Raw genomic sequence first — 51,367 nt, forward strand, 5'->3', positions numbered from 1 at the left:
GTCACCCACTCGCCCTGGTCGAGCGTCGGATCGTCGTAGCGCCGCGCGTCCTGGATCGCGTCGAATTCGTTCGAGAACAGCAGGTCGTCGCCGCTGGGCGATGCATCGCTGATCGGCGTCAGCAGCTCGGGAAGATTGATCGGCATGGTTCGGTCAGTTCATCAATGCGTGTTGCGCGGCCGCGCTCATTCGACGGTGTATGCGAATTCGCCGGCCTCGTCCGCGCGCACCGCGATGCGCGCGATGGCCGCGCCGTCGGCGATCCGGCCGAGCACGTGGCCCGCGATCTCCGGCAGCAGCGTGCCGTTCAGGATATGGTCGACGTTGCGAGCGCCCGAGTCGACCTCGGTGCAGCGCGCGAGCACCGCATCGACGAGCGATTCGTCCCACTCGAACGCGGCCTTGTGGTTCGCGTCGATGCGGCGGCGGATCCGTTCGAGCTTCAGCTCGATGATCTCGGCCAGCACGTCGTCGGAAATCGGGTAGTACGGCACGACCTTCATCCGGCCGAGGAACGCGGGCTTGAACGTCTTGTACAGCTGCGGGCGCAGCGCCTCGGCGAGCGCGTCCGGATCGGGCAACTCCTCGGCCGGCTTGTTCAGGCACGCCTGCATCACCGCGGTCGACCCGACGTTCGACGTCAGGATGATCAGCGTGTTGCGGAAGTCGATCTCGCGCCCTTCGGCGTCGTCCATCGTGCCCTTGTCGAACACCTGGAAGAACATCTCGAGCACGTCCGGGTGTGCCTTCTCGACCTCGTCGAGCAGCACGACGGAATACGGGTTGCGGCGCACGGCCTCGGTCAGCACGCCGCCCTCGCCGTAGCCGACGTAGCCCGGCGGCGAACCCTTCAGGCCCGACACGCTGTGCGCTTCCTGGTATTCGCTCATGTTGATCGTGACCATCTTGCGCTCGCCGCCGTACAGGATGTCGGCCAGCGCGAGCGCCGTCTCGGTCTTGCCGACGCCCGACGGCCCGACGAACATGAACACGCCGCGCGGCTTGTTCGGATCCTCGAGGTTCGCGGTCGCCGTGCGCACGCGCTGCGCGATCGCATCCAGCGCATGGTCCTGGCCGATCACGCGCGCGCTCAGCAGCGGTTGCAGATTCAGCACGGTGTCGATCTCGTCCTTCACCATCCGGCCGAGCGGAATGCCGGTCCACGCGGCAACGATCTCGGCGACGACGTGGCCGTCCACCTGCAACGGCACCATCGGCTCGCCGCCCTGCAGCGCGTGCAGCGCCGCGACGCGCTCCGCCAGCTTTTCGCGGGTGGCCGGCACGTCGACCGGCTCGCCGTCCTCCGACGGGCCGCGCCCCTTGTCGAGCGTGTCGCGCAGTTCGGTGATCTCGGCGACGATCACGCGCTCGGCTTCATAGCGCGCCTCGCCCTCGGTCAATTGCGCGAGCGCCGTGTCGCGCGCGCCGCGTAGCTCGCCGAGCCGCTCGTCGTGCGACGCGCCGCCCGCGGATTCGCGCTCCAGCGACGCGATTTCCGCGTCGATGCGCTCGATGCGCTTCTTCGTGTCGTCGATCGCCGCCGGCGTCGCGCTGTGCGCGAGCGCGACCTTCGCGCACGCGGTGTCAAGCACGCTGATCGCCTTGTCCGGCAACTGGCGGCCGCTGATGTAGCGATGCGACAGGCGCACGGCCTCGGTGATCGCGTCGTCGAGGATCCGCACGTTGAAGTGCTTCTCCATCAGCCCGGACATCCCGCGCAGCATCGCCGCCGCGAGCGGCTCACTCGGCTCCTCGACCTTCACGACCTGGAAACGCCGCGCAAGCGCCGCATCCTTCTCGAAGTACTTCTTGTATTCGCTCCACGTCGTCGCGGCGATCGTGCGCAGCTCGCCGCGCGCGAGCGCCGGCTTCAGCAGGTTCGCCGCGTCGTTCTGGCCGGCCTGGCCGCCCGCGCCGATGATCGTGTGTGCCTCGTCGATGAACAGGATGATCGGGTGCGCGCTCTTCTTCACCTCGTCGATCACGCTCTTCAGACGGTTCTCGAACTCGCCCTTCACGCTCGCGCCGGCCTGCAGCAGGCCCATGTCGAGCACGTGCAGCGCGACGCCGCGCAGCGGCGGCGGCACGTCGTCGGCCGCGATCCGCAACGCGAGACCCTCGACAACCGCCGTTTTGCCGACGCCGGCCTCGCCGGTCATGATCGGGTTGTTCTGGCGGCGGCGCATCAGGATGTCGATCGCCTGGCGGATCTCCGCTTCGCGGCCGATCACCGGATCGATCTTGCCGTCGCGCGCACGCTGCGTGAGATTGGTCGTGTACGTGTCGAGCGCGGGCGTCTTCGACGGGCCGGCCGCGGGCGCGGCGCCGTTGGCAGCCGACGCGACGTCGCCCTCTTCCGTATCCGGCTGGCGCGGCTCGGCCTCGCTCGAGCCGCCCATGATCTCGTCGAACTTGTGCTTCAGGTCCGTCACATTCATTTCCGCGAACTGCGACGACATGCGCTGCGCGAACTGCGCGAGATCGGGCGCGGTCAGCAGCGCGAGCAGCAGGTGCCCCGAGCGGATGCGGCCGAGCTGCGAATCGAGCGACGCGATCAGCCACGCTTGCTCGAACAGCGCGATCAGATGCACGGAGAACACCGGCGTGCGCGTGTTGCCCGTCTTCAGCCGCGTGAGTTCGCGCTCGAGATCGGCACGCAGCGCATGCGGATCGACGCGGCTCGCGCGCAACGCGAGCGGCAGGTCGCCCGTCGCTTCGTCGAGCAGCGCGAGGAACAGGTGCTCCAGATCGACCTCGTAATGGCCGCGCGCCAGGCACGCGCTCGCCGCACGCTCGGTCGCGTGCCGGCACAGCGGATTCAGTTTCGTGATCAGGGTCTTCAGAGGCGTGCTCATGGCGTCGATCTCAGGTTCGATTGGTGTTTATTGTCGTTTGGAATCAGTGAATCACATGCAGTTCGTAGCGGGCGTCCGAGCGGTCGTCGAGCGCGTCGCGCGTGCAGAGGAACGCGTCCCAGCCGAGCCGCGAGCCCGCGCCGAGCACGCTCGCGCCAACCTCGGTGCGCTTCAGCACGAGCTTCACCTCGTATTCGAGCGTGACGCCGGCGAGCAGCGTCAGCATCCGTTCGAGCGCGACGGCGTGCGCGCCGCCGGGCAGGAACGCCTCGTAGTCGCGCTTGGACAGCGGGCCGACGACGATCCGCGCGCGCATGTCGCGCTGCCACACACGTTCGCCGACGAGCGCCGTCGCGCCGAGCACCGCGTTGACCTCGCCGAGCACGCTCAACTGGTCGGGCGGCACGTCGTACCATTTGCCGACGAACTGGTCGATCTTCACCGGCACGCGGAAGTAGTCGGACAGCGTGCGCTGCAGGTACGCGGCCGACATCGGCCGGTGCCGCGCGGCGAGCGCGTAGCCGGCGACGGCCTCGTCGAGCACGCCGCCCGCGCCGGCCGCGAGGCTGTCGCGGATCTCGTCGCTCGGCACGCCGGCGATCGCGAGCAGGAGCGGCAGGTAGCGCTCGTCGCGATCGAGTTCGTAATGGAACGGCAGCCGGTATTTCTTCCACGCCGCGTAGAACAACGCGGTCGCGCGGTTCGAGAACACGTCGAAGAACGCGCGCGCCGCGTGGTCGCGCTTCAGGTGCTCGCGCGCGACGATCTGCTCGGTGTAGTGCAGCGGCAGCGCGCCCTGAGCGCCGAGCAGCCCGAAGAACGCGGGCGTCAGCTCGACGTGACCGAGCTCGCCGGCCGCGAGCGCGGCGCCGCGTTCCTCATCCGAATCGAGCAGCTTGCCGCCGTCGTGGAACGAGCGGGCGCCTTCGATCTCGCTCGGCGGAAAGCCGAGCGACAGCGTGTTGCGGAATTCGATGTGCTGCGCGACGACGTCACCCTGCCGCCATGCGCCGGGCGCATCGGACGCCTGCCGCGCGAACAGCCCTTCGAGCACGCGCACCGCCTGGAAGAATTCGAAGCGGTGCGGCTCGTCGAGCAGCGCGTCGACTACGCCAGGATCGATTCGCCGGTTCGGGGCTTGCATCGGATGATCTCCTCGCCGGTGCGCTTCGACACCACGACTAGTTGAACGAAACTGTTGAGGTGGACATACAGCCCGAAGAAGCTGTCGAGCACGCGCACGAACGACGCAAGGCTCGCACCGACGAAGTGCTCCTCGTCGATCGTCAGCCGGATCTCGATGCCGCGCACGAAGGTCGCGAACGGCTTGCCGGGCAGCCACTGCACGGCGCCGCGCTGCTCGACGCCGGCGAGGCCGTCGATCTGGCGCATCGACACGGCGGTGCGCCGCAGGTCGTACAACGTCAGCATTTCCTTGAGCGGCGCGAGCCCGTGCGCGACCAGCGACACGTGGTTCAGCGCGAGGTGCGACACGAGCCGCCAGTGCGCGGCGCGGCCGCGCTCGAAACGCACGCTCTGGGTCGGGCGCCGCAGCAGCGAGATGCCGCTCGTCTGCGCGCCGCCTTCCTGGAACAGGTCGCCGCCTTCGAGGCCGAACGCGAGCATCGACGGCAGGTCGCGGTTCGTGCAGGTGAGGTCGAGGCTCAGCGTGTCGGTCTGCGGCGACGTCGGCTCGAAGTCGATGTCGACGATCGAGATCTCCGTTTCGTATCCGGGGCTTTTCTGCGCGACCCAGTCGTTGCGGCGCGCGAACCAGTAATGACCGATCCGCGCCGATTCGCCGTGATGCAGCGAATAGAATGGCCGGAACTCGATCACCGATTCCTCATGCGCCTGCTGCCGGACGAGCTTCACCGAATCGATCGAGTACACCTCGTACGCGAACGCTCGGCGCGCTTCGGCGATCACCGGATACGACACCGCGCGGTGCGTGATGCGGATCGGCTCGCCGTGCTGGCGGAACAGGTTGACGATCGGCGTGCAGAACAGCCGGAAATGGCTGGCCGTCAGCAGCTCGAGCAGCCGTGCAACGTGTGAATCGCTGCGCACGTCCTGCAGCACCAGATGCAAGGTCGCGCGCTGGCAGCGGCCCGACGCGCGCGCGATCGCCGCGAGGTCGAAATCGACGAAATCGAACTTGTCGGGGAACGCGAAGTATTCGGTGAGCAGGCGATAGGCGGGGTGCGACTTCGCCGGGTAGTCGATCAGCGCGTCGTCCTCGTCGAAGCCGGCGTGCGCGATCGGCAGCTTGCGCAGCGCGGTCCAGCGGCCGTTGCGCTCGGGCTCGACATACGCGCCGAGCACGTTGACGAACAGGCAGTCGGTCAGCGCGGCGACGAACGACTGTTCGCCGTGCAGGTGCGCGCGCAGCGTCGGCAGCTTCAGCGCGCCGAGATCGAGCTGCGCGGCGAGCGATTCGAACGTGATCGAGATCACGCCCGTCGCGTTGGACGGCAGCACCGTCGCGCTCGGCGCGAGCGCGACCGGCATGTAGCGCGCTTCCGAAATGCGGATCGGCGCGAGCGTCACGTCGTACGCGGTGCGGAACCGGCACTGCACGCCGCGGATCGGACGGCTCTTCAGCTCGGTGCCGCGGTCGATCACGACCGGTTCGGTCTGCTGGCCGGGTGAAGCCGGTGTGAATTGCGCGATCGAGCACGACGGGAACGGCCGCAGGTAGTGCGGATACAGCACTTCCAGCAGCGCTTCGGTGAATTCCGGGTAGTCGTCGTCGAGCTTCTTGTTGATGCGCGCACCCAGCAGCGCGAACGACTCGATCATCCGCTCGACGTGCGGATCCTCGCAGTGCTCGCCGGACAACGCGAGCCGCGCGGCGATCTTCGGATAGCGTTCGGCGAAATCTCGCGAATAGCGCCGCAAAAACGATAATTCGCGCTCGTAATACGGCAGCAATTCTTCCATCGACGACCCCGAACCTCAATATTTCCTGCCGGACCCTGTTCCTCCACCGGGCGGTCCGGCCCGCTCGGCGGCTTGACTCACAACATTCTTGCCGCGCGTGTGCGCGTGACCGAATACTGCAGCGTCGACGGCTGCAACATCGCGTCGAAACTCACCGGCTCTTCGGCCGGATGCACGACGAGCAGCGCCTGGATCGCGAAGTAAAGCGCGTTGGTCGACTGCTCGTTCAGCTCGAACGTCACCTGCACCTGCTGCAACCGCGGCTCGTGGCGCGCGATGGCCTGCTGGATCGACTTGCAGATGAACGCACGGTCGTAATGACTCGCGAGGCTCAGCCCCGCGAAATCGTTCAGCCCGTAGGTCAGCACCGACTTCTGGCATTCCGGCAGCGCGGCCAGCTCGATTTCGGTGTGCGCGATACGGGTGTTGAGGATCGCCTCGACGTCGCGGGCGACCGTGTTCTTGAGCTCGTCCAGCGACAATTGCCGCATCGCTGCCGAGGCCGGCAGGTGCGGTTCGTCGTCGAACAGCTTGTCGAGAAAACTGGGTTCGAATCGTTTCATCAGCCGGCTCGCACAGCGAAAACGGCAACGGGGCGCGTGCGCCCCGTTGCCGCAACCGACTTTAGACCGCGTAGGTCTTGTCGTTCTTCGTCAGACTCCAGGCGCCTTGCGTGTTGCCGCCCTGGTTGCCGCCGATCTTCTGCTGGGTTTGCTTCCACTGCACAGCTGCGTACTTCAGCGAGAACGTCTCGAGCGGCAGACCTTCTTCGCGAACGCTCGGGGCGATGCTCGAGATGATCACGTACTTGAGCTTGACTTCCAGATACTGCACGCGCTTGCCTTCACCGTCAGCGCGCGAGAAATGGACCGTCACCTCGTCGAACGTGGTGCCGCCCGAAGCGTGTTGGTACAGCAGCGGGCTCGACGAATCGATTTCCTTCGTGAAAATCATGTCGCCGTGCTCGCAACGCGTCATCGTGTGACCGCCAGCGGTCGATGCGGTTGCCGAACGCGGTTGAACGATCGAGTGATCCCACGATTTCAGCTCGATCCAGCCCTGGTGGTCCTTGTCCGCGGACTCGCCCTTCACCGCGGGACTACCAAACTGCAAGTGCATATGTAACATGGCCCTTCGACTCCCCAAAGAGGTGGTTTTAACGTCCTACCCAGGCGGCCCGCCCGGGCGATCTACTCGCTTATGAATTTGCCGGTTTGGGCAGATCAGCGACAAGTCGCAGAGAAATCGAGAGTTCGTCGAGCTGAAAGTGCGGGCGCAGGAACGCGACCGAACGATACGAGCCCGGCTTGCCCGGAATCTCTGACACTTGTATGGATGCCTCGCGCAGCGGGAATTGCGCCTTCTGTTCCTGCGATGCGTTGTCGTCGAGCAGGACGTACTGCGAAATCCACCGGTTGAGGAAAGTCTCCACGTTCTGCGCCGATGCGAAGCTGCCGATCTTGTCCCGCATCATCGCCTTCAGGTAGTGCGCGACGCGCGATACCGAGAAGATGTACTGAAGCTGGGCGGACAGGACGGCGTTCGCATTCGCGCTGTCGGTGCTGTATTTTTTCGGTTTCTGCACCGATTGCGCGGCGAAGAACGCAGCGTAATCCGAGTTCTTGCAATGGACGAGCGGGATGAAGCCGAGGTCGCTCAGCTCCTTCTCGCGGCGATCTGTGATCGCGATTTCGGTCGGGCACTTCAGCGCGACTTCACCGTCGTCGGTCTTGAACGTGTGGGTCGGCAGATCCTCGACGAGGCCACCGCCCTCGACGCCGCGGATCGCCGCGCACCAGCCGAAGTCGTCGAACGCGGCGGTCAGGCGTGCCGCGAACGCCCACGACGCGTTGCACCACAGGTACTTGTCGTGCTCGGTGCCGTCTACATCCTCGACGAAGTTGAAGTTCTCCGCGGTCTGGCCGTCCTTCGGATTGAACGGCAGGCGGCCGAGGAAGCGCGGCAGCGTGAGGCCGACGTAGCGCGAATCCTCGGAATCGCGGAACGACTTCCACTTCGCGTATTCGACCGTGTCGAACACCTTGCCGAGATCGCGCGGCTTGCCGAGGTCGGAGAACGACTCGAGGCCGAGCAGCTCCGGCGACGCCGACGCGATGAACGGCGCATGCGCAGCGGCCGCGACGTGCGACATCTGCTCGATGAAGTACATGTCTTCCGGCTGGCGCGAGATCTCGTAGTCACCGATCAGCGCACCGAACGGCGAGCCGCCGAACGTGCCGAACTCTTCTTCGTAGACCTTCTTGAACAGCGCGCTCTGGTCGAACTCGCTCGCGCCCTTGAAGTCGCGCACGAGGTCGCGCTTCGGTGCGTGCAGCGCCTTGATCTTGATCGTCTGGCCCGTGTTGCTTTCCTTGACCAGGTAGTCCATCCCGCGCCACGTGCTTTCGAGGCGCTGGAATTCCGGCGCGTGCATCACCGCGGAGAGCTGCGTGGAGATCAGGCGGTCGAGCTCCGCGACGCGCGCGTCGATCGTCGCCGACAGGTTGTCCGACACGATCACCGTGCCGTCGAGCACCTGGTGCACGAGTTCGCCGATCAGGTCCTTCGCACGCGCATGCTCGGAATCGGATTTCGCGACCTTGCTCTTCTCGACGATGTCGTCGAGCAACGAAGTCCCGGCGGCGTATTCCGCGCCGCTCGCTTGGGCCGCAGCCGTTTGCTGGTTCATCTCAATACTCCGTCGTCATTCGCCGTCTTTGTCGCCGCCCGTGCCCTTCGCGAGCTCCTGCAGCTGCTGCGTGTTCTTCAGCACTTCCGACAGCAGATCCTCGAGCTTGTCGTTGCCGGCGAGCTTGTTGCGCAGGTCGGCGAGCTTCGAACGCGCCTCGAGCAGGCGGCGCAGCGGCTCGACCTGTTCGACGACTTCGTCCGGGCTGAAATCCGACAGCGAACGGAACTTCAGGTCGACCGCGAACTTGCCGCCTTCCGGGCTCAGGCGGTTTTCCACCTGAAACGCGGCGCGCGGCTCGATCGCCTTCATCACGTCGTCGAAGTTGTCGCGGTCGATATTGACGAACTTGCGGTCGCGCAGCTTCGGCTGCTCGATTTCCGACTGGCCCGCCAGATCGCCGACGACCCCGACGACGAACGGCAGTTCCTTCACCTCGATCGCGTCGCCCTTCTCGACCTCGTAGGTCAGTTGGACGCGCGGCGGCCGAATTTTCTGCAAGCTTTTCTGAATGCTTTCTTTCTTGGCCATCTCGACGGCTCCCAGGTTAGTTGTGGTTATCGCGTCAGTTGCGGTCAGTTGCGCAGCGCGCTGAATGGATCGGCTCCGCCTTTCTGCCCCGCGGCGGCCTGCGGCGCGGCAGGCGGTGTCGGCGCGGTCGTTGCCGCTTCAGCGGCCGGTGCCGCACCGGCCTTCGGACGATGAACGATACGGCGCGGCGTACGCGCCTTCGTGACCCGTTGCTCCGGCGGGAATAGCGCCGATTCGCCGAGCGTGTCGCGCAACTGCTTCGCAAGCGCCTGCGCGTCCGACTTCGCGTCGCCCGCGAGCGACGCGTCCTGGCGCAACTCGCCGAGCGACTGCGTCGCGATCCGAAGGCCCGCGACGGCCAGCACGCTCTTGGCCTGGCGGTCGGTCGCGTCACGCTGCAGTGCTTCCTGCGCGGCGACGATCGCCTGGCCATAGTGGTTCTGGGCAAACTGGATCTGCGCGATGCGCGACCACGGTTCCTCGCGCGTCGGATCCGACTTCGCGAGTTGCTGGTACAGGCCGAGAGCCTTGTCCTGGTCACCCGACTTCGCAACGGCGTCTGCATCGGCCAGCGACTTGTTGAACACCTCGGCAGTCGGCGGCGCCGGCGGCTGGCTCGCGCAACCGGCGATCACGCCGCAAGCCAGCACTACCCCAGAAAGTTTTGCGAAGAGACGGTCTTTCATCTTATATCCACCGGCGCGTGAGTATTAAAATCGTTGAGAATCTGGTTCTTTTGCTTTGCAAGAAGCGCGCGGGTATAGTACCGATCAATTTTTCATAATTCAATCGCTGCGTGCAGAGTAATTCCTTTTAAAACCGAGCGCTACCCCGCGAAACGCCTCTGGCAAAGGCCCGGCGGCGGCTTTCCCATCGACCGGAATGCGCAAGTTTTACTTGCCCGGCAACGCGCTGCCAGGGCGACGGAAAAATTTTCCGGGGACGCGATGCGCCGCACGTTTGCTTAATAGTTGAACACCAGATAAGCCGGACATACGCGGAGAACGCGCAAGGCCCGGTAGTTCTGACAGGGGAGTTAAAGGCGGCACGCCGGAAATACGATGAGATCGTCCATGATTCGCTATGCGCTGCCGCTGATCGCCTGCGCGCTCCTGGCCGGATGCGCGGCCGCCCCGCTGCTCGGCTCCGCCGCGAGCGCCGTACTGCAGGCTGCCGGCGTCGGCAAGCCCGACCTGCCCGACGCCCAGAAGCCGCCGCGCAACATCGGGCTCACGCTCGCCGCCGCGTCCAACCTGAATGCCGCGAACGATCGCAAGCCGCTCGCATTAGTGGTGAGACTCTACGCGCTGAAGGATCCGACTTCGTTCCAGCAGGCGCCGTTCGATGCGTTCACCGATCCGACCAAGGAAAAGGCCGCGCTGGGCGCCGATCTGCTGAACGTGCGTGAAATCACGCTGATTCCGGGCCAACGCTATACCGCGACCGAAAAGGTATCGCGCGAAGCGCAGGCATTCGGCATCGTCGCGCTGTTCCGCGATCCCGCAATCCAGCGATGGAAATTGACGTTCGACCCGGCGAAGTCGGAGAAATCCGGCATAATCATCGGCCTGCATAATTGCGCGATGACGGTCACTGATGGTTCCGTGATCGCACCGCAACAAGGCGCGCCTTCGCAACCGCTGAATATGCTTTCGTCGGTCAGCTGCGGTTAAACACATGACGCGCGAATGTCAATTAACAAGAGTTAACAATTGGCGAGTTAATTCGGGCATGACCAAATCGATTACATCGCAACGCCACATTAACCGGATTTGACATGAGTTATTCGGCCAAGGTGCTGTGGGGGGAAGGGCTGTTCCTCCGGCCTCAACACTTTCAGCGGCAGGACGCCTACCACGAGGCGCGCCTGTTCGAATCCATCCAGGCGATCCAGCCGTACAACTGGGGCGTGCGCTCGGTGCGCATCGACCGCGATGCGCTCGGCAGCAACGTGCTGCGCGTGGCCGAGCTCGCGCTCGTGTTCCCGGACGGCGCGCTGTATGCCGCGCCGCAGGCCGACGACCTGCCGCCGCCGATCGCGCTCGACACGCTGCCCGACGGCATCAACGAATTCGTGTTCTACCTCGCGCTGCACCCGTTGCGCGAGAACGGCACCAACTACAGCGACGATCCGGCCGCCGGTTTCATGACGCGTTTCGTCAGCGAGCAGACGAGCGTCGCCGACAACTTCACCGACGCCGCCGAAGCTGACATCACGTTCCTGAAGACGCAGGTCAAGCTGATCGCACATAGCGAGCCGCGCGACCAGCTGCTGTCGGTGCCGCTCGTGCGCGTGCGCCGCACCGCGACGTCCGGCTTCGAGATCGACGACAGCTTCGTGCCGCCGTGCCTCGCGATCGAGGCTTCGCCGATCCTGCACCAGCGGTTGCGCCAACTGGTCGACGCGCTGCAGGCGAAGGTCAACGCGCTGTACGGCTTTCATCGCGAGCCGTCGAAGAACATCATCGAGTTCCGCTCCGGCGACATCGCGTCGTTCTGGCTGCTGCACACCGCGAACGCCGCGTTCGCTACGCTCGCGCACTTGCACCAGCATGCGGCGCTGCATCCGGAGCGACTGTTCCAGGAACTGCTGCGCCTCGCGGGACAATTGATGACGTTCTCGAAGGGCTACACGCTCGCCGACCTGCCCGTGTATCGCCACGACGACCCGGGCCCGAGCTTCGCGCGTCTCGACCTGATGCTGCGCGAGCTGCTCGACACCGTGATCTCGACGCGCTACTTCGCGATCACGCTCGACGAGGTGCGTCCGTCGTTCCACCTCGGGCGCCTCGATTCCGGCAAGATCGACGACAAGACCGAGTTCTACCTGGCCGTGTCCGCGGACATGCCGAACGTCGAGCTCATCGATGCCGTGCCGGCCCGCTTCAAGGTCGGTGCGCCTGACGACGTCGACAAGCTCGTGTTGTCGGCGATGCCCGGCGTGCGCCTGTCGTACACGCCGCAGGTGCCGCCCGCGATCCCCGTGCGGCCGGGCGCGTGCTATTTCTCGCTCGATTCGCGCGGCGCGCTGTACGAGCGCATGCTGCAGGCCCAGTCCGCGATGATCTACGCGCCGACTGGCATCAATGACCTGAAATTCGAACTGATCGCGGTCACCTCATGAGCTACGCGCCCTCCCTGTTCGGCGACAACACGCCGGCACCGCTGCAGACCCCGGCGTCGACCGACGCCGCGTTCCAGGCCCGTTCGCTGGTCGACCTGCTGTACGACGGGTTCTTCATGCTGTTCCTGCTCAAGAACGGCCGCGAGCCGGACAGCGCGAGCGAGTTCAGCACCAAGATCCAGGAATTCCTGTCGGATTTCGAGCGCGGCGCGAAGAAGCTGAATATCGCCGCGGAAGACGTGTACGGCGCGAAGTTCGCGTATTGCGCGGCGGTCGATGAAATGGTGCTGTCGTCGCAGTTCAAGATTCGGGCCGACTGGGAGCGCCGGCCGCTGCAGCTCGTGCTGTTCGGCGAGCAGCTCGCGGGGGAGAAGTTCTTTCAGTATCTCGAGGAATGCCGCGCGCAGGGCGCGGCGCGGTTGCAGTCGCTCGAGGTGTTTCATATGTGCCTGCTGCTCGGGTTCCAGGGCAAGTATCTGCTCGAGGGGCCGGAGAAGCTGGCTTATCTCACCGCGCGGCTGGGCGACGAGATCGCGCATATGAAAGGCAAGCGCGCGCCGTTCGCGCCGCATTGGCCGCTGCCCGACCAGATCGCGCATCGGTTGAAGCGCGAGGTGCCGGTTTGGGCGATCGGGGCGGTGTTCGCGCTGGTCGCGCTGCTGGGGTTTCTCGGGCTCAATACGTATCTGAAGGACAAGACGCTGCAGGCGTTGGCGCCTTATTCGCAAGTCGTCAAGGTCGGACCGGAGTCCGCGAATTTGACGATTTCGTTGCCTTGAGGGGCAGGCTTCGTTCCGCGCTGATGCTTCATCAAAAAAGGACCGCTCAGCGGTCCTTTTTTACTGTGGCGCGTGGCGTGCGTCGTCAGAGCAGGATGAACTCGTCGTTGTCGACGTAGAACACGAATGCATCGAACAATTGCGCGACTGTTGGTTCGTCGACCTGGTCATGTGCGTTGATCACGATGTCCTCGATCGTCGCGCTGTTCAGCGTCACGCGCCAGCCGGGTTGTGGGACGGTGGCGGGCGGCATGTCGGCTTCAGTGTGGTCGGCGTCTTCGGTGAATGCGCCCTCTGTATCGAGCGTCCATGGCGTCGGCGGCAGACATAGCCATCCGGAGAAATCGCCGGGGTGTTCGAGGATGTGCTTCAGCGACGCGGTGGTCGCGGTGATGGTCGACATGGGTAGTGCGTTTGTAACGAGGATGAGTTTTTGCTGGGGCCGCAGTGTCACGTTGGCAGGCCGTCATTATGCCGATTCCGCGACTGTGAGATTGGTCTGGCTTGATCATCCTGCGTCGTGCGAGTGCTGAGGGAAGCGACTCGCCGACAACACCCTTGGAAGCCCGTCATCTTCTAGCACGTCAAAATCCGAGCAATGTCGTTAAGCTCATCAACAGAAAAATCACTCACCGCCTCAAGAGAAACTCCGTAATCCAGATCAAATTTCACATTGAACTGCTTTCTCATATACGTGCAACATAAAACATCAGCCTCCGGCAGACAGACGACTTTTTGGAGGGAAATTCCACCCTTTCCGCCGAGCAATACACCGCGAACGCTCTCGAAATCCAGAGCATCCAAATCCTTCGAATTAAATTCCCGCATCGTTAAGTACCTTATCGCAGTCAAGATCCCCGATCGTCATCTTTCAATACTGGACCTCGATCGCGGCAGCCCGATCGTGTCTTTGCTGATGAACTGTCCGCTACTTGAATCACGCGCCGGTTATAGATCATCTCCCGTTATGCCGCCGTCTCGAATGCTAGTCAGTCCGTCGACAAGGTCGCGCGCCAAAGGCTTAATTTCATCTTCTGTGAGCGCGCCAAGCGGCACAACAACGAAGCGTTCGCCTCCTCTGAGGTCGAGGGCAAAGCAGTAATCCCCGCCATCCGTACCAATACCCACGAACCCGTGCCCCATGCGCTTCGTGATTGAATACAAGGCATTAAGTTCGACGACCTGATCGACGGTCCACAGGGCCAGATAGAGGTCACCAATCTCTCCCTCGCCCCCGTCCGACCACAGGAGGAGATCCTTATAGTTCGGTGGGAGCGAAGCACCCAGACTCGTTTCCAGGCTCCCGATGGCCGCTGGGGTGGACGGGGCGTTTCTGTGAAAGCCAGCGCCCAGTAATGTGGTGAAGTCCGTCATTTGATGGCTCCGAGTCGATCGAAGTATTTATCCGCCTTCTTCAAGGCACGCTTGCGGCAAGCATCCGAGATTCCGGCGGGGGCGCGCGGTCCTGATTTCACCTCTCCCCAAGCGTCAAGCCTTTGAGATTCACCAACAGATCGGTAAGGCGTAGCACTCCACATACTGCGGCTCTTTATGTCACCATCCCACCCGAACATCGGCCGCTCGCCGTACGCCTCCTTCGCAATACGGCGACCGAACGTCGAATCCTTCGCGATAGACCGTCTCAAGTGCGGACGTTCTACCGATGTGGTTCGGTGCAACTTCGTCTCATAAGGATGTGTTCCTTCGCGGAGTTACTCGTATTGCTCGCGTTCCCGTCTGATCAATTTTTCGAGGTCCATCGGCGACATGAGTGTCCCGCGATCACTCGGTGCCGCAAAGACAGCACAAATTCGCTGATCATTCGCCATCCCTGGCAGCCACCGCTCTAGAAAATCCTCTAGCGCAATCGCCTTTGGACAAAATCCTTGCCATTCATCAGTCGCGCACAACTTTGCGAATGCCTCCTCAGGCCAGAAAGGCACCACCGTCGCCGCGCCGGCGCGGGCAGTGGCCCACCCCTGATCAAAGAGGCTCCAGACAACTTCAAAGTCGGCGACCTTGCGGAGGAAATATTCGCATCGGGATTGCGCATCGAGTCGTAGCACGTTCTCTATCTTCTTTGGATTTGCTGACATTAGTAACCTCCGATTTGATGCCGAGTCTTATGTAGGTCGGCATGTTGCAACTCAGAGTGTCTGTAGCAGTGACCATTCTTTGCTTCGCTCCCGCCCGCTATCAAGCTCCTTACCGGGCGTCCGGGAGATCGCGTCGATCTGACGTGCGCGCCCGGAAAGGACACGGGCCGCTGGCGCGGCCTTGTTAGCTTCGTCCTTGCAATGACCCTACGTCACCACATCACAAGAAAGAAAATATTCGAATCGCTCAAAGTCGAAACGCTCACGAACAACTGAGGTGAGCCGACTCGCTATCGTCGCGTCGATCGGATATTCGTCGTACATCGGGTCATCGGCACCAACCGAGAATATCGACTGAAGCTCATGTAGTAACGGCTGGCTTGAAAAATGGATATCCCTCACGTGCGCATCGCCCGCCCTTTCAAACACCGATATATAGCGCAACACTCTTTCGTTGCTCATGGTTCAATCGTCCCTGTAGCGTCTGCGCATTTGCCGGCCATGGCTTCGCCAGTGTTGGGATCGAACGCGCCCATGTGCTTCCCTCGCTTGTTGTACATCTCAACTTCGCCGTGCTGTGAGTCCCACTCGCAAATACACCCATTCGCATGCTTCCAACGCTTTCGTAAACCACCACCGCCCCGCACTGGCGTCTTCGGTTTCGCGCGCCAAGCATCGGGAAAACCTGGAAGACTTGCTGGCGTGGGGATGTCCTTCGGCACCTCAACCGACAACGTGCTTTCCGGTCGCACCGGGTTCGGACGAAATGCTGACGTCTCCGCAGACCGCACCGGGTCAATGGTGCTACTCGGATCGAACCGCTCGATTTATCAATTAAGGGCTCCCGACGATCCCGCAGGCAACACTCTCAATACGAATCCAATCGCACGAGAATTTCAATGCAACGTTGTTCTTGCAAGAGAACCGAACAGACACCCGATCATCAATATCCTTTAAATCAACCTCGTCAACGATATTTTCGCGCCCCCACTGACAAAACGAAAAATCGCTCACCCCAATAAACGAAATTTCGATATAAACCTCATCGAAATTCTGTGGCCACCGCGCGGGTTGCTTTATTGGCTTTCGTTTCGTTGCAACCCTAATCGATATCCTCGGCTCGTCTCGAGCGACACGAACCTCAGTTAGCTCCGCCTCGACGAGGGAAGGAAATTCCCCATAAATTGAAGTGATCGCCTGAGGATTCATTATTTTCATTGTCATATTCATTTCCTGTTTCGACAGTTGAAGTAATAGTGATCATCCATACCATCCACCTTACCTGTGCGAGTATTTTCCTCGGGTCGAACATTGTGGTGCGACGGTTGATCACCTATTCCCCCCTCATTGTAATAATGCCCAGCAGAGTGGTCCTGGACAATCACACTCTTGCCATTCACTTGATACGTCAACTCCCTAGTCATAACCGGCTGCTTATTTTCCCCCAGAATCCAGGCTCCGCTAGAGTCCGTTAATGGAACCATTTTCTGACTCAGTGGCTGTTGAGACATTGGAATACCAAGTTGCCGCCGAATCTCTCTCAAACTTGCGCGACGCGTCGGACTACATGCCAACCCTAGCGGATCAATCCAATGAGTGGGATTGGGAACGTATTGGTAGACGTTTACACCACCTTTCAGGCCGATCGGATCGCGACTTACGAATCTACCTGCGTCGGGATCATAGTACCGGTGCCGGTTATACGAGAGCCCCGTCTCATCATCAACCTGCTGCCCCTGAAACCGCAGCGGGTTCCTCACCACGATCCCCGCCGCCTTCGACGCCCGCGCAATAACCTCGCGCGCTTCCCCCCACGCCTTGTACGACGCTTCCCATACAACGTCACCGTCGTCGTCAGTCAGCAGTTGAGGCGTACCAATCTGGTCACAGTGATAATAAAACAGCACCGCGCCGCCTCGTCGCTCCGGCACCTTCTGCAGCGGATCCTCCTCCGGCACATACCGATCGGTACTCTTCCACTCCGGCGTCGCGATCCCCTCGACCGGCCCCGCCACATACTGCGCCAGCGGCACGAACGTCCCCGGCTCGTAGATATAGTGCGTGCCCCGCTCGCCGTCACTCTCGTACGCCAGCGTGTCACCATCCCACCCGAACACCGTCCGCTCGCCGTTCACTTCCTTCGCAATGCGCCGACCGAACGCGTCATAGAAATACCGCGCCTGGCTCTGCCGCGACGTCTCAGCAACCCGCGCAGACAGCAAGCGATTGAACTCATCCCACTCGTATTCCTGCTCCCCCGCCGGTGTACGCTTGCGCACCAGATTCCCGCGCGCGTCGTACTCGAAGTGCATTCCCGCATACGCCTTCAGCAGGTTGCCCAGCACCTTCGGCACCTCGACCGGCAACGTGCTTTCCGGCCGCACCGGGCTCGGACGAGAGGCCGGCGTCTCCGTGGTCCGCACCGGATCGATGATGTTGCTCGCCGGATCGAACGCGAACCGTTCCTTCGCGACCGGACTGATCGCCTCGATCAACCGTCCGACCGGATCGTATCGATAGTCGATCCCACCCTTCCGGCTGTCCTCGATCCGCGACAACTGTCCCGCCGCGTCATAGCGATACCGCCGCTCGGCGAGCGGCGCGGGCGACGTCGACCGCTGGATCGTCTGCTGCAGCACGCGCCCCGCCGGATCGTAGTGCGTGCGCTGACCGATCTTGCTCGACAGCACGCGCACCGTCTCGCGATGAAGATCATCGCGCTCGAACTGCACGCGCTCCTCGCCATCGAGCAGCATCCCGTGCACATGGCCGGAACCGTACATCAACCAGTCGACGGCATGCCCATCCGGCCGCACCGTACGTCGCCGGTTGCCGAGTTCATCGTATTCGTGGTGCCACACGTAGCTGCGTCGTTCGCCGAACAGATCGTACGCGTGATGTTCGCGCACCAGATTGCCGACCGGATCGAAGAAGAACTGCACGCGGCTGTATCGATTCGCCGCGTCGATCAGCCGGCCGCTCGGGTCGTAGGCAAACCGCTCCTCGCTCTCCCCCGCGACCCGCTTCAGCAGACGGCCGTTTGCGTCGACATCGATCGACGTCACGCAACCCGCTTCGTCGACCGAAACAAGGCGGCCGCTGTCCGGATCGTATTGATAGCGCGTCGACTTGCCGTCGAACGCAACTTCCTCGATCAGTCGCCCCGCCGGATCGTAGTGGAACTGGTACGTCGCGAAGTTGGCATCGTTCAGCGCACTCAATCGGCCGAGACGGTCGTAGCGATACGCAATCGTCTGGCCGAGCGCATCCGCGCGGCTCGCAATGCGGCCAACCGCATCGTAGCCATATCGCGTCGATCGATTGAGTTGATCCGTATGCGTGAGCATTCGTCCTTCGGCGTCGTACTGCACGTGTTCGACACCGGCCGGCGAACGGATTTCCGTCAATTGGCCATTCGCGCCATAACCGTAGGCAACCATGCCCCCGGATGCGTCCTTGGTCTCGATCACGCGGCCAATATCGTCGTACCGCCACTCCGTCTTCTTTCCGGAGCAATCCGTATAGCTTGTGACCTGGCCCGCCTCGTTGTACTCGAGCACCTTCGAGCCACCTTTCGCATCGGTGATCTGCGTCGGCAATCCCTTGTCGTTGTATTCGTACTTCGTCGAGTGCTCAAGCGGATCGATCTCCTCGACGAGGTTGCCCGCATCGTCGTACTTGCGCTGCCACACGTGTCCGTTCGGATCGACGAGCCGGATCATCTGATCCTTGTCGTCGTACGCCATCGCGACGACGCTGCCGTCCGCCAGCTCATGCAGGACCAGATTGCCGCGCGCGTCGTATTCCCGCCGCTCGATGCTGCCATCCTGGCGGATATGCAGCACGAGGTTGTGATGCGCATCGCGCCGGAACCACTCCTGGTTGCCGTCCGGATACACGATCCGGTACACGTAACCATGGATATTGAAGTAGTAGCGCGTCATCTGACCGAGCGCGTCGGTCACATAGGTCAGGCGGATATTCGGGTTCCACGCGAGCCTGAGATCGAGGCTCCCGTCATCGGCATATTCACGGATGCATTTCGCGTCCGCGTTGTCTTCGGCATCCGCGCCATCCCATTCGAGCGTCATCCCGCGACCGGTGCGATCGGTGTAGCGCGTCACAAGGTGACGGCGATATTGATACGTCCGCGCATTGCCGTGCCGATCGACCGCGCGCACGAGGTCGCCTGCCGCGTCGTACTCGTAGCTTGCCAGCGTACGGCGCGCACCGTCCTTGAGCACGTGCTCGATCTGCAGGATTCGACCATGCTTGTCGTGCTCGAACGCGAGCACATTGCCGCTTGCGTCGATGACGCGCGCAAGGCGATCGAGCGCATCGTAGTCGAGCGTGATCGCATTTCCGGCGCGGTCTTTCTGCATCGCGAGCCGGAATGCGTCGCCGCGGCGCTCGTAGACATGTAGCACGGCGTGGCCGTATGCGATCGTCACCCACGTATCGTCGAGTCGCGACAGCGTCAGGTTCTCCGACAGATCGTCGTGCACCGCGCCGGCCGCAAGCGCCGGATACTCGATGCTGCGCCCTTCCGCATCGCGATAGATCCACTGACCGTTCTTGATGTCGATTCGCGTCGTATAAGGGGTGATCCACCGCGCACCCAGTTCGCCGTCGTCATACGCGGAAAGCCGGGAACGGTACGTACGCTCCCAGACGAGCGGCAGCGCGCCCGGCAGGTCGAAATCGACGTGCGAGAACGTTTCGTCACCGAACGCGAAATCGATGGATGCGGGCGATGCCCCGACGCCGCAAGACTTGCACGTGCTCTTCCCCGGCCCTTCGGATGGTGCTTGCCCGTTGGTTTTCTCCAGCCCCTCCTGCCCGCGCGTCTTCTTCGCCTGGCTCGTCCCTGCCGCCTTGACGTCCGCGCTCTGCTCATGGAGCTTCGCGCGTGCCTTCACGCGCCCGACAGCCTCGATCAGCTGCAAGACCAGCCACATCATCTTGCCTTCTTCGCTGCCGGCGAGCGAACGGATCGACTTCGCGATCTTCGGCGCCTCGGTCCGCAGGAACGTCACCGTGCCGCGAAACGGCTCGAGCCATGCGTCGGGCGCGAGCGTCGCCATGGTGCCGGCCGTCTTGTTCACGGCCTTCTTCCCGAGCGCCTTGGTGCCTTCGTACGCGAACTGGATGCCGTCGCCGACACGGCTCGGGCTGTACCACGGCCGGGCGTCCGCCATTTTTTTGGCGAGCTGCTGCTGGCGCCTCAGATTGGCGTTGGCGTCGAAGAGCTGCCCGTGCAGCGCCTTGTCCATGCCCGTCGCCAGCGCGAGCATGATCTCTTCGGCTTTCGATGCGCATCCGTCGAGCAGCTCGACGAGGCCGGCCTTCAGCTTGTTGAGAAAATCCTCGATCTCGGTCGCGCAAGTCGCGTTGATATGCGTGACCAGCACGGAGATGATCGCCGCGCCGAGATTGCTGCGTGTCGCCAGCAATTCGTGACGAACGAGCGCGAGCAGCGGGCGCGCCGACATCCGGAACGGCGCGAGCGTCGGCGGAATCGGAATGATGCCGAGCAGGTTGATCGCGAGGCTCATGTAGTCGAGCACCTGACCGCCGCGCTTCTCGACGATCTCGGCAATGTCGCCGAGCGCGTCGACCATCGCCATGATGTTGCCGACGATCGGCACTGCACCGGCAAAGGTCTTCACGTCCTCGAACGTGATGTGGTTGCCGCTGATCCGTCGCAACCACGCATCGAAGCGGTTGCCGCCCGCGGCGACATCCTTGGGGGAAACATCGCTGAGCCAGGTAACGGCCTGTTCCTTCTCGGCGCCCGGTGGAAGTTGTTGTGCCATGTCGCTCTTCGTTCAATTCGTTTTTTTAGACGGCTGACAAGCCGCCCTCTCAGGATTTCAGCGGTCCGCCAAACCCGGGGGTCGGCAGTTTCATACCGCCCGCGGCTGACGCCACCGTCGTGGCGCCCTTGCCCGCGATTCCAGTGACGCCGGGCAATGCTCCCTGCAGCGCCCCGGACGCGGCATTCGTGGCCGGCGCGGCCAGCGCCGCAAGTCCACCCTGACGTGCGGCCTGCACCATCCCGGCCACCTGCTTCGCTGCACCGCTCAGGCTGGAGGCCGTCTGCAACGCCGACGCGACGCCCGCTCCACCAAGTGCACTCGCGGCAGCCGGCAATGCGGAACTCGCCAGCCCGCCGAGCGCAGCGCCCGCGCTGCCGCCGCTCGCGAGCCCCATCGCCGCCGTGGTCGCCGCGGGCGCCATTCCCTGCAACTGGCTCGCTAGCTGCCCGCTTGCCGCTGCCTGCGCGGCTTCCGGCGACGGCTCGACCGGCTCTGCCGGCCACTTCCCCTGCTTGAAGTAATTCGCCGGCTGATCCGACTCGCGCGGGTCCTTCCCGAACTCGACGCGTACCGCGCCCGGCGGCAAGCCGCTCACGACCGTATAGCCACTGTTGTCGAGCGCGCCTTTCTTCAGCACGGCGCCGTTCACGTCTTTCACCGTGAACAACCCACCCTTCACCGCCTCGCCGTTCACGTACTTGTGAAACAGTTCAAGCTGCCCCGGCTGATCCGGCCGCGGGCTCGGCAGCGGATAGCCCATGCTTGCCGGCCCCGCGAACGTATGCGACGCGCCCTTCACGTCCACCGCGCCCGGCGTATGAATCTCGATGTTGCCGCCCTGGATGCGGATATACCCGCCGCCGCTGGTCAACAGAATTCCCTGATCGGCCGCGATCTCGATCCGATCGGTTGCTGACACAACCTTCACCGCCTTCTGCGCGGTCACCTCGACGTTGTCCGACTGCGCCTGGATCTCGACCTTGCCCTTGCCCGCGAACAGCTTCATCCCCGCGTTCTGCACGAACAGGCTCAGCTTCTGTCCGATACTGCCGATCAGCGACTTGCCCGCCGCGACATGCACGCTCTGTCCGCTTGCGACGTTCACGTGATCGTTCGCGACCATGTGCAGCGACTGTTGCGTCGACATCCCGATCCCGGACGGGCTGCCGAACAGCATCACCGGCTCCTTGAATGCGTTCGCGCTGCCCGTGCCACCGCCTGCCGTGCGTCCGCCGGACGCGTTGCCCGACACGCTGTTCTGCGTCGCGTCGGTGAACGCGCGCATCGTGTCTTGCGCGTCCTTCAGGCTCTCCGCCTGATGCTGCTCGCTCACGCCCGACATCGCTTCGACCAGGCTCTCGCCCGTCACGAGCTGCTGCTGCGCTTCCTTCACGTCGAGCGGCTGGCTGTTCGGCGCCTTCGGATGGGTGGTGACGTACAGCCCCTGGCTCGCCCGCACCGCGCCATACGCATCCGAGCGCAGGTCGAACCCGCTGCCCAGATACGACCCGCGCGAATTGCCGCTCTGATCGATGATGTAGCCCAGATGCAGCAGGCTGTTCGCGCTGCTGCTCATTAGTTGCACGCGGTTCTGCCCGGTCGCGTCGTCCATCACGAGCTGGTTGTAGCCGCCGCCCGAATACTCTTTCGATCGATATCCGGACAGAATCCCGTCGGAGTGCCACTGTGGCTGGTTCGCGCCGTTGTACACGCGACCGACCGCCAACGGCCGGTCGCAATCGCCGCCGACATAGTCGATCAGCACTTCCTCGCCGATCCGCGGCACATGCACGCCGCCGTAGCCGCCACCGGTATCCGACTGCACCACGCGCACCCAGCACGACGCGTTCTCGTTACCCGGATTCAGACGATCCCACACGAACTGCACGCGGATCCGGTTCAACTCGTCGGTATAGACTTCCTCACCCTGCGGCCCGACGACGATCGCCGTCTCGAGATGCATCTGCGGCTTCTCGTGTTCGAACGGGCTGCGATACGGCACGCTCACGCGCTGCGCTTCGACTTCGACGAGGTAGAAGCCGACCGAGCCGTCATCATGCGGCACGCGAAACGCGGGATCGGCACCGTAGCCCTCCTGCGCTTGCGTCAATGCTTCGCGCAGGCTGTAGGGAAAGTCCGCGCTGCTGCTCGCGACGGGCAAGTTGTTCTCGATCCACCACTCGACACCGATCGCCGCGAACTCGCGCTGGTCTGCCGGATCGCGATCGTGCTCGGGATGATCCGACAGCATGAAGCGCCGTCCGGCATCGATCGCGCGCACGCCGCCCGCGCCATGGAAGCGCTTCGCCTGCGACTCCCATTCCTCCATCCGGATCTTCGTCAGATGGTCGCCGCGCGTCTGGTCCAGATACGTATACGCCCCGGTGTACTCGTAGACTTCGAGCTGATCGGGCAATTCGCCCTGGCCGCCCATCGTCGGCAGCGTCGTGCCCTTCGGGTTCGACGGTTGCGATGGATTCTTGTAGTCGAACGTGCGCGTCGTCCGCGTCACGCTCTGCAGCGTGCGCGTGCCCGACCATTGCGTGAACGCGTCGGCTTCGCTCGCCGCGCCGCCGCGATAGAAGCGCACGGTTTCCGGCGACAGCGACGCGAACGCCTGCAGGTTGTCGGTGATCACGAGCGTATGCGACTTGCCGTCGTCGGCCTGCTGCCACGCGCTGTAGAGGCCTTCGCTCTCCATCAGCCGGTGCACGAAATGCCAGTCGGTGTCGTGCTGACGCGTGTATGAACGGCTCGGCAGCGGCTTCGACAGCGCGAACCGAAAATGCCCCTGCGCCTGCGGATGCTGATTCAGCACATCGCTGATGATCTGGTCGACGGTCGTGTCGTTCCAGAGGCGCTGGTCGCGACGAAACTTCAGGAAATGGGTGAAATCGGCGAACGTGAGCTGATAGGTCGTGAGCCCGCCGTCGGCGCCGAGGCGGCGCGCTGTATGGACATATCCGTTGACCGGCCGGTAGCTGCGATCGCCCTGCTGGATCCACAACGTAACGGGCTGCGCGATCAGTTTTTTGAGTTCCAGATCACCATCGGCCGACAGCACGTCGAGCGTGAATTCGTATGCGCGCCCGATGCGCGAACGGCCGACCGCCCGCTGCACGGTCAGCACGTTGGCCCCCAATGGCGTATCGAGCTTCAGCAGCCGGTCCTGCTGAAGCAACCCGCCGCGCAATGCGGCAATCGTGTTCTGCATGTTCATGGCAACGGCCTTTTCTTCTTGTGACGCGCCCTCGGATGGCGCGCTATTGCGATTTCGCTCGCGCGATTTTACAGACAAATTACGGCACGAAAAGGAAAATGGCCCTGATTTAAAAGCGCATTCCTAAACGCATCACACGCGGCGTCGCCACTCTGCAGTACCACCGCCGCCCGCTGAAATCGATTGCAATCAGGGCCAATTCGACTTCCGGCGCGCTCCGGTTGCGAGTAGTGTCTACGTGCCCGTATTCCGGCCCAGCCCGGGCACGCTCGATGCCCGGCGCACAATTACCACATTGAACACTGGAGATCTGCGATGAAACGTTCGAAGTTTCTGCTGTCGGGGCTGCTGCTCGCGTCGGCCCTCGGTTTCACGGCCGTCGCCGCGCACGCGGAAGACCTGCTCGACTCGGTGAAGAAAGCCGGCGTGCTGCGCGTCGGGCTCGAAGGCACGTATCCGCCGTTCAACTCGCGCGGCACCTCGGGTCAGCTCGAGGGTTTCGACGTCGACGTTGCGAATGCGGTCGCCGGCAAGCTTGGCGTGAAGACGCAGTTCATCCCCACCGAATGGAGCGGGATCATCGCGGGGCTGCAGGCCGGCAAGTTCGACGTGATCGTCAACCAGGTCACGATTACGCCGCAGCGCAAGGAAGTGCTCGACTTCAGCGAGCCGTACACGTACTCGGCCGCGCAGCTGATCCAGCGCAAGGACGACACGCGCAACTTCAAGTCGCTCGAGGATTTCAAGGGCAAGAAGCTCGGCGTGACGCTCGGCACCAACTACGACCAGATGGCGCGCAGCGTGCCGGGCATCGAGGTGCAGACGTATCCGGGCGCGCCGGAAAAGCTGCGCGACCTCGCCGCGGGCCGGATCGAGGCGACGCTCGACGACCGCCTGATGCTGCCGTACATGATCAAGACGTCGAACCTGCCGCTGCGCTCGGGCGCGGTGCTCAACGGCGGCAAGCAGGAGATGGCGATCCCGTTCCGCAAGGGCAATCCGAAGTTCGAGAAGGCGATCAACGATGCGCTGGATTCGCTGCGCAAGGAAGGCACGTTGAAGAAGATCTCGATGCACTGGTTCGGCAGCGACGTGACGGTGCCGCTCGCGCAGTAAGCGGTTCGCCGCGCTTTCATCGCGTCACGTTCTTCGCTGCGGCGAAGGCGTGACGCCCTTCTGCAGTTCTGTTCGTTTCCCCTCAAGCAGCTTCGTTCAAGCAGCTTCGTCAAAGCGCGCAAGCAGCAGCTGTCCGATCGGCGTCAGCGCCGGGCGTGCAGCCACCGCATTCACGCGTACCTGCGTATCGTCAACGAGCCGCTTTTCGACGAGCACGGCGAAAGCCGGGTTCGACGGGTCGACGCTGTCCGGCGCGCGAGCAATGCGCAGCAGCATCGAAAATTCATGTGGACTCAGCATGGTCCGTGTCTCCTGATCGTCCGCGATCCAACTCAATCGGCGTCGATCGTGTTTTCGAATGGAATAGCGCGGTGCATGGTCGATGCGCTGTCGGGAGCGAGATCCCGGTTGACCGCTTGCGCGACGCGGGCACGGCGTCGCGTGCGGGGTGCGCACGCCCGGATCGCGACGATGGTGCCGCGACGGGAATGTGCAACGTTAGGGGCACAGCGTGACGCGGGCGTGACAGGGAAAGGGGGGGCGGAGTGAGGTGTGCTGGCTGGCGGGATTGCGCAGCGCGGGAAGCATACCCAATCAGCGCGTCGTTGCTGATTGCGTCGAAACGAAAAAAGGGGTTACGGAAAAATTCCGTAACCCCTTTTCGGATTTGGTGCCGGCTGCAGGACTCGAACCCGCCACCTGATGATTACAAATCAACTGCTCTACCAGATGAGCTAAGCCGGCGTAAGCGCGAGATTCTACCTCATTTCACGATCTTGAGGCGAGGTCTGCTACCGCCTTTCGAGCCGTCGCCGTCGGTTTTCGGCGGTTCGTCGGCACCTTCGGACGGCTCCTCGTTCGCGCCGACATCGACGACAGGCGTCAATACGGCAGGCGACTCGTCACGCGACACCTCGTCGGCCTGCGCGGCATCGTCTTCGAATGCACCCGAATCCTCGCCCTCACCCGCCACCGCGTCGACCTGGAACGCCATCCCTTGCCCGTTCTCCCGCGCGTAGATCGCGAGCACGTTGGCCACCGGAATCTCGATCTTGTGCGCCTTCCCGGAGAACCGGGCGGTGAACTCGATCCACTCGTTACCCATCTGCAACTGGCTCGTCGCCTCGAAGCTGATGTTGAGCACGATCTCGCCGTCACGCACGAACTGACGCGGCACGCGCGTCGAGTTGTCGACCCTCACCGCGATATGCGGCGTGTAACCGTTATCGGTGCACCACTCGTACAGCGCGCGCAGCAGATATGGCTTCGTTGAAATCTCTTGCATCACAATCCTCGAACCCGGAGCGGGCACGCGGCACGCCGCGCCGCCCGCTCCGTCATGCCTTCATTGCATCATCAACGACGCATGACCTTTTCGGACGGCGTCAGTGCTTCGATATAGGCCGGGCGGCTGAAGATCCGCTCGGCATACTTCATCAGCGGCGCGGCGTTCTTCGACAGCTCGATGCCGTAGTGATCCAGACGCCACAGAAGCGGCGCGATCGCGACGTCGAGCATCGAGAACTCTTCGCCGAGCATGTACTTGTTCTTCACGAAGATCGGCGCGAGCTGCGTCAGGCGATCGCGGATCGCGAGGCGTGCCTTCTCGTGATTCTTCTCCGCTGCCTTGCCCTTCTCGTTCTCGAGCGTGCTGACGTGAACGAACAGCTCCTTCTCGAAGTTGAGCAGGAACAGGCGTGCACGTGCGCGCTGCACCGGGTCGGCCGGCATCAGTTGCGGGTGCGGGAAGCGCTCGTCGATGTATTCGTTGATGATGTTCGATTCGTACAGAATCAGGTCGCGCTCGACCAGAATCGGCACCTGACCGTACGGGTTCATCACCGAGATGTCTTCCGGCTTGTTGAACAGGTCGACGTCACGGATCTCGAAATCCATGCCCTTCTCGAACAACACCAGCCGGCAACGCTGGGAGAACGGGCAAGTTGTGCCGGAATACAGAACCATCATATTTGCGTTTCCTCAAAAAAGCCGAGGGCCGGCACGCGGCGCAACCCCTTTCACGGGTTCCACCTTGCGCCGGCCCCACGCCGGTCAGGCGTGTTTACTTGATATCTTTCCAGTAGGCGGCATTGAGCCGCCAGGCCAGGAAAGTCAGGACACCGAGAAAGACCAGCACCCAAACGCCGAGGCGTTTGCGGGTCTGCTGGGCCGGCTCGGACATCCATGTCATATAGGCCACCAGGTCGGCCACCGCAGCGTCATAGTCCGGCGACGATAACGTCCCCGGCGTGACCTGCTGGAAGCCGACGAGCGTGTGGGCCTTCTCGCCCGTCTCCTCGTCCGTCTTGTCTTCGAATTTGGCAGTGCGCTGCCCCTGCAGTTGCCACAATACATGGGGCATGCCGACGTTCTCGAACACCGCGTTGTTCCAGCCGGTCGGCCGCGTATCGTCGCGGTAGAAACTCCGCAGATACGTGTACAGCCAGTCGCGGCTGCGCGCCCGCTCCTCGACCGACAGGTCGGGTGGCATGGTGCCGAGCCAGTTCTTCGCGTCTTCGGGCCGCATCGCGACGGACATCGTGTTCCCGACCTTGTCGGTCGTGAACAGGAGATTCGTTTCGATCTCCTTCTGGGATATGCCCAGATCCGTCAGACGGTTGTAGCGCATCAGGTTCGCGCTGTGGCAGTTCAGGCAATAGTTTACAAACAATTGCGCGCCGTGCTGAAGCGAAACGAGATTTTCCGTGTTATCGGGCGCCCGGTCGAGCGGAAAATTACCTTCCGCGCGCACGGCCGGCGCCGCAAGCAGCGCAACGGCCGTGGCCCCGATCAGCGCGAGCGTCGAAAGCAGTTTCTTCATGTCGTTCTCTCCTCGCTCACGTTAATGGGGCTTGAAGCGCACCCGCTCCGGCGGCTGCTTGAACGTGCCAAGCGGCGTCCAGACGGGCATGCCGAGGAAGAACGCAAAGTAGATCAGCGCGCAGCCCTGCGCAATCAGCGTCGCGACCGGCGATGGCGGCCGTGTGCCGAGGAACGCGAGGGTCAGGAACGCCACGACGAAGATCCCGAGGAACACCTTGTGGAACAGCGGCCGGTAGCGGATCGACTTCACCGGGCTGCGGTCGAGCCACGGCAGGAAGAACAGCGTGATCACCGCCGAGCCCATCACGACGACGCCCCAGAACTTCGACTCCGTCAGGAACATGAACACGACGATCGCCGCGGCCAGCACCGGCAGGCCGACCTTCCACTTGCCGCGCGCGCGGATCAGCGCGAGCACGCCGAGCAGCGCGATCACGATCATCAGCACGATCTTGAACGGGTCGGTGGTCGCGCGCAGCATCGCGTAGAACGCGGTGAAGTACCAGACCGGCGCGATCTCGGGCGGCGTCTGCAGCGGGTTCGCCGGGACGAAGTTGTTCGCCTCGAGGAAGTAACCACCCATCTCCGGCGAGAAGAACACGATCAGCGCGAACACCATCAGGAACACGCAGACCCCGAAGAAGTCGTGCACCGAGTAGTACGGATGGAACGGGATGCCGTCGAGCGGAACGCCGTTCGCGTCCTTCTTCGCCTTGATCTCGATGCCGTCCGGGTTATTTGACCCCACTTCGTGCAGCGCGACGAGGTGCGCGATCACGAGGCCGACCAGCACCAGCGGAATCGCGATCACGTGGAACGCGAAGAAGCGGTTCAGCGTGACGTCGGACACAACGTAGTCGCCGCGGATCCACAGCGACAGGTCCGGGCCGACGAACGGGATCGCCGAGAACAGGTTCACGATCACCTGCGCGCCCCAGAACGACATCTGGCCCCACGGCAGCAGGTAGCCGAAGAACGCCTCGGCCATCAGGCACAGGAAGATCGCGCAGCCGAAGATCCACACGAGTTCGCGCGGCTTGCGATACGACCCGTACATCAGCCCGCGGAACATGTGCAGGTACACGACGACAAAGAACATCGATGCACCGGTCGAGTGCATATAGCGGATCAGCCAGCCCCACGGCACCTCGCGCATGATGTACTCGACCGACGCGAACGCGAGCGTCGAGTCGGGCTTGTAGTTCATCGTCAGGAAGATGCCCGTGACGATCTGGTTGACGAGCACCAGCAGCGCGAGGGAGCCGAAGAAGTACCAGAAGTTGAAGTTCTTCGGCGCGTAGTACTCGGAAACGTGCTTCTTCCAGGTGGACGTGAGCGGGAAGCGCTGGTCGATCCAGCCGGTGACACCTGTGGTGGAGACTTCTTTGTTGTCGGCAGCCATCACGCTTCTCCTTTCTCGTCCTTGCCGATCACGAGGGTCGTCGCCGACGTGAACATGTAGGGCGGGATGTCGAGATTCTGAGGCGCCGGCTTGTTCTTGAACACGCGACCGGCGAGGTCGTAGGTCGAACCGTGGCACGGGCACAGGAAACCGCCCGGCCAGTCGTCCGGCAGGTTCGGCTGCGGACCCGGCGTGAAGCGTTGGCTAGGCGTGCAGCCGAGGTGCGTACAGACGGCCATCACGACGAGAATGTTCTTGCGATCGGTCCGCGCGCGATATTCGTTCGCGCAATACGCGGGCAACGGCATCGAATACGGGGATTTCGTGGTCGGATCGGCCACTTCCTTATCGGCCTTGACCACATCGGCCAGCATCGAATCGGTGCGATTCAGGATCCAGACGGGCTTGCCGCGCCACGGCACCGTGACCATCTCGCCGGGCTTCAGGCTGCTGATGTCGACCTCGACCGGCGCACCGGCCGCTTTCGCTCTCGCGGACGGCGCAAGCGACGCCGCGAAAGGTACAACGGTGGCGACACCTCCCACGCCACCTGCTACGGATGTCGCAATCAGCCAGGTACGGCGGCCGCTGTCGACGCGTTTCTCTTCCTTGTCTCGCATCACACGCCCCACTTCTGAGTTGGATTTTCCGTCACGACTTTCCATTCCGCCGCTAGTTTGCTCGAATGGAGTCGCCATTTACAAGGCCCGGAGATGAAAATCCCTTCGAAGTGGTTGATAGTTAAGGGTTTTCCCGCACTATCGAAGCAATTAAATCATTTCACTTTTAAGCATTCGCTACATTGTGAAATTTCGATGCGCTGCCGCAAATCGGTCGTTCAGACCGGGTTATGAATATCGATAAAAAGGTGTTCGATATCGAATTCTTCGGACAAGTGGCGCCCCAGCGCCTGGATTCCGTAGCGTTCGGTTGCATGGTGCCCTGCCGCAACGAACGCGACGCCGCTCTCCGCGGCCGCGTGCGTGACGGATTCCGACACCTCGCCGGTCAGGAACACGTCGGCGCCGGCATCGATCGCGGCATCGAAATAGCTTTGTGCGGCGCCGGTGCACCACGCGATGCGGCGTAGCTGCATGTCCGTATCGCCAAGCACAAGCGGCGTGCGGCCGAGCGTGCGCTCGACCTTCGCGACGAAGTGCTCGAGCGTGACGGGCATCGGCAGCGTCGCCATCCAGCCGAGGTCGCCGTCGCCGAAACGCTGATCGCCGATCAGCCCGAGCTTCTGGCCGAGCTGCGCGTTGTTGCCGAGCTCGGGGTGCGCGTCGAGCGGCAGGTGGAACGCGAACAGGTTCAGATCGTTCGCGAGCAGCAGCTTCAGGCGCTGGTATTTGCGGCCCGTGATCTGCGGCGCCTCGTTGCGCCAGAAATAGCCGTGATGAACGAGCACCGCATCCGCCCCCCATTCGAGCGCGGCTTCGAGGAACGCGACCGACGCCGTCACGCCGGTGGCGATCTTCTCGATCTTGCGGCGCCCCTCGACCTGGAGGCCGTTCGGGCAATAGTCCTTGAAGCGCGCGGTTTCAAGGGTATTGTTCAAGTACAATTCGAGTTCGATCCGATCCATATAAACCTCTAATCCATTCAGATGCTTAGACGCTTCTGGCTGTTCTTCGCGCAGGCGGTAACCGTACTGCTCGCGCTGATGTTCATCGTCGTGACGCTCAAGCCGCAATGGCTGCAACGGCAAGGACAGCTCGGCAAGCAGCTCGCCACGCCGATCGTTGCGCTGCGGGAAGTGGCGCCGGGCATCGGCGGAGCGCCGGCGACCACGTCGTACGCGGAAGCCGCGCAAAAGGCGATGCCCGCCGTCGTCAACGTATTCTCCAGCAAAGACGGCTCGCTGCCGCCCGATCCGCGGGCGAAGGATCCGCTGTTCCGCTACTTCTTCGGCGACCGCAACGCGCGCAAGCAGCAGGACGAACCGGCCGCCAACCTCGGCTCCGGCGTCATCGTGAGCCCTGAAGGTTACATTCTAACGAACCAGCACGTCGTGGACGGCGCCGACCAGATCGAAGTCGCGCTCGCCGACGGTCGCACGGCCACCGCGAAGGTGATCGGCAGCGACCCCGAGACCGATCTCGCCGTACTGAAGATCAACATGACGAACCTGCCGACGATCACGCTCGGCCGTTCCGACCAGTCGCGCGTCGGCGACGTCGTCCTCGCGATCGGCAACCCGTTCGGCGTCGGCCAGACGGTCACGATGGGAATCATCAGCGCGCTCGGCCGCAATCACCTCGGCATCAACACGTTCGAGAACTTCATCCAGACCGATGCGCCGATCAACCCCGGCAACTCGGGCGGCGCGCTGGTCGACGTGAACGGCAACCTGCTCGGCATCAATACGGCGATCTATTCGCGCTCGGGCGGCTCGCTCGGCATCGGCTTCGCGATCCCCGTGTCGACCGCGCGCACCGTGCTCGAAAGCATCATCACGACGGGCTCGGTCACGCGCGGCTGGATCGGCGTCGAGCCGCAGGACGTCACGCCGGAAATCGCCGAGTCGTTCGGGCTCCAGCAGAAGTCGGGCGCGATCGTCGCGGGCGTGCTGCAGGGCGGTCCGGCCGACAAGGCCGGCATCAAGCCGGGCGACATCCTCGTGAGCGTGAACGGCGACGAAATCACCGACACGACGAAGCTGCTGAACACCGTCGCGCAGATCAAGCCGGGCACGTCGACCAAGGTGCACGTCGTGCGCAAGGGCAAGGAGTTCGACCTGAACGTCGTGATCGGCAAGCGCCCGCCGCCGCCGAAGCAGGCGCTCGACGAACAGGACAGCGACAGCGAGTGACATCCGGCGGGCGGCGCGTCTGCGCCGCTTGCTGGCAGCAGGCGGAAACGAAAAACCCCCAGGGGCTGGAATGATGTCCAACGCTTGGGGGTCAACTCGATTCGGCTGCTCTTCCGCTTTGCTTCGAAACGCTTTCGTCGCGGTGAAGCCGAGTTCTCGCCCTCACCGTTTGCCCTTCCGGCCACTCGCCCGGCTTCGATGTTGCTTGCCGAAAGGCCGCATCGACGGCGGCCAGCATGCCGGCCACCGCACACCGTTTCCTGCTCAACTGGCGGCGCCGTTCTCCGGCTCGGGTTCTTCCGTCGTCGGCTTCGGTACGAAGAACCGCGCGGCCAGCAGCCCGACCTCGAACAGCACGATGAGCGGCAGCGCGAGCATCAGCTGCGAGAATACGTCCGGCGGCGTGACGACCGCCGCGACGACGAACGCGCCGACGATCACGTACGGCCGCATTTCCTTCAGCTTCTTCAGCGTCAGCACGCCCATCCGGACGAGCAGCACGACGATGATCGGCACCTCGAACGTGACCCCGAATGCGATGAACATCCCGAGCACGAAGCTCAGGTAGTTGTCGATGTCGGTCGACATCTCCGCGCCGAGCGGCGCGTTGTAGTGCGCCATCACGCGGAAGATCGTCGGGAACACGAGGAAGTACGCGAACGCCATCCCGCACAGGAACAGGAAGTAGCTGCTGCCGACGAGCGGCATGACGAGCTTCTTCTCGTGCTGGTACAGGCCCGGCGCGACGAACGCCCAGATCTGGTACAGCACGATCGGCAACGCGATCACGAGCGCGACGAGCATCGTGACCTTCATCGGCACGAAGAACGAGCCGGTGACGTCGGTCACGATCATCCTGCCGCCCTTCGGCAGGTTTTCCATCAGCGGCCGCGCGAGCAGCCGGAAGATGTCGGGCGCCCAGTACACGAGCCCGAGGAACACGACGATCACGGCCAGCCCCGCGCGAATGATGCGATCGCGAAGCTCGACGAGATGGGAAATGAAGGTTTCTTCCGGGGCGTCGCCCGGATTCTGCTGGGGGTCGCTCACACCGGCCCTCGGTAGGATTGACGAGCGAGCATGCGCTCGGCTCAGAGAAAGCGCGTCGGCCGGCGCAGGCTGGCCGGCTGGTGGCGCGCGACACGCGCGGCGCCCGACTGCACGTGCGTGCGGCGGGTCGTCGCGCGCTTGTACCAGACAGGCATCGCCGCCTGCTTCACACGCCAGTTGCGACGCTTGCGCGAGAGCGCGGCCGTACTGCCGCGCCACGACGGCGCCGCAGGCGTGTCGGAACCGTACGTGCCGGCATCGACCGAGCCTTCGTTAAGACCGCCGACCGCGGAATGCCACGTGTCGTTCAGTTCCTTCTCGTGCTCGCGCAGGTTGTCGTGAATCGTCGTCTCGACATTGCGCGCGGCAGACTCGAAATCCGTCTTCATCGTCCGCAGCGCGTCGAGTTCGATTTCGCGCGAGACCTCGGACTTCACGTCGTTGATGTACCGCTGCGCGCGGCCGAACAATGCGCCTGCCGTGCGCGCGACGCGCGGCAGGCGCTCGGGGCCGAGCACCACGAGCGCGACGACGCCGATCAGCGCCATCTTCGAAAGACCGAGATCCAGCATCGCGTATGCCTGTCAGCTTGCCGGCGTTACGCCTTGTTCGAATCGGAACGCGTCGTTTCCTTCGCGTCGACGTCGACCGAGCCCGTGCGCGGCAGTTGCTGCGCGTCCGCCGGTGTCTCGCCTTCCTTCATGCCGTCCTTGAAGCCCTTCACGGCGCTGCCGAGGTCGTTGCCGATGTTGCGCAGCTTCTTCGTACCGAAAACCAGCGCGACGATCAGCAGCACGATCAGCCAGTGCCAAATGCTCAATCCACCCATGATGAAACCTCTCCTCAACCATGCCGCGTGGCGGCGCAAATCGCCGGCGGCACGCCGGCTTCGACTATCGATGCGGGGAAACGCCCCGCTACGTCAACCCATCCGCAGCCACGGCCGCGGACCGGCCAGGATATGCGCGTGCAGGTGGTAGACCTCCTGCCCGCCGCCGGGGCCCGTGTTGATCACCGTGCGAAAACCGGTTTCGCCGCCCGTGTAGGCAACGCCGAGCTGGTCGGCCAGACGCGCGACGAGCAGCATCAGCCGGCCGAGCATCGGCGCATCGGCCTCGCTGGCCGCCGACAGTGTCGGCAGGTGCCGGCGCGGAATCACCAGCACGTGCGTCTCGGCCGCCGGGCGGATGTCGCGGAACGCGACGAATTCGTCGTCCTCGTGCACCTTCGCGCTCGGGATCTCGCCCGCCGCGATCTTGCAGAACAGGCAATTCGGATCGTGACTCATGTTGCTCCTGCGAAACGCCCCGCGCGCCGGTCAGAACCAGGCCTGCGGATCGAGCGTCTTGTTGTCGTTCAGGTACAGCCAACCTTTGATGATACGGTACAGCGTCCAGATCCACGTGACAAACATGATCGCGAATCCCACCACCACGAACATCAGCGCGAATCCGATCACGTATGCGATCAGCGCGCGCCAGAACGTGCGGATCTGCCACTCGAAATGGTCGGCGTACGGCGTGCCGGCCACGTCGCCGCGTTTCACGTAGTTGATGATGATCGCGATGATGCCGGTTACGCCGCCCGTCAGCCAATGAATCGCGTAGAGGCCATACAGCACGTGCGTCAGCGTGCGCAAGCCGTTCAGCCGCTCGGCGTCCGCTGCGCCCGGCACCGACGGCGTTGGAAACTCGCTCGGCGTATCGGTCATGATGCTACCCCCGTTAGATGACAATTCTTACAGCTTACCGCACTGTTGCCGGCGCGGCAGGCCGCGCGCCGTCACCCGCCGTTTTCCTCGCGCTCGCGGCGCTTGCGCAGCGCCTTTTCCTCGATGCCCGACAGCCCTTCGCGGCGCTCGAGCTCGCCGATCACGTCGGCCGGGCTCAGGTCGAAATGCGACAGCATCACGAGGCAGTGGAACCACAGGTCGGCCACTTCGCCGACCAGCGCCGTCGGCGCGCCGCCCTGGCGCACGTCCTTCGCGGCCAGCACGACTTCGGTCGCCTCTTCGCCGATCTTCTTCAGCACCGCGTCGTCGCCCTTGTGAAACAGGCGCGATACGTACGATTGATCGGGGTCGCCGCCCTTGCGGCTATCGATCACGGCCGCGAGGCGCAGCAGCGTGTCTTCGGTCGATTGCGTCATTTGTAGATGTGTTCGGGATCTTTCAGCACCGGATCGACCGCGACCCAGTCGCCGCCGTCCACGGTCCCTTCGAATTTCTGGAAGAAGCACGAATGCCGGCCGGTGTGGCATGCGATGCCCGACACCTGCTCGACCTTCAGCAGCACGACGTCCTCGTCGCAGTCGAGCCGCACCTCGTGCACGTGCTGCACGTGGCCCGACTCCTCGCCCTTGAACCACAGGCGCTTGCGCGAGCGCGAATAATAAACCGCGCGCTGCGTCTCGATCGTCTTCGCGAGTGCCTCGCGATTCATCCACGCGAACATCAGCACGTCGTTCGTCGACGCTTCCTGCGCGATCACTGGCACGAGGCCGTTGTCGTCCCAGCGGACCTTGTCGAGCCACGCGGGCAGGGCTTTCGTTTCCGTATTCATCACAGCCTCACCGGGATGCCCTGGTCGGACATGAAGCGCTTCGCCTCGCCGACCGTGTGCTCGCCGTAGTGGAAGATGCTCGCGGCCAGCACGGCGTCGGCGCGGCCGTCCTTGATGCCGTCGGCCAGGTGCTGCAGCGAGCCGACGCCGCCCGACGCGATCACCGGCACCGGCACCGCGTCCGACACGCCGCGCGTGAGCGCGAGGTCGAAGCCCGACTTCGTGCCGTCGCGGTCCATGCTCGTGAGCAGGATCTCGCCCGCGCCGAGCTCGGCCATCTTGCGCGCCCATTCGATCGCGTCGAGGCCCGTGTTCTTGCGACCGCCGTGCGTGAACACTTCCCAGCGCGGCGTCTCGCCGTCGGCCGATACGCGCTTCGCGTCGATCGCGACGACGATGCACTGCGAGCCGTACTTGTCGGCCGCGTCGCGCACGAGCTGCGGGTTCGCGACCGCCGACGAATTCATGCTGACCTTGTCCGCGCCCGCATTCAGCAGGCGCCGCACGTCCTCGACGGCGCGCACGCCGCCGCCGACGGTCAGCGGAATGAACACCTGCGACGCGACGGCTTCGATGATCGGGAGGATCAGGTCGCGCTGGTCGGAGGTCGCGGTGATATCGAGGAACGTCAGTTCGTCGGCGCCCTGGTCGTCATAGCGGCGGGCGATTTCGACGGGGTCGCCGGCATCGCGCAGCTCGACGAAGTTGACGCCCTTGACGACGCGCCCGGCGGTCACGTCCAGGCAGGGGATGATGCGTTTAGCTAGAGCCATGATGTTGCGCCAAAGGCCGCGATGGGACGGCCGGTTACGGAAGCCTCGCGCGAGGCTTCCGGTCGGGGCCGCCAGCAGGCAGCCCCGGCGAACGGGACAACCGCGCTTACGCGTTGTCGAGTTCGCCGTTCAGTTCGTCCGCGCGCTTTTGCGCGGCCGCGAAATCGAGATCGCCGGAGTAGATCGCACGGCCGCAGATCACGCCTTCGACGCCGTGCTCTTCCACTTCGCACAGGCTATCGATGTCCGCGAGGTTCGACAGGCCGCCGCTGGCGATCACCGGAATGCCGACCGCCTGAGCGAGCTTCACGGTCGCCTCGATGTTGATGCCCTGCAGCATCCCGTCGCGGCCGATGTCGGTGTAGACGATCGATTCGACGCCGTAGTCCTCGAACTTCTTCGCGAGATCGATCACTTCGTGGCCGGTCAGCTTGCTCCAGCCGTCGGTCGCGACCTTGCCGTCCTTCGCATCGAGGCCGACGATGATGTTGCCCGCGAACGCGGTGCACGCATCCCGCAGGAAGCCCGGGTCCTTCACGGCCGCCGTGCCGATGATCACGTAGGACAGGCCGGCGTCGAGATACTTCTCGACCGTCTCGAGGCTGCGGATGCCGCCGCCGAGCTGTACGGGGATTTCGTCGCCGACCTCGTCGAGGATCGCTTCGATCGCGTCGAGGTTCTTCGGCTTGCCGGCGAATGCGCCGTTCAGGTCGACCAGATGCAGCCGCCGGGCGCCGAGATCGACCCACTTGCGGGCCATCGCCGCCGGGTCCTCGGAGAAAATCGTGGCCTGGTCCATATCGCCCTGTTTGAGGCGCACACACTGACCGTCTTTGAGATCGATGGCCGGAATCAGCAGCATAGCAATCGGGTGTCGTCGTGGAAGAAGAAAAGAATCCGGCGCGTACCGGCCAATCCGGTACCGCGCCGCCTCGCTAGTTTAGTACAACTCTTTCGGCGCTTTCGCGAGCGCGCTGTGTGCGACAGGCCCTTCCGGCCCGCCGACTGTGGCACGCACGCGACGCTCACGGCTTCCAGTGTACGAAGTTGCGATACAGACGCAACCCGACTTCCGCGCTTTTCTCGGGGTGGAATTGGGTCGCGAAGAGATTGTCCCGCGCGACCGCGGACGTAAACGGCGCGCCGTATGCCGTTTCGCCGACCGTGTGTGCCGGGTTGTCCGGCCTCACGTAATAGCTGTGTACGAAGTAAAAGTATGCGTCGTCGGGCACGCCGTCCCACAATGGGTGCGGCTGCGACTGGCGCACGCGGTTCCAGCCCATCTGCGGCACCTTGAAGCGCGAGCCGTCATCCTGCAGCCGGCCGTCCAGCTCGAAGCGCACGACCTTGCCGGGCAACAGGCCCAGGCCCTTCGTGTCGCCTTCCGCGCTCCAGTCGAACAGCATCTGCTCGCCGACGCACACGCCGAGCAGCGGCTTCGTGCGCGAGGCCTCGATCACCGCCTCCTGCAGCCCCGATTCGCCGAGGCAGCGCATGCAGTCGGGCATCGCGCCCTGGCCGGGCAGCACGACGCGGTCGGCCGCGCGAATCGCGTCCGGCGTGTCGACGATCGCCACGTCGGCGGCCGGTTCGGCCTTCTTGAGCGCCTGCGCGACCGAGCGCAGGTTGCCCATCCCATAATCCACAATCGCAATCGAAGTTTTCATCTCAGTGCAGGCAGTAGCGCCCTCAGTCCGTTGACGATGAATTCCACCGCCAGCGCCGACAGCATCAAACCCATCAGCCGCGTGGCGATGTTGATGCCGGTGCGGCCGATCCAGTTCGCGATCGGCTCGGCGAGCCGCATCGCGACGAAACACAGAAAAGCCAGGGCCGCGCCGATCGCGACCAGCCCGGCTCGCTCATACCAGTGATGCGAGTTCGCCGCATAGATGATCACCGTGCTGATCGAGCCGGGGCCCGTGAGCAGCGGAATCGCCAACGGCACGACCGCGATGTTGTCCTTCGACTCGGCTTCGTAGCGCTCCTCCGGCGTCGATCGCGTGTTGCCGATCTGCGCGTTCAGCATGTTGATCGCCATCAGCAGCATGATGATCCCGCCGCCCACTTCGAGCGAGCCGACCGAAATGCCGAAGAAGTCGATGATCTGCTGCCCGAGCAGCGTCGTCACCGTCATCACGCAGAACACCGACACCGACGCGATCCGGATCGTGCGGCGCCGCTCACCGTCCGTTTGCTGCGCGGTCAGGCTCAGGAAAAACGGCACCGCGCCGACCGGGTTGATCAGCGCCAGCAGCGAAATGAACGATTTGAGCAGATCCATCGCAAGCCGGCGCGGCGCGCCGAAGCCGTGAGGTTGTCCTGGGCGTGGGCCCGTTCGGAAGGTTAGAGGCTGCCCTTCGTCGACGGAATCTGCCCCGCCGCGCGCTCGTCGAGCTCCACCGCCGCACGCAGCGCCCGGCCGAAGGCCTTGAACACCGTTTCGAGCTGATGGTGCGCGTTGATCCCGCGCAGGTTGTCGATGTGCAGCGTGACGCCCGCGTGGTTCACGAACCCGCGGAAGAATTCGATCGACAGGTCGACGTCGAACGTACCGATCCGCGCACGCGTGAACGGCACGTGGAATTCGAGACCCGGCCGGCCCGAGAAGTCGATCACGACGCGCGACAGCGCCTCGTCGAGGGGCACGTACGAATGGCCGTAGCGGCGAATGCCCTTCTTGTCGCCGATCGCCTTCGCGACGGCCTGGCCGAGCGTGATACCGACGTCCTCGACCGTGTGGTGGTCGTCGATATGTGTATCGCCATGCGCTTCGACCTCGAGATCGATCAGACCATGTCGCGCGATCTGATCGAGCATATGGTCGAGAAACGGCACGCCGGTGGCCAGCTTCTGCCGGCCCGTACCGTCGAGATCGAGCTTCACACGGATCTGCGTTTCGCTGGTATTGCGAACGACTTCCGCCACACGCATGGCAATTCCTTGAATGAGTCTGATGTAAATGGGGATTGATCGTCGCGCGCCGCCGCGCCCTGGGCTCAACCGGGCAGCGCGAGTTTCAAGGCAGCCAGCAGGCGTGCGTTTTCGTCGGGAGAACCGACGGTCAGCCGCACGCATTCGGCCAGCAACGGATGCATTTTACTCACGTTTTTGATCAGCACCCGCTCGGTGAGCAGCGCATCGAACACGGCAGCCGCGTCCGGCACGCGCACCAGCAGGAAATTGCCGGCGCTCGGGAACACCGTCGCGCCCGGCAGCGCGGCCACGGCCTGCGCGAGGCGCGTGCGTTCCGCACGCAGTTCGGCCGCCTGCGCATCGAGCACGTCGAGGTGGTCGAGCAGGAAATCGGCGCTCGCCTGGGTCAGCACGTTGATGTTGTACGGCGGGCGCACCTTGTCGAACTCGGTCAGCCACGCGGGCAGCCCGGCGAGATAGCCGAGGCGGATGCCTGCCAGGCCGAGCTTCGACACCGTGCGCATCACGACGACGTTGTCGAACTCGGCGGCGCGCGGCAGCCACGAGCGCTCCGCGAACGGCTGATACGCCTCGTCGATCACGATCAGGCTGTGTTGCGCGGCCGCGATGATCCGCTCGACGTCGGCTTCGTCGTACAGCGTGCCGGTCGGGTTGTTCGGGTACGCGAGATAGACGAGCGCCGGCCGGTGCTCGGCGATCGCCGCGATCATCGCGTCGGCGTCGAGCGTCAGGTCGTCCTTGAGCGGCACCCCGACGAATTCGAGCTGCGCGAATTTCGCGGACAGCTCGTACATCACGAAGCCCGGCACCGGCGCGAGCACCTTCGCGCCCGGCTTCGCGCAGGCCACCGACATCATGCTGATGATTTCGTCCGAGCCGTTGCCGAGCAGCACGTCGCACGCGGCCGGCACGCCCATCGCGTGGCGCAGCTTGTCGAGCAGCGCGCCCGGGCGCGGCGCCGGATAGCGGTTCAGCGCGACCTGCGCGAGGCGCTCGCCGAGCGCGGCCGCCAGCGGCGCGGGCAGCGAATACGGGTTCTCCATCGCGTCGAGCTTCACGAAGCCGCTCGCGTCGGGCACCGGGTAGCTCGTCATCGCGAGCACGTCGCGGCGGATGATGTCTTGGGGCGTCGTCATGGTCTCAAGCCGGCGTGCTTCGCGCCGGCGTCAAATGGTTTCGGCACGGCGGCGGCTGCCGCCCTGCGCGGGGTCTCCTCGTCGACCGCGGCCGGTGCATCGGCACCGGCTGCGGCGCGTGTCACCCCTTCATCCGGAGCTCGGCGCTGCGCGCGTGCGCCTGCAGCCCTTCGCCGTACGCGAGCTCGGATGCGATCTCGCCCAGCGTCTGCGCACCTTCGGCGCTGACTTCGATCAGGCTCGAGCGCTTGATGAAGTCGTACACGCCGAGCGGCGACGAGAAGCGCGCGGTGCGCGACGTCGGCAGCACGTGGTTCGGGCCCGCGCAGTAGTCGCCGAGGCTTTCGCTCGTGTAGCGGCCGAGGAAGATCGCGCCGGCGTGACGGATCTGCTGGCCCCATTGCTGCGGCTCCAGCGCGGAAATCTCGAGGTGCTCGGGCGCGATGTCGTTCGCGATCCGGCACGCTTCGGCCATGTCGCGCACCTTGATCAGCGCGCCGCGGCCTTCGAGCGACGCACGGATCACCTCCCGGCGCGGCATCGTCGGCAGCAGCTCGTCGATCGCCTTCTCGACGCGCTCGAGGAACGCGGCGTCCGGGCACAGCAGGATCGACTGCGCGAGCTCGTCGTGTTCGGCCTGCGAGAACAGGTCCATCGCGACCCAGCTCGGATCGGTCGTGCCGTCGCACAGCACGAGGATTTCCGACGGGCCGGCGATCATGTCGATGCCGACCGTGCCGAACACGCGGCGCTTCGCCGATGCGACGTACGCATTGCCCGGCCCGCAGATCTTGTCGACCGGGGGCACCGTGGCCGTGCCGTACGCGAGCGCGCCGACCGCCTGCGCGCCGCCAATCGTGAACACGCGATCGACGCCGCCGAGCAGCGCCGCGGCGAGCACGAGGTCGTTCTTCACGCCGTCCGGGGTCGGCACGACCATCACGATCTCGCCGACGCCCGCGACACGCGCGGGAATCGCGTTCATCAGCACCGACGACGGATAGGCGGCCTTGCCGCCCGGCACGTACAGGCCGACGCGGTCGAGCGGCGTCACCTTCTGGCCAAGCACCGTGCCGTCGCTTTCCGTGTACTGCCAGCTATGCGTGCCGCACTCGATCTTCTGCTTCTCGTGGTACGCGCGCACGCGTGCGGCGGCCGCTTCCAGCGCCGCGCGCGCCTTCGGCGCGAGGCCGTCGAGCGCCGTCTGCAGCGCGTCCTGCGGCAGTTCGAGCGCGGCGACGCTGCTCGCGTCCAGCCGGTCGAAGCGGTTCGTGTACTCGAGCACCGCGGCGTCGCCGCGCGACTTCACGTCAGCGAGGATCTGCGCGACCGATTGCTCGATCGCTTCGTCCTCGCTTGCCTCGAACGCGAGCACCGCGCGCAGCGCGGCGCCGAAGCCGTCGCTCGTCGAATCGAGTTTGCGGATGGTGATGGCCATGGGAGTTCCGTTACGGTGATGCGCTCAATTGCCATTCTGCGACGCGCGTTCGAACGCGTCGAGAATCGGCTTGAGCGCCGCGCGCTTCAACTTCAGCGCAGCCTGGTTCACGACGAGGCGCGACGAGATCGCCATGATCTCCTCGACCTCGACCAGATTGTTCGCCTTCAGCGTGCCGCCCGAGCTGACGAGGTCGACGATCGCATCGGCCAGCCCAACCAGCGGCGCCAGCTCCATCGAGCCGTACAGCTTGATCAGGTCGACGTGCACGCCCTTCGCGGCGAAGTGTTCGCGTGCCGTTTCGACGTACTTGGTCGCGACCCGCAGGCGCGCGCCCTGGCGCACCGCGTTCGCATAGTCGAAACCGGCCGGCACGGCCACCGACATCCGGCAGCGTGCAATGTTCAGATCGATCGGCTGGTACAGGCCCGAGCCGCCGTGCTCGACCAGCACGTCCTTGCCGGCCACGCCGAAATCGGCCGCGCCGTATTCGACATAGGTCGGCACGTCGCTCGCGCGCACGATGATCACGCGCAGGTTCGGATCGGTCGTCGGCAGGATCAGCTTGCGCGACGTTTCAGGATCCTCGGCCACCTGCACACCGGCGGCCGCCAGCAGCGGCAGGGTTTCCTCGAAAATCCGGCCCTTCGACAGGGCGAGGGTCAGCGGCGCGGTCATGCTTGGCTCCCGGAGAGGCGGCGCACATTCGCGCCGACGGCGGTCAGTTTGGTTTCCATGCGGTCGTAGCCGCGGTCCAGGTGATAGATGCGGTCGACGAGCGTTTCGCCTTCGGCGCGCAGCCCGGCGATCACGAGGCTCGCCGAAGCCCGCAGGTCGGTCGCCATCACGTTCGCGCCGGACAGCTTGTCGACACCCGTCACGAGCGCCGTGTTGCCGTCGATCGTGATGTTCGCGCCGAGCCGGTTCAGCTCCTGCACGTGCATGAAGCGGTTCTCGAAGATGGTCTCGACGATCTGCGCGGTGCCCGTCGCGACCGAATTGAGGGCCATGAACTGCGCCTGCATGTCGGTCGGGAACGCCGGGTATTCCGACGTGCGGATCGTCACCGCCGACGGGCGGCGGTCCATCCGCACGCGCAGCCAGCTGTCGCCTTCCTCGATCGACACGCCGGCCTCGCGCAGCTTGTCGATCACCGCGTCGAGGATGTGCGGGCGTACGCCCGTCAGCAGCACGTCGCCGCCGGCCGCCGCGACCGCGCACAGGAACGTGCCGGCCTCGATGCGGTCGGGAATCACAGAATGGCGTGCGCCGTGCAGCCGCTCGACGCCCTGGATCACGAGGCGATCGGTGCCGATGCCGGAGATTTTCGCGCCCATCGCGACCAGCAAGTGTGCGAGATCGCTCACTTCCGGCTCGCGCGCCGCGTTCTCGATCACCGTCTCGCCGTCGGCCAGCGTCGCGGCCATCAGCAGGTTTTCCGTCCCCGTCACCGTGATCATGTCGGTCACGATACGCGCGCCCTTCAGGCGCTTCGCGCGCGCTTCGATGAAGCCGTGCTCGATGCTGATCTCGGCGCCCATCGCCTGCAGGCCCTTGATGTGCTGGTCGACCGGACGCGCGCCGATCGCGCAGCCGCCCGGCAGCGACACCTTCGCCTCGCCGAAGCGGGCGAGCAGCGGCCCGAGCACGAGAATCGACGCGCGCATCGTCTTGACGAGCTCGTACGGCGCGACGAGGTTGTCGACGCGCGACGCGTCGAGCTGCACGCGGCAGCCGTCCGTTTCGCTCTTCACGCCCATCTGGTTCAGCACCTTCAGCGTGGTGCGCACGTCCTTCAGGTTCGGCACGTTGTCGAGCTCGACCGGCTCGGCGCTGAGCAGCCCCGCGCACAGGATCGGCAGCGCGGCATTCTTCGCGCCCGACACGACGATCTCGCCCGAGAGCCGGCGACCGCCTTCGACCACCAGCTTGTCCATCCCGTGTCCCTGCGATTCCCCGTTGGCGGCCGGGTGTGCCGTGGCGACGCTCTGGACGGCGTCGCGCTCGTTGACGGTGACTTGCACTCAGTGGTTCCGGTTATGCGTTCTGCCATTCGGCGGGCGTCAGCGTCTTCATGCTGAGCGCGTGAATTTCCTGTTTCATGCGATCGCCGAGCGCCGCATAGACGAGCTGGTGCCGCTGGATCGGCCGCTTGCCTTCGAAGGCCGCCGACACGATCGTCGCGAAGAAATGCTGGCCGTCGCCTTCGACTTCCAGATGAGTGCAGGCGAGACCGCCGGCGATGTATTGCTTGACCTGTTCGGGAGTCGGCAACATGAGGGGGCTCCTGTCGGCGCGCGCCGCCCGTGGGCGGCCGCTGCCTGTCGATATCAATGACGCAGTTTGTAGCCGGTCGCGAGCAGCCGCATCGCGAAGATCGCGAGCAGCACGAAGAAACCGGTGACGATCGCAAGGCTCGCGAGCGGGTTGATGTCGGACGCGCCGAAGAACCCGTAACGGAAGCCGTCGATCATGTAGAAAAACGGGTTGAGACGCGAGATCTCGCGCCACACGGGCGGCAGCGAGTGCGTCGAATAGAACACGCCGGACAGGAACGTCAGCGGCATGATCAGGAAGTTCTGGAACGCGGCGAGCTGGTCGAACTTCTCGGCCCAGATCCCGGCGATCAGCCCCAGCGTGCCGAGGATCGCCGAGCCGAGCAGCGCGAATGCGATGATGAACAACGGCGCCGCGAAATGCATCGGGACAAACCAGATCGTCACGACGAACACGCCCGCGCCGACCGCGAGGCCGCGCACGACGGACGCGAGCACGTAGGCGCCGAAGATGTCGCGGTACGACAGCGGCGGCAGCAGCATGAACACGAGGTTGCCGGTGATCTTCGACTGGATCAGCGATGACGAGCTGTTCGCGAACGCGTTCTGCAGCACGCTCATCATCACGAGGCCGGGCACGAGAAAGCTCACGTACTCGACGCCCGGATACACCTCGACGCGGCCCGACAGCGCGTGGCCGAAGATCGTCAGATACAGCAGCGCCGTCACGATCGGTGCGCACACCGTCTGGAACGACACCTTCCAGAAACGCAGCAGTTCCTTGTAGAACAGCGTGCGAAACCCGCTTCCAGCCACTACGACGGGCTCGGGCGTTTGCCGGGAACGGGGAGACCGGGCCTCCCCGGGCGAACGCAGTTCGCGTGTGGGTTGTTGATTCATGCCAGACCCTCGATCACCTCGGCCCCGTTCATCACCTGGACGAACACATCTTCGAGGTCGGCCTTGCGGACCTCGATCTCGTCGAACGTGCAGCCCGCCGCGCGACACTGCGCGAGGATGCGCTCGACATCGTCGTAGCTCGTCAGACGCAGCAGGTGCTCGCCCGGCGCGCGCGCGGCCGGATCGGCCTCCAGCCCTCGCAGTTCGGCGGGCAGCGCGCCCGTCGCGAGCCGCAGGTACAGCTGCAGCCCCGCGAAGCGGCGCAGCAGCGCGTCGGTGCGGTCGAGCGCGACGACTTCACCGCGACGCAGCATCGCGATGCGGTCGCACAGCGACTCGGCTTCCTCGAGGTAATGGGTGGTCAGGACGATCGTGTGGCCCTCGCGGTTCAGCCGCGAGATGAATTTCCACAGCGTCTGGCGCAGTTCGACGTCGACGCCGGCGGTCGGCTCGTCGAGCACGATCACGGGCGGCCGATGCACGAGCGCCTGTGCGACCAGCACGCGGCGCTTCATCCCGCCCGACAGCGCGCGCATGTTCGCGTCGGCCTTCTCGGTGAGGTCGAGATTGGCCATCACTTCGTCGATCCAGTCGTCGTTGCGGCGCAGCCCGAAATAGCCGGACTGGATCCGCAGCGTCTCGCGAACGGTGAAGAACGGGTCGAACACGAGTTCCTGCGGCACGACGCCGAGCGCGCGGCGCGCACCCCGGAAGTCCTTGACGACGTCGTGGCCGAGCACGGAGATACTGCCTTCATCGGCCCGGGCGAGCCCGGCGAGGATACTGATGAGCGTGGTCTTGCCTGCGCCGTTCGGGCCGAGCAAACCGAAAAACTCGCCTTCCTCGACCGACAGGCTGACGCCCTTGAGCGCCTGAAGCGATTTGTAGCGCTTCTTGACGTGACGGATTTCTATGGCTGACATGACTGTGCGCGACGCAAGGGCCGCGACGCCTATTCTGTGCTTGCTGCGGATGAAAATGGGGGCCGGACGCCGATTGGCTGCCCCGCAAAACGCTTGATTATAGGGCAAACCGGCTGGTGAGGCCGGCGCTGAAGGCGCGCGGCCTGAAGCGTGCGCGCGCCGGCTGGCGCGGCAGGCTTCGGTCGGACAGGGTCAATGTCGCCCGGTGCCGTCGATGAGCGCGTCGACGCCGTAGGCGTTCGCGAGGCTGGCGAGCTTCGGGGGGAGATTGAGGATGTCGAGGGTCGCGCCGCGCGCTTTCGCGGCACGTTGCCATGCGAGCAGCACGGCGAGCGCGGACGAGTCGAACTGCGTCAGCGCCGCGCAATCGACGGCGGTGGCGCCCGCGTCGATGCGCGCGAGACCGTCCGCGAGCGCGGACTTCGCGCTCGCGACGGTCAGCGAGGAGCCGGCTGCGAAGCCGCTCACGAAGCTTGCTTGCCCGCGGCAAGTTCCTGGTTGCGCTGCGTCAGGAACTTGATCAGGCCGTCCACGCCGCTTTGCTGGATCTTCTCGTTGAACTGCTGCTGGTACGTCTGGATCAGCCACGCGCCGAGCACGTTCAGGTCATACACCTTCCAGCCGTTGGCCGTCTTGTACAGGCGGTAGTCGATCTGGACCGGCTGGCCGTTGTTCATCGCGACCGTCTTCACGACGACGTCGGTGTCGGCCGGATCGGCGCGGAACGGCGGGTACTGGATCTGCTGGTCCGGCTTCAGCTGCGCGAGCGCGCCCGAATACGTGCGGATCAGCAGCAGCTTGAACTGCTCCTGAACCTGCTGCTGCTGCTCGGCCGACGCCGCGCGCCAGTTGCGGCCCATCGCGAGCTGCGTGGTGCGGCGGAAATCGGTGTACGGCAGGATGTCCTTGTTGACAATCGTGATGATGCGGTTGGTGTCGCCCTGCTTGATCGTCTGCTGCTTGACCTCGTCGAGCACCTGCTGCGTTGCCGTCTTGATCAGCGCCTGCGGGTTCGACTGGTCGACTTGCGCGTGAGCTGCGCTACCGAACGAGAACAGCGCCGCGAAAACGGGAATCAGGAACAGTTTTTTCATCATAGTGACCTGCATGAAGAGTCGATGCGGAGGTTGGAGCCGGTAGCTTACGCGCAAGTTCGCGAACGCTACCGACTGAATCGTTTCCGGCTGTAACGAATGTAAGTTGATCAGTGCAGCCGGATGCTCGGGAAGCGGAACCCGCCCGGCGACGGCGGCGCCACCTGCATCGGCGGCACGTTCGTTTCGCTGGCCGGGTTCGGCGCTTCGGGGGTACCCGACGCCGGTGCGGGAACGCCCGCACCCGATGCGCCGGCCGGCGCGGTCGCGCCGCCGACGGCAGCTGCGCCCGCCGTACCGGCCGCGCCGGCTGCCGCCGGTGCCGAGCCGTCATCCGGCAGATCGTACTTCGGCAGCGCGTCGTTGCTCGACGTCGCGGCGGCCTCGCCGCGCGCGTTGCTGATCAGCATCTGGCGGCGTTGCAGGTACGCGTTACGTACGAACGAATACTTGTCGAGCGCCGCGGCATCCAGCACGTCGCCCGCGCCGAGCAGGTTCGCACGCGTGTTGACGAGGTTCACGCCGAACAGGCCCCAGCTCAGGCCGTCCGGCTTCACGTAGGTGAGCGGGTTGCCGACGTAGTCGACGCCGAGGCCTGCCGTGTCGCGCAGCGTGCTCGGGCCGAGCAGCGGCAGCACGAGGTACGGGCCCGACGGCATGCCGTAGCGGCCCATCGTGATCCCGAAGTCGGCCGTGTGCTTCGGCAGTTTCGCGATCGTCGCGACGTCGAACAGGCCGCCGACGCCGAACACCGTGTTGATCACGACGCGCATGATGTCGCCGACGCCGTCCGCGATCCGCAACTGCACGATGTTGTTCGCCGCGATGTAGACGTCGCCGATGTTCGAGAAGAAGTTCGTCACGCTGTCGCGCACCGGCTGCGGCACCACGTACTGGTAGCCCTTCGCGACCGGCTTCAGCGCATATGTATCGACCGTGTCGTTGAACTTGTACATCGACCGGTTGAAACCTTCGAGCGGATCGCCCTTGGTCGGCGTCTGTACGGTCGCGCAACCGCTCAACGCGGCGACTGCCGCCACTGCGAGCGCGGCGTGCCTGATGCGGATCGTCTGCATGGTCATTCCCTCTTGTCTTTCTCTCGTGTGGTTATTGGGCAGCCGAGCCGGACACCGCGGACGCCGGCACCGCGACCGGTGCGGGCGCGGCGGGTGCTGCCGGTGCTGCCGGTGCTGCCGACGCACCGGAAGCCGGCTTCGCGCCGCCCGCGTCGGCCGCCTTGCTGTACAGGAACTGGCCGATCAGATTCTCGAGCACGATCGCCGACTGCGTCATCGTGATCGTATCGCCCGACTTCAGCATTTCGGTGTCGCCGCCCGGATCGAGCCCGATGTACTGCTCGCCGAGCAGGCCGGACGTCAGGATCTTCGCCGACGAATCCTTCGGGAACTGGTATTGGCCGTCGACATCGATCGTCACGAGCGCCTGATACGTATTGCTGTCGAAGCCGATCGCCTTCACGCGGCCGACCACGACGCCCGCGCTCTTCACGGCCGCACGCGGCTTCAGCCCGCCGATGTTGTCGAATTTCATCCTCACCGAGTAGGTCGGCTGAAACGACAGCGAGCTCATGTTGCCGACCTTGAGCGCCAGGAACAGCACCGCAAGGAAGCCCACCACCACGAACAGGCCGACCCAGAAGTCGAGAGCAGTCTTTTTCATCGTCATCCCAAAATTTGGCTTGGCTGAGGCTTAGCTGAACATCAGCGCGGTCAGCAGGAAATCGAGGCCGAGTACGGCGAGCGACGCGAATACGACCGTCTTGGTCGTCGCGCGCGACACGCCCTCGGGCGTGGGCTTCGCTTCATACCCTTGAAACAGTGCAATGAAGGTCACGGCGAACCCGAACACGATGCTCTTGATCACGCCGTTGCCGACGTCGGCCCACACCTGGACCCCGCCCTGCATCTGCGACCAGAACGCGCCCGGATCGACGCCGATCAATACGACGCCGACGAAATACCCGCCGAGCACGCCGACCGCGTTGAAGATCGCGGCGAGCAGCGGCATCGCGATGATGCCGGCCCACAGGCGCGGCGCGATCACCGTCTTGATCGGGTCGACGGCCATCATCTCGAGCGCGGTGAGCTGCTCGCCGGCCTTCATCAGGCCGATCTCGGCCGTGAGCGACGTGCCCGCGCGGCCCGCGAACAGCAGCGCGGTCACGACCGGGCCGAGCTCCCGCACGAGCGACAGCGCGACCAGCAGGCCGAGCGCCTGCTCGGACCCGTAGCGGTTCAGCGTGTAGTAGCCCTGCAGGCCGAGCACGAAGCCGACGAACAGGCCCGACACGGCAATGATCACGAACGAATAGTTGCCGAGGAAGTGGATCTGCTTCGTGACCAGCCGCGGCCGGCGCAGCAGCGGGAAGAATTCCAGCACGAGGCGCACGAACAGCCGCGTGCCGTAGCCCGCGCGCTCGAGGCCGCCGATGACGTAACGTCCGATCGCGCTGATCATGCGCGCCCTCCGCCGAGCCCGAAATCCGCCGCCAGCGGCGGGCTCGTGTAATGAAATTTGAACGGGCCGTCCGGTGCGCCGTCGATGAACTGCCGCACGCTCGGATCGGTCGACGCGCGCAGCTCGGCGGGCGTACCCTGCGCGAGCACGCCGCCGTTGGCCAGAAAATACACGTAATCGGCGATCGCGAAGGATTCCGGCACATCGTGCGTGACGAGGATCGACGTTGCGCCGAGCGCCTGGTTCAGCGTGCGGATCAGGTTCGCGGTGATGCCGAGCGAGATCGGATCGAGGCCCGCGAACGGCTCGTCGTACATGATGAGCTGCGGATCGAGCGCGATCGCGCGTGCGAGCGCGATACGGCGCGCCATCCCGCCCGACACCTCGGAGGGCATCAGGTCGCGAGCGCCGCGCAGCCCGACCGCGTTGAGCTTCATCAGCACGAGGTCGCGGACCAGGTCTTCGGGCAGGTCGGTGTGTTCGCGCAGCGCGAACGCGACGTTCTCGAACACCGACATGTCGGTGAACAGCGCGCCGAACTGGAACAGCATGCCCATCTTGCGGCGCAGCGCGTACAGGCCGTCGCGCGTCTGCGCGCCGACGTCGGCGCCGTCGAACAGCACCTGGCCGCGGCGCGCACGCACCAGGCCGCCGATCAGGCGCAGCACGGTCGTCTTGCCGCAGCCCGACCCGCCCATGACAGCGACGACCTGGCCGCGCCCGAAGCGCAGGTTCAGGTTCGACAGGACGAGGCGGTCGCCATAGCCAAAGTCGACGTCGCGAAGTTCCAGCAGAGTCTCGGTAGGAGTGGGGCTCACGGAGCTGACAGTCCTTTAACGCAGAACGCCGAATTATAGGGCCTGCATTGGAATGATGTCGTGACGCCGTTCCGGGCCCTGCGGTCAATGATTGTCAAATTGTCGGGCAAAACATTGCTGCAACGCAACAATTGCCGCCCGATAATCGATAGCGCCCGTTATCGCACTGACGACCGCGACGCTGCCGACGCCCGTCGCCAGCACGTCAGGCAACGCGTCGAGGCCCACGCCGCCGATCGCGACGAGCGGCGCCCGCGCCCCTGCGAAGCGCGCATAGCGGGCGATCCGCGCGAGTCCCTGCGGCGGCGCCGCAACCGCCTTGGTCGCGGTCGCGTACACCGGACCGAGGGCGAGATAGCTCGGGCGCTCGTGCAACGCCCGCAACATCTCGTAATAGCCGTGGCTCGACAGCCCGAGCCGCAGCCCGGCGCGCGCGATCGCGGCCAGATCGGCCGTCTCGAGGTCTTCCTGACCCAGATGTACGCCGTACGCCCCCTCTTCTACCGCGATCTGCCAGTGATCGTTGATGAACACACGCGCATCCGAATAGCCGCGCCCGGCCGCGACCGCACGCGCGATTTCGCGGCGCAACGCGGCGGGGTCCGCACCTTTCACGCGCAGCTGCACGGTCCGCGCGCCGCAATCGAGCACGCGCTCGACCCATTCGGCGTCGGGGACGACCGGATAGAGGCCGAGTTGCGCGGGGCACGGCGGGAATGCGGGCTCCGGCGCGGCGGCCAGGCCGGCGACGCGCGGAAATCGCGCGGCGTCGAC

At 64.4% G+C, this 51,367-nt stretch carries 56 protein-coding genes and 1 tRNA gene (1 of these 57 cut by a window edge); 5 read left to right on the top strand and 52 right to left on the bottom strand.

Translation table 11 applies throughout. The features are described 5' to 3' along the window. The 9 genes from tssA to F3J14_RS04910 all read right to left on the bottom strand — a co-directional run. A protein-coding gene (gene tssA, locus F3J14_RS04870; RefSeq protein WP_166722043.1) for a type VI secretion system protein TssA crosses the window boundary here: on the bottom strand, positions 1-146 show its start. The gene continues 976 nt to the left of window position 1, outside the view; 146 of the gene's 1,122 nt are visible here — the first part of the coding sequence; its start codon is at positions 144-146; its stop codon lies beyond the left edge, outside the window. 39 nt (positions 147-185) lie between these two features. Then, positions 186-2,855: a type VI secretion system ATPase TssH gene (tssH, locus tag F3J14_RS04875; RefSeq protein WP_166722044.1), complete on the bottom strand. Its 2,670-nt coding sequence runs from the start codon at positions 2,853-2,855 to the stop codon at positions 186-188. A 43-nt stretch (positions 2,856-2,898) separates the two neighbouring features. Beyond that, entirely contained in the window at positions 2,899-3,999 is a 1,101-nt protein-coding gene (gene tssG, locus F3J14_RS04880; RefSeq protein ID WP_166722045.1) for a type VI secretion system baseplate subunit TssG, read from the bottom strand. Continuing rightward, on the bottom strand, positions 3,963-5,798 hold the full coding sequence (tssF, locus tag F3J14_RS04885; RefSeq protein ID WP_166722046.1) for a type VI secretion system baseplate subunit TssF: 1,836 nt from the start codon (positions 5,796-5,798) through the stop codon (positions 3,963-3,965). The genes tssG and tssF overlap by 37 nt, the downstream gene beginning before the upstream one ends. A gap of 77 nt (positions 5,799-5,875) precedes the next feature. Beyond that, on the bottom strand, positions 5,876-6,361 hold the full coding sequence (tssE, locus tag F3J14_RS04890; protein WP_059465243.1) for a type VI secretion system baseplate subunit TssE: 486 nt from the start codon (positions 6,359-6,361) through the stop codon (positions 5,876-5,878). A 61-nt stretch (positions 6,362-6,422) separates the two neighbouring features. Then, the gene (locus tag F3J14_RS04895; RefSeq protein ID WP_006477093.1) at positions 6,423-6,926 is read right to left on the bottom strand and encodes a type VI secretion system tube protein Hcp; all 504 of its coding nucleotides are present in this window, start codon (positions 6,924-6,926) and stop codon (positions 6,423-6,425) included. Positions 6,927-6,996: 70 nt separating this feature from the next. Continuing rightward, positions 6,997-8,487, bottom strand: coding sequence for a type VI secretion system contractile sheath large subunit (tssC, locus tag F3J14_RS04900; protein WP_006757139.1), 1,491 nt, complete (start codon positions 8,485-8,487; stop codon positions 6,997-6,999). A gap of 15 nt (positions 8,488-8,502) precedes the next feature. Further along, the gene (gene tssB, locus F3J14_RS04905) at positions 8,503-9,018 is read right to left on the bottom strand and encodes a type VI secretion system contractile sheath small subunit (protein ID WP_006484395.1); all 516 of its coding nucleotides are present in this window, start codon (positions 9,016-9,018) and stop codon (positions 8,503-8,505) included. 44 nt (positions 9,019-9,062) lie between these two features. After that, entirely contained in the window at positions 9,063-9,704 is a 642-nt protein-coding gene (locus F3J14_RS04910; RefSeq protein ID WP_166722047.1) for a tetratricopeptide repeat protein, read from the bottom strand. Between the two features lie 375 nt (positions 9,705-10,079). Between F3J14_RS04910 and tssJ the strand changes: the two genes are divergently transcribed. The 3 genes from tssJ to icmH all read left to right on the top strand — a co-directional run bounded on the left by tssJ (position 10,080) and on the right by icmH (position 12,921). After that, positions 10,080-10,691: a type VI secretion system lipoprotein TssJ gene (gene tssJ, locus F3J14_RS04915; protein WP_166722048.1), complete on the top strand. Its 612-nt coding sequence runs from the start codon at positions 10,080-10,082 to the stop codon at positions 10,689-10,691. Between the two features lie 104 nt (positions 10,692-10,795). Further along, a complete protein-coding gene (gene tssK, locus F3J14_RS04920; protein WP_006751241.1) occupies positions 10,796-12,142 on the top strand; it encodes a type VI secretion system baseplate subunit TssK in 1,347 nt (448 codons plus the stop codon). Continuing rightward, positions 12,139-12,921: a type IVB secretion system protein IcmH/DotU gene (gene icmH / locus F3J14_RS04925; protein ID WP_166722049.1), complete on the top strand. Its 783-nt coding sequence runs from the start codon at positions 12,139-12,141 to the stop codon at positions 12,919-12,921. Before tssK ends, icmH begins: the two co-directional genes overlap by 4 nt. An 85-nt stretch (positions 12,922-13,006) precedes the next feature. On the opposite strand, the gene F3J14_RS04930 is transcribed toward icmH, so the two are convergent. From F3J14_RS04930 to F3J14_RS04970, 9 genes are all read right to left on the bottom strand, one after another. Next, complete coding sequence (locus F3J14_RS04930; RefSeq protein ID WP_166722050.1) at positions 13,007-13,324, bottom strand: hypothetical protein; 318 nt, start codon at positions 13,322-13,324, stop codon at positions 13,007-13,009. A 173-nt stretch (positions 13,325-13,497) separates the two neighbouring features. Further along, on the bottom strand, positions 13,498-13,749 hold the full coding sequence (locus F3J14_RS04935; protein ID WP_247682129.1) for a hypothetical protein: 252 nt from the start codon (positions 13,747-13,749) through the stop codon (positions 13,498-13,500). Positions 13,750-13,869: 120 nt separating this feature from the next. Then, positions 13,870-14,295 carry an SMI1/KNR4 family protein gene (locus tag F3J14_RS04940; RefSeq protein WP_166722051.1) on the bottom strand — a complete coding sequence of 142 codons (426 nt, stop codon included), beginning with the start codon at positions 14,293-14,295 and terminating at the stop codon, positions 13,870-13,872. A gap of 338 nt (positions 14,296-14,633) precedes the next feature. After that, positions 14,634-15,017, bottom strand: a complete 384-nt coding sequence (locus tag F3J14_RS04945; protein WP_166722052.1) for a DUF2750 domain-containing protein — start codon at positions 15,015-15,017, stop codon at positions 14,634-14,636. 207 nt (positions 15,018-15,224) lie between these two features. Beyond that, entirely contained in the window at positions 15,225-15,479 is a 255-nt protein-coding gene (locus F3J14_RS04950; protein ID WP_166722053.1) for a hypothetical protein, read from the bottom strand. Continuing rightward, positions 15,476-15,808, bottom strand: coding sequence for a colicin E3/pyocin S6 family cytotoxin (locus tag F3J14_RS04955; RefSeq protein ID WP_348771936.1), 333 nt, complete (start codon positions 15,806-15,808; stop codon positions 15,476-15,478). Before F3J14_RS04955 ends, F3J14_RS04950 begins: the two co-directional genes overlap by 4 nt. Positions 15,809-15,851: 43 nt before the next feature. Next, positions 15,852-16,241, bottom strand: coding sequence for an immunity 50 family protein (locus tag F3J14_RS04960; RefSeq protein WP_247682130.1), 390 nt, complete (start codon positions 16,239-16,241; stop codon positions 15,852-15,854). Between the two features lie 2 nt (positions 16,242-16,243). Further along, entirely contained in the window at positions 16,244-20,833 is a 4,590-nt protein-coding gene (locus F3J14_RS04965) for an RHS repeat-associated core domain-containing protein (protein ID WP_166722055.1), read from the bottom strand. A gap of 49 nt (positions 20,834-20,882) precedes the next feature. Further along, a complete protein-coding gene (locus tag F3J14_RS04970) occupies positions 20,883-24,056 on the bottom strand; it encodes a type VI secretion system Vgr family protein (RefSeq protein ID WP_166722056.1) in 3,174 nt (1,057 codons plus the stop codon). Positions 24,057-24,371: 315 nt separating this feature from the next. Between F3J14_RS04970 and F3J14_RS04975 the strand changes: the two genes are divergently transcribed. Then, positions 24,372-25,172 (top strand): transporter substrate-binding domain-containing protein, encoded by an 801-nt coding sequence (locus F3J14_RS04975; RefSeq protein WP_166722057.1) that lies wholly within the window; start codon positions 24,372-24,374, stop codon positions 25,170-25,172. A 96-nt stretch (positions 25,173-25,268) separates the two neighbouring features. On the opposite strand, the gene F3J14_RS04980 is transcribed toward F3J14_RS04975, so the two are convergent. From F3J14_RS04980 to F3J14_RS05015, 8 genes are all read right to left on the bottom strand, one after another. After that, the gene (locus tag F3J14_RS04980) at positions 25,269-25,472 is read right to left on the bottom strand and encodes a hypothetical protein (protein ID WP_006757125.1); all 204 of its coding nucleotides are present in this window, start codon (positions 25,470-25,472) and stop codon (positions 25,269-25,271) included. Between the two features lie 368 nt (positions 25,473-25,840). Beyond that, positions 25,841-25,916: transfer RNA gene (locus F3J14_RS04985), tRNA-Thr, on the bottom strand. A 19-nt stretch (positions 25,917-25,935) separates the two neighbouring features. Next, positions 25,936-26,457: a ClpXP protease specificity-enhancing factor gene (locus F3J14_RS04990; protein ID WP_166722058.1), complete on the bottom strand. Its 522-nt coding sequence runs from the start codon at positions 26,455-26,457 to the stop codon at positions 25,936-25,938. Positions 26,458-26,528: 71 nt separating this feature from the next. Beyond that, the gene (locus F3J14_RS04995; protein WP_006400565.1) at positions 26,529-27,140 is read right to left on the bottom strand and encodes a glutathione S-transferase N-terminal domain-containing protein; all 612 of its coding nucleotides are present in this window, start codon (positions 27,138-27,140) and stop codon (positions 26,529-26,531) included. 94 nt (positions 27,141-27,234) lie between these two features. Then, a complete protein-coding gene (locus tag F3J14_RS05000; RefSeq protein WP_166722059.1) occupies positions 27,235-27,993 on the bottom strand; it encodes a cytochrome c1 in 759 nt (252 codons plus the stop codon). Positions 27,994-28,014: 21 nt separating this feature from the next. Beyond that, positions 28,015-29,397, bottom strand: a complete 1,383-nt coding sequence (locus F3J14_RS05005; protein ID WP_166722060.1) for a cytochrome bc complex cytochrome b subunit — start codon at positions 29,395-29,397, stop codon at positions 28,015-28,017. Beyond that, on the bottom strand, positions 29,397-30,017 hold the full coding sequence (petA, locus tag F3J14_RS05010; RefSeq protein ID WP_006751790.1) for a ubiquinol-cytochrome c reductase iron-sulfur subunit: 621 nt from the start codon (positions 30,015-30,017) through the stop codon (positions 29,397-29,399). Before petA ends, F3J14_RS05005 begins: the two co-directional genes overlap by 1 nt. A 218-nt stretch (positions 30,018-30,235) precedes the next feature. Beyond that, complete coding sequence (locus F3J14_RS05015) at positions 30,236-30,982, bottom strand: Nif3-like dinuclear metal center hexameric protein (protein WP_166722061.1); 747 nt, start codon at positions 30,980-30,982, stop codon at positions 30,236-30,238. A gap of 21 nt (positions 30,983-31,003) precedes the next feature. On the opposite strand from F3J14_RS05015, the gene F3J14_RS05020 reads away from it, so the two are divergent. After that, positions 31,004-32,209: a Do family serine endopeptidase gene (locus F3J14_RS05020; RefSeq protein ID WP_166722062.1), complete on the top strand. Its 1,206-nt coding sequence runs from the start codon at positions 31,004-31,006 to the stop codon at positions 32,207-32,209. A gap of 264 nt (positions 32,210-32,473) precedes the next feature. Here F3J14_RS05020 and tatC read toward each other — a convergent pair whose 3' ends face one another. From tatC to thiE, 26 genes are all read right to left on the bottom strand, one after another. Then, positions 32,474-33,259 carry a twin-arginine translocase subunit TatC gene (gene tatC, locus F3J14_RS05025; RefSeq protein ID WP_006751793.1) on the bottom strand — a complete coding sequence of 262 codons (786 nt, stop codon included), beginning with the start codon at positions 33,257-33,259 and terminating at the stop codon, positions 32,474-32,476. A 41-nt stretch (positions 33,260-33,300) separates the two neighbouring features. After that, on the bottom strand, positions 33,301-33,831 hold the full coding sequence (gene tatB / locus F3J14_RS05030; RefSeq protein WP_166722063.1) for a Sec-independent protein translocase protein TatB: 531 nt from the start codon (positions 33,829-33,831) through the stop codon (positions 33,301-33,303). A gap of 26 nt (positions 33,832-33,857) precedes the next feature. Next, positions 33,858-34,088, bottom strand: a complete 231-nt coding sequence (gene tatA, locus F3J14_RS05035) for a Sec-independent protein translocase subunit TatA (protein ID WP_166722064.1) — start codon at positions 34,086-34,088, stop codon at positions 33,858-33,860. A 93-nt stretch (positions 34,089-34,181) separates the two neighbouring features. After that, on the bottom strand, positions 34,182-34,547 hold the full coding sequence (locus tag F3J14_RS05040) for a histidine triad nucleotide-binding protein (RefSeq protein ID WP_166722065.1): 366 nt from the start codon (positions 34,545-34,547) through the stop codon (positions 34,182-34,184). Between the two features lie 30 nt (positions 34,548-34,577). Further along, a complete protein-coding gene (locus F3J14_RS05045; RefSeq protein ID WP_166722066.1) occupies positions 34,578-34,970 on the bottom strand; it encodes a hypothetical protein in 393 nt (130 codons plus the stop codon). A gap of 71 nt (positions 34,971-35,041) precedes the next feature. Further along, positions 35,042-35,407: a phosphoribosyl-ATP diphosphatase gene (locus F3J14_RS05050; RefSeq protein ID WP_006751798.1), complete on the bottom strand. Its 366-nt coding sequence runs from the start codon at positions 35,405-35,407 to the stop codon at positions 35,042-35,044. Further along, positions 35,404-35,820, bottom strand: coding sequence for a phosphoribosyl-AMP cyclohydrolase (gene hisI / locus F3J14_RS05055; protein ID WP_006751799.1), 417 nt, complete (start codon positions 35,818-35,820; stop codon positions 35,404-35,406). The genes F3J14_RS05050 and hisI overlap by 4 nt, the downstream gene beginning before the upstream one ends. Beyond that, positions 35,820-36,593, bottom strand: a complete 774-nt coding sequence (gene hisF, locus F3J14_RS05060; protein ID WP_006751800.1) for an imidazole glycerol phosphate synthase subunit HisF — start codon at positions 36,591-36,593, stop codon at positions 35,820-35,822. Before hisF ends, hisI begins: the two co-directional genes overlap by 1 nt. 106 nt (positions 36,594-36,699) lie before the next feature. Next, positions 36,700-37,455 (bottom strand): 1-(5-phosphoribosyl)-5-[(5-phosphoribosylamino)methylideneamino]imidazole-4-carboxamide isomerase, encoded by a 756-nt coding sequence (gene hisA, locus F3J14_RS05065; protein WP_166722067.1) that lies wholly within the window; start codon positions 37,453-37,455, stop codon positions 36,700-36,702. 163 nt (positions 37,456-37,618) lie between these two features. Then, on the bottom strand, positions 37,619-38,260 hold the full coding sequence (gene hisH, locus F3J14_RS05070; RefSeq protein WP_166722068.1) for an imidazole glycerol phosphate synthase subunit HisH: 642 nt from the start codon (positions 38,258-38,260) through the stop codon (positions 37,619-37,621). Next, a complete protein-coding gene (locus tag F3J14_RS05075) occupies positions 38,257-38,877 on the bottom strand; it encodes a YchE family NAAT transporter (protein ID WP_006751803.1) in 621 nt (206 codons plus the stop codon). Before F3J14_RS05075 ends, hisH begins: the two co-directional genes overlap by 4 nt. Before the next feature lie 62 nt (positions 38,878-38,939). Continuing rightward, positions 38,940-39,527, bottom strand: coding sequence for an imidazoleglycerol-phosphate dehydratase HisB (hisB, locus tag F3J14_RS05080; RefSeq protein ID WP_006751804.1), 588 nt, complete (start codon positions 39,525-39,527; stop codon positions 38,940-38,942). A gap of 65 nt (positions 39,528-39,592) precedes the next feature. Then, positions 39,593-40,666 carry a histidinol-phosphate transaminase gene (hisC, locus tag F3J14_RS05085; RefSeq protein WP_166722069.1) on the bottom strand — a complete coding sequence of 358 codons (1,074 nt, stop codon included), beginning with the start codon at positions 40,664-40,666 and terminating at the stop codon, positions 39,593-39,595. Between the two features lie 121 nt (positions 40,667-40,787). Next, a complete protein-coding gene (gene hisD, locus F3J14_RS05090; RefSeq protein WP_166722070.1) occupies positions 40,788-42,104 on the bottom strand; it encodes a histidinol dehydrogenase in 1,317 nt (438 codons plus the stop codon). Positions 42,105-42,128: 24 nt separating this feature from the next. Next, on the bottom strand, positions 42,129-42,782 hold the full coding sequence (gene hisG, locus F3J14_RS05095) for an ATP phosphoribosyltransferase (RefSeq protein WP_006751807.1): 654 nt from the start codon (positions 42,780-42,782) through the stop codon (positions 42,129-42,131). Further along, entirely contained in the window at positions 42,779-44,128 is a 1,350-nt protein-coding gene (gene murA / locus F3J14_RS05100; protein WP_011655802.1) for a UDP-N-acetylglucosamine 1-carboxyvinyltransferase, read from the bottom strand. Before murA ends, hisG begins: the two co-directional genes overlap by 4 nt. A gap of 13 nt (positions 44,129-44,141) precedes the next feature. Beyond that, complete coding sequence (locus F3J14_RS05105; protein WP_006477131.1) at positions 44,142-44,381, bottom strand: BolA family protein; 240 nt, start codon at positions 44,379-44,381, stop codon at positions 44,142-44,144. Between the two features lie 53 nt (positions 44,382-44,434). After that, positions 44,435-45,280 (bottom strand): ABC transporter permease, encoded by an 846-nt coding sequence (locus F3J14_RS05110; RefSeq protein ID WP_247682131.1) that lies wholly within the window; start codon positions 45,278-45,280, stop codon positions 44,435-44,437. Beyond that, complete coding sequence (locus F3J14_RS05115; RefSeq protein ID WP_165750772.1) at positions 45,277-46,203, bottom strand: ABC transporter ATP-binding protein; 927 nt, start codon at positions 46,201-46,203, stop codon at positions 45,277-45,279. The genes F3J14_RS05110 and F3J14_RS05115 overlap by 4 nt, the downstream gene beginning before the upstream one ends. Positions 46,204-46,395: 192 nt before the next feature. Beyond that, positions 46,396-46,671, bottom strand: coding sequence for an STAS domain-containing protein (locus F3J14_RS05120; protein ID WP_166722071.1), 276 nt, complete (start codon positions 46,669-46,671; stop codon positions 46,396-46,398). Further along, the gene (locus F3J14_RS05125) at positions 46,668-47,297 is read right to left on the bottom strand and encodes an ABC transporter substrate-binding protein (protein ID WP_043173530.1); all 630 of its coding nucleotides are present in this window, start codon (positions 47,295-47,297) and stop codon (positions 46,668-46,670) included. The genes F3J14_RS05120 and F3J14_RS05125 overlap by 4 nt, the downstream gene beginning before the upstream one ends. Positions 47,298-47,407: 110 nt before the next feature. Continuing rightward, on the bottom strand, positions 47,408-48,373 hold the full coding sequence (locus tag F3J14_RS05130) for a VacJ family lipoprotein (protein WP_166722080.1): 966 nt from the start codon (positions 48,371-48,373) through the stop codon (positions 47,408-47,410). A 31-nt stretch (positions 48,374-48,404) separates the two neighbouring features. Beyond that, positions 48,405-48,983, bottom strand: coding sequence for an outer membrane lipid asymmetry maintenance protein MlaD (gene mlaD, locus F3J14_RS05135; protein ID WP_166722072.1), 579 nt, complete (start codon positions 48,981-48,983; stop codon positions 48,405-48,407). A 24-nt stretch (positions 48,984-49,007) separates the two neighbouring features. Beyond that, positions 49,008-49,775: a lipid asymmetry maintenance ABC transporter permease subunit MlaE gene (mlaE, locus tag F3J14_RS05140; protein ID WP_011655796.1), complete on the bottom strand. Its 768-nt coding sequence runs from the start codon at positions 49,773-49,775 to the stop codon at positions 49,008-49,010. Next, the gene (locus F3J14_RS05145; protein WP_166722073.1) at positions 49,772-50,593 is read right to left on the bottom strand and encodes an ABC transporter ATP-binding protein; all 822 of its coding nucleotides are present in this window, start codon (positions 50,591-50,593) and stop codon (positions 49,772-49,774) included. The genes mlaE and F3J14_RS05145 overlap by 4 nt, the downstream gene beginning before the upstream one ends. Before the next feature lie 84 nt (positions 50,594-50,677). Then, on the bottom strand, positions 50,678-51,367 hold a 690-nt coding region (gene thiE / locus F3J14_RS05150), incomplete at its 5' end, for a thiamine phosphate synthase (protein ID WP_166722074.1).

The sequence above is a fragment of the Burkholderia sp. Tr-862 genome (assembly GCF_011753085.1).
In the GTDB taxonomy this organism is placed as follows: Bacteria; Pseudomonadota; Gammaproteobacteria; order Burkholderiales; family Burkholderiaceae; genus Burkholderia; species Burkholderia ambifaria.

What these genes read in the sequence shown, in the direction of transcription:
- tssH (WP_166722044.1), bottom strand. Translation starts at nt 2,855, where the DNA reads ATGAGCACGCCTCTGAAGACCCTGATCACGAAACTGAATCCGCTGTGC.
- tssG (WP_166722045.1), bottom strand. Translation starts at nt 3,999, where the DNA reads ATGCAAGCCCCGAACCGGCGAATCGATCCTGGCGTAGTCGACGCGCTG.
- tssF (WP_166722046.1), bottom strand. Translation starts at nt 5,798, where the DNA reads ATGGAAGAATTGCTGCCGTATTACGAGCGCGAATTATCGTTTTTGCGG.
- tssE (WP_059465243.1), bottom strand. Translation starts at nt 6,361, where the DNA reads ATGAAACGATTCGAACCCAGTTTTCTCGACAAGCTGTTCGACGACGAA.
- F3J14_RS04895 (WP_006477093.1), bottom strand. Translation starts at nt 6,926, where the DNA reads ATGTTACATATGCACTTGCAGTTTGGTAGTCCCGCGGTGAAGGGCGAG.
- tssC (WP_006757139.1), bottom strand. Translation starts at nt 8,487, where the DNA reads ATGAACCAGCAAACGGCTGCGGCCCAAGCGAGCGGCGCGGAATACGCC.
- tssB (WP_006484395.1), bottom strand. Translation starts at nt 9,018, where the DNA reads ATGGCCAAGAAAGAAAGCATTCAGAAAAGCTTGCAGAAAATTCGGCCG.
- F3J14_RS04910 (WP_166722047.1), bottom strand. Translation starts at nt 9,704, where the DNA reads ATGAAAGACCGTCTCTTCGCAAAACTTTCTGGGGTAGTGCTGGCTTGC.
- tssJ (WP_166722048.1), top strand. Translation starts at nt 10,080, where the DNA reads ATGAGATCGTCCATGATTCGCTATGCGCTGCCGCTGATCGCCTGCGCG.
- tssK (WP_006751241.1), top strand. Translation starts at nt 10,796, where the DNA reads ATGAGTTATTCGGCCAAGGTGCTGTGGGGGGAAGGGCTGTTCCTCCGG.
- icmH (WP_166722049.1), top strand. Translation starts at nt 12,139, where the DNA reads ATGAGCTACGCGCCCTCCCTGTTCGGCGACAACACGCCGGCACCGCTG.
- F3J14_RS04930 (WP_166722050.1), bottom strand. Translation starts at nt 13,324, where the DNA reads ATGTCGACCATCACCGCGACCACCGCGTCGCTGAAGCACATCCTCGAA.
- F3J14_RS04935 (WP_247682129.1), bottom strand. Translation starts at nt 13,749, where the DNA reads ATGCGGGAATTTAATTCGAAGGATTTGGATGCTCTGGATTTCGAGAGC.
- F3J14_RS04940 (WP_166722051.1), bottom strand. Translation starts at nt 14,295, where the DNA reads ATGACGGACTTCACCACATTACTGGGCGCTGGCTTTCACAGAAACGCC.
- F3J14_RS04945 (WP_166722052.1), bottom strand. Translation starts at nt 15,017, where the DNA reads ATGTCAGCAAATCCAAAGAAGATAGAGAACGTGCTACGACTCGATGCG.
- F3J14_RS04950 (WP_166722053.1), bottom strand. Translation starts at nt 15,479, where the DNA reads ATGAGCAACGAAAGAGTGTTGCGCTATATATCGGTGTTTGAAAGGGCG.
- F3J14_RS04960 (WP_247682130.1), bottom strand. Translation starts at nt 16,241, where the DNA reads ATGACAATGAAAATAATGAATCCTCAGGCGATCACTTCAATTTATGGG.
- F3J14_RS04965 (WP_166722055.1), bottom strand. Translation starts at nt 20,833, where the DNA reads ATGGCACAACAACTTCCACCGGGCGCCGAGAAGGAACAGGCCGTTACC.
- F3J14_RS04970 (WP_166722056.1), bottom strand. Translation starts at nt 24,056, where the DNA reads ATGAACATGCAGAACACGATTGCCGCATTGCGCGGCGGGTTGCTTCAG.
- F3J14_RS04975 (WP_166722057.1), top strand. Translation starts at nt 24,372, where the DNA reads ATGAAACGTTCGAAGTTTCTGCTGTCGGGGCTGCTGCTCGCGTCGGCC.
- F3J14_RS04980 (WP_006757125.1), bottom strand. Translation starts at nt 25,472, where the DNA reads ATGCTGAGTCCACATGAATTTTCGATGCTGCTGCGCATTGCTCGCGCG.
- F3J14_RS04990 (WP_166722058.1), bottom strand. Translation starts at nt 26,457, where the DNA reads ATGCAAGAGATTTCAACGAAGCCATATCTGCTGCGCGCGCTGTACGAG.
- F3J14_RS04995 (WP_006400565.1), bottom strand. Translation starts at nt 27,140, where the DNA reads ATGATGGTTCTGTATTCCGGCACAACTTGCCCGTTCTCCCAGCGTTGC.
- F3J14_RS05000 (WP_166722059.1), bottom strand. Translation starts at nt 27,993, where the DNA reads ATGAAGAAACTGCTTTCGACGCTCGCGCTGATCGGGGCCACGGCCGTT.
- F3J14_RS05005 (WP_166722060.1), bottom strand. Translation starts at nt 29,397, where the DNA reads ATGGCTGCCGACAACAAAGAAGTCTCCACCACAGGTGTCACCGGCTGG.
- petA (WP_006751790.1), bottom strand. Translation starts at nt 30,017, where the DNA reads ATGCGAGACAAGGAAGAGAAACGCGTCGACAGCGGCCGCCGTACCTGG.
- F3J14_RS05015 (WP_166722061.1), bottom strand. Translation starts at nt 30,982, where the DNA reads ATGGATCGGATCGAACTCGAATTGTACTTGAACAATACCCTTGAAACC.
- F3J14_RS05020 (WP_166722062.1), top strand. Translation starts at nt 31,004, where the DNA reads ATGCTTAGACGCTTCTGGCTGTTCTTCGCGCAGGCGGTAACCGTACTG.
- tatB (WP_166722063.1), bottom strand. Translation starts at nt 33,831, where the DNA reads ATGCTGGATCTCGGTCTTTCGAAGATGGCGCTGATCGGCGTCGTCGCG.
- tatA (WP_166722064.1), bottom strand. Translation starts at nt 34,088, where the DNA reads ATGGGTGGATTGAGCATTTGGCACTGGCTGATCGTGCTGCTGATCGTC.
- F3J14_RS05040 (WP_166722065.1), bottom strand. Translation starts at nt 34,547, where the DNA reads ATGAGTCACGATCCGAATTGCCTGTTCTGCAAGATCGCGGCGGGCGAG.
- F3J14_RS05045 (WP_166722066.1), bottom strand. Translation starts at nt 34,970, where the DNA reads ATGACCGATACGCCGAGCGAGTTTCCAACGCCGTCGGTGCCGGGCGCA.
- F3J14_RS05050 (WP_006751798.1), bottom strand. Translation starts at nt 35,407, where the DNA reads ATGACGCAATCGACCGAAGACACGCTGCTGCGCCTCGCGGCCGTGATC.
- hisI (WP_006751799.1), bottom strand. Translation starts at nt 35,820, where the DNA reads ATGAATACGGAAACGAAAGCCCTGCCCGCGTGGCTCGACAAGGTCCGC.
- hisF (WP_006751800.1), bottom strand. Translation starts at nt 36,593, where the DNA reads ATGGCTCTAGCTAAACGCATCATCCCCTGCCTGGACGTGACCGCCGGG.
- hisA (WP_166722067.1), bottom strand. Translation starts at nt 37,455, where the DNA reads ATGCTGCTGATTCCGGCCATCGATCTCAAAGACGGTCAGTGTGTGCGC.
- hisH (WP_166722068.1), bottom strand. Translation starts at nt 38,260, where the DNA reads ATGAAAACTTCGATTGCGATTGTGGATTATGGGATGGGCAACCTGCGC.
- F3J14_RS05075 (WP_006751803.1), bottom strand. Translation starts at nt 38,877, where the DNA reads ATGGATCTGCTCAAATCGTTCATTTCGCTGCTGGCGCTGATCAACCCG.
- hisB (WP_006751804.1), bottom strand. Translation starts at nt 39,527, where the DNA reads ATGCGTGTGGCGGAAGTCGTTCGCAATACCAGCGAAACGCAGATCCGT.
- hisC (WP_166722069.1), bottom strand. Translation starts at nt 40,666, where the DNA reads ATGACGACGCCCCAAGACATCATCCGCCGCGACGTGCTCGCGATGACG.
- hisD (WP_166722070.1), bottom strand. Translation starts at nt 42,104, where the DNA reads ATGGCCATCACCATCCGCAAACTCGATTCGACGAGCGACGGCTTCGGC.
- hisG (WP_006751807.1), bottom strand. Translation starts at nt 42,782, where the DNA reads ATGACCGCGCCGCTGACCCTCGCCCTGTCGAAGGGCCGGATTTTCGAG.
- F3J14_RS05105 (WP_006477131.1), bottom strand. Translation starts at nt 44,381, where the DNA reads ATGTTGCCGACTCCCGAACAGGTCAAGCAATACATCGCCGGCGGTCTC.
- F3J14_RS05110 (WP_247682131.1), bottom strand. Translation starts at nt 45,280, where the DNA reads ATGAATCAACAACCCACACGCGAACTGCGTTCGCCCGGGGAGGCCCGG.
- F3J14_RS05115 (WP_165750772.1), bottom strand. Translation starts at nt 46,203, where the DNA reads ATGTCAGCCATAGAAATCCGTCACGTCAAGAAGCGCTACAAATCGCTT.
- F3J14_RS05125 (WP_043173530.1), bottom strand. Translation starts at nt 47,297, where the DNA reads ATGAAAAAACTGTTCCTGATTCCCGTTTTCGCGGCGCTGTTCTCGTTC.
- F3J14_RS05130 (WP_166722080.1), bottom strand. Translation starts at nt 48,373, where the DNA reads ATGCAGACGATCCGCATCAGGCACGCCGCGCTCGCAGTGGCGGCAGTC.
- mlaD (WP_166722072.1), bottom strand. Translation starts at nt 48,983, where the DNA reads ATGACGATGAAAAAGACTGCTCTCGACTTCTGGGTCGGCCTGTTCGTG.
- mlaE (WP_011655796.1), bottom strand. Translation starts at nt 49,775, where the DNA reads ATGATCAGCGCGATCGGACGTTACGTCATCGGCGGCCTCGAGCGCGCG.